Annotated in this window: 32 protein-coding genes and 1 pseudogene (2 of these 33 cut by a window edge); 26 read left to right on the top strand and 7 right to left on the bottom strand. The window is 71.9% G+C overall.

The window, feature by feature from the left end; all coding sequences use genetic code 11:
- Positions 1-587 carry the 5' portion of an IS630 family transposase gene (locus tag AC0666_RS17165; protein ID WP_478707860.1) on the bottom strand. The gene continues 505 nt to the left of window position 1, outside the view, so 587 of the gene's 1,092 nt are visible here — the first part of the coding sequence; it begins with the start codon at positions 585-587; its stop codon lies off the left edge, out of view.
- 443 nt (positions 588-1,030) lie between these two features.
- The gene (locus tag AC0666_RS17160) at positions 1,031-1,615 is read right to left on the bottom strand and encodes an LOG family protein (protein ID WP_478707859.1); all 585 of its coding nucleotides are present in this window, start codon (positions 1,613-1,615) and stop codon (positions 1,031-1,033) included.
- 502 nt (positions 1,616-2,117) lie between these two features.
- Between AC0666_RS17160 and AC0666_RS17155 the strand changes: the two genes are divergently transcribed.
- The 15 genes from AC0666_RS17155 (at position 2,118) to AC0666_RS17085 (ending at position 34,262) form a co-directional block, all read left to right on the top strand.
- Positions 2,118-2,336: an MbtH family protein gene (locus tag AC0666_RS17155; protein WP_053788479.1), complete on the top strand. Its 219-nt coding sequence runs from the start codon at positions 2,118-2,120 to the stop codon at positions 2,334-2,336.
- 16 nt (positions 2,337-2,352) lie between these two features.
- Positions 2,353-7,278, top strand: coding sequence for an amino acid adenylation domain-containing protein (locus tag AC0666_RS17150; protein ID WP_478707858.1), 4,926 nt, complete (start codon positions 2,353-2,355; stop codon positions 7,276-7,278).
- Positions 7,275-20,732, top strand: coding sequence for an amino acid adenylation domain-containing protein (locus tag AC0666_RS17145; RefSeq protein WP_478707857.1), 13,458 nt, complete (start codon positions 7,275-7,277; stop codon positions 20,730-20,732). The genes AC0666_RS17150 and AC0666_RS17145 overlap by 4 nt, the downstream gene beginning before the upstream one ends.
- Positions 20,729-21,994 carry an MFS transporter gene (locus AC0666_RS17140; protein WP_478707856.1) on the top strand — a complete coding sequence of 422 codons (1,266 nt, stop codon included), beginning with the start codon at positions 20,729-20,731 and terminating at the stop codon, positions 21,992-21,994. The genes AC0666_RS17145 and AC0666_RS17140 overlap by 4 nt, the downstream gene beginning before the upstream one ends.
- A 133-nt stretch (positions 21,995-22,127) precedes the next feature.
- Positions 22,128-22,460: an ArsR/SmtB family transcription factor gene (locus AC0666_RS17135; protein ID WP_053788475.1), complete on the top strand. Its 333-nt coding sequence runs from the start codon at positions 22,128-22,130 to the stop codon at positions 22,458-22,460.
- Between the two features lie 3 nt (positions 22,461-22,463).
- Positions 22,464-22,721, top strand: coding sequence for a hypothetical protein (locus tag AC0666_RS17130; protein ID WP_053788474.1), 258 nt, complete (start codon positions 22,464-22,466; stop codon positions 22,719-22,721).
- 120 nt (positions 22,722-22,841) lie between these two features.
- Entirely contained in the window at positions 22,842-24,953 is a 2,112-nt protein-coding gene (locus AC0666_RS17125; RefSeq protein ID WP_478707855.1) for an MMPL family transporter, read from the top strand.
- A gap of 98 nt (positions 24,954-25,051) precedes the next feature.
- Positions 25,052-25,702: a DUF4097 family beta strand repeat-containing protein gene (locus AC0666_RS17120; RefSeq protein ID WP_478707854.1), complete on the top strand. Its 651-nt coding sequence runs from the start codon at positions 25,052-25,054 to the stop codon at positions 25,700-25,702.
- 324 nt (positions 25,703-26,026) lie between these two features.
- Positions 26,027-27,763: a fatty acyl-AMP ligase gene (locus tag AC0666_RS17115; protein ID WP_478707853.1), complete on the top strand. Its 1,737-nt coding sequence runs from the start codon at positions 26,027-26,029 to the stop codon at positions 27,761-27,763.
- Positions 27,760-29,358, top strand: coding sequence for an acyl-CoA dehydrogenase family protein (locus AC0666_RS17110; RefSeq protein WP_468971209.1), 1,599 nt, complete (start codon positions 27,760-27,762; stop codon positions 29,356-29,358). The genes AC0666_RS17115 and AC0666_RS17110 overlap by 4 nt, the downstream gene beginning before the upstream one ends.
- A gap of 142 nt (positions 29,359-29,500) precedes the next feature.
- The gene (locus AC0666_RS17105; protein ID WP_468971207.1) at positions 29,501-30,616 is read left to right on the top strand and encodes a hypothetical protein; all 1,116 of its coding nucleotides are present in this window, start codon (positions 29,501-29,503) and stop codon (positions 30,614-30,616) included.
- Positions 30,617-30,633: 17 nt separating this feature from the next.
- A complete protein-coding gene (locus AC0666_RS17100) occupies positions 30,634-30,909 on the top strand; it encodes an acyl carrier protein (RefSeq protein WP_468971206.1) in 276 nt (91 codons plus the stop codon).
- Between the two features lie 8 nt (positions 30,910-30,917).
- Positions 30,918-32,324, top strand: a complete 1,407-nt coding sequence (locus AC0666_RS17095; RefSeq protein WP_468971204.1) for a condensation domain-containing protein — start codon at positions 30,918-30,920, stop codon at positions 32,322-32,324.
- A gap of 17 nt (positions 32,325-32,341) precedes the next feature.
- The gene (locus tag AC0666_RS17090) at positions 32,342-33,508 is read left to right on the top strand and encodes a M20/M25/M40 family metallo-hydrolase (RefSeq protein ID WP_468971202.1); all 1,167 of its coding nucleotides are present in this window, start codon (positions 32,342-32,344) and stop codon (positions 33,506-33,508) included.
- Between the two features lie 37 nt (positions 33,509-33,545).
- Positions 33,546-34,262, top strand: a complete 717-nt coding sequence (locus tag AC0666_RS17085; RefSeq protein WP_468971201.1) for a thioesterase II family protein — start codon at positions 33,546-33,548, stop codon at positions 34,260-34,262.
- Positions 34,263-34,518: 256 nt separating this feature from the next.
- On the opposite strand, the gene AC0666_RS17080 is transcribed toward AC0666_RS17085, so the two are convergent.
- Positions 34,519-36,348 (bottom strand): AfsR/SARP family transcriptional regulator, encoded by a 1,830-nt coding sequence (locus tag AC0666_RS17080; protein WP_468971431.1) that lies wholly within the window; start codon positions 36,346-36,348, stop codon positions 34,519-34,521.
- Between the two features lie 288 nt (positions 36,349-36,636).
- Between AC0666_RS17080 and AC0666_RS17075 the strand changes: the two genes are divergently transcribed.
- On the top strand, positions 36,637-36,822 hold the full coding sequence (locus AC0666_RS17075) for a hypothetical protein (protein ID WP_468971200.1): 186 nt from the start codon (positions 36,637-36,639) through the stop codon (positions 36,820-36,822).
- 202 nt (positions 36,823-37,024) lie between these two features.
- Here the strand turns inward: AC0666_RS17075 and AC0666_RS17070 are convergent, their stop codons facing one another.
- Both AC0666_RS17070 and AC0666_RS17065 read right to left on the bottom strand, forming a co-directional pair.
- The gene (locus tag AC0666_RS17070; RefSeq protein ID WP_478707852.1) at positions 37,025-40,057 is read right to left on the bottom strand and encodes an AfsR/SARP family transcriptional regulator; all 3,033 of its coding nucleotides are present in this window, start codon (positions 40,055-40,057) and stop codon (positions 37,025-37,027) included.
- 545 nt (positions 40,058-40,602) lie between these two features.
- Positions 40,603-41,093, bottom strand: a pseudogene (locus AC0666_RS17065) (hypothetical protein); the annotation flags it as partial.
- A gap of 267 nt (positions 41,094-41,360) precedes the next feature.
- On the opposite strand from AC0666_RS17065, the gene AC0666_RS17060 reads away from it, so the two are divergent.
- The 8 genes from AC0666_RS17060 to AC0666_RS17025 all read left to right on the top strand — a co-directional run bounded on the left by AC0666_RS17060 (position 41,361) and on the right by AC0666_RS17025 (position 52,504).
- A complete protein-coding gene (locus tag AC0666_RS17060) occupies positions 41,361-43,148 on the top strand; it encodes a fatty acyl-AMP ligase (RefSeq protein WP_478707851.1) in 1,788 nt (595 codons plus the stop codon).
- Complete coding sequence (locus AC0666_RS17055; protein WP_468971194.1) at positions 43,142-44,944, top strand: acyl-CoA dehydrogenase; 1,803 nt, start codon at positions 43,142-43,144, stop codon at positions 44,942-44,944. The genes AC0666_RS17060 and AC0666_RS17055 overlap by 7 nt, the downstream gene beginning before the upstream one ends.
- A 73-nt stretch (positions 44,945-45,017) precedes the next feature.
- Entirely contained in the window at positions 45,018-45,350 is a 333-nt protein-coding gene (locus AC0666_RS17050) for an acyl carrier protein (protein ID WP_468971193.1), read from the top strand.
- Positions 45,347-48,436 carry a type I polyketide synthase gene (locus AC0666_RS17045; RefSeq protein WP_478707850.1) on the top strand — a complete coding sequence of 1,030 codons (3,090 nt, stop codon included), beginning with the start codon at positions 45,347-45,349 and terminating at the stop codon, positions 48,434-48,436. Before AC0666_RS17050 ends, AC0666_RS17045 begins: the two co-directional genes overlap by 4 nt.
- The gene (locus tag AC0666_RS17040) at positions 48,433-49,467 is read left to right on the top strand and encodes a 3-oxoacyl-[acyl-carrier-protein] synthase III C-terminal domain-containing protein (protein WP_468971189.1); all 1,035 of its coding nucleotides are present in this window, start codon (positions 48,433-48,435) and stop codon (positions 49,465-49,467) included. Before AC0666_RS17045 ends, AC0666_RS17040 begins: the two co-directional genes overlap by 4 nt.
- A 34-nt stretch (positions 49,468-49,501) precedes the next feature.
- Positions 49,502-51,466, top strand: a complete 1,965-nt coding sequence (locus AC0666_RS17035; RefSeq protein ID WP_478707849.1) for an HAD-IIIC family phosphatase — start codon at positions 49,502-49,504, stop codon at positions 51,464-51,466.
- Complete coding sequence (locus AC0666_RS17030) at positions 51,423-51,659, top strand: acyl carrier protein (RefSeq protein WP_468971185.1); 237 nt, start codon at positions 51,423-51,425, stop codon at positions 51,657-51,659. Before AC0666_RS17035 ends, AC0666_RS17030 begins: the two co-directional genes overlap by 44 nt.
- A complete protein-coding gene (locus AC0666_RS17025) occupies positions 51,656-52,504 on the top strand; it encodes a 4'-phosphopantetheinyl transferase family protein (protein WP_468971183.1) in 849 nt (282 codons plus the stop codon). The genes AC0666_RS17030 and AC0666_RS17025 overlap by 4 nt, the downstream gene beginning before the upstream one ends.
- Before the next feature lie 13 nt (positions 52,505-52,517).
- Here AC0666_RS17025 and AC0666_RS17020 read toward each other — a convergent pair whose 3' ends face one another.
- The gene (locus AC0666_RS17020; RefSeq protein ID WP_478707848.1) at positions 52,518-53,555 is read right to left on the bottom strand and encodes a LuxR C-terminal-related transcriptional regulator; all 1,038 of its coding nucleotides are present in this window, start codon (positions 53,553-53,555) and stop codon (positions 52,518-52,520) included.
- Positions 53,556-53,742: 187 nt separating this feature from the next.
- Here AC0666_RS17020 and AC0666_RS17015 point away from each other — a divergent pair, with 187 nt between their 5' ends.
- Positions 53,743-53,952 carry a hypothetical protein gene (locus tag AC0666_RS17015; protein WP_468971179.1) on the top strand — a complete coding sequence of 70 codons (210 nt, stop codon included), beginning with the start codon at positions 53,743-53,745 and terminating at the stop codon, positions 53,950-53,952.
- Between the two features lie 69 nt (positions 53,953-54,021).
- Here AC0666_RS17015 and AC0666_RS17010 read toward each other — a convergent pair whose 3' ends face one another.
- Positions 54,022-54,720 (bottom strand): 4'-phosphopantetheinyl transferase family protein, encoded by a 699-nt coding sequence (locus tag AC0666_RS17010; RefSeq protein ID WP_468971177.1) that lies wholly within the window; start codon positions 54,718-54,720, stop codon positions 54,022-54,024.
- 381 nt (positions 54,721-55,101) lie between these two features.
- On the opposite strand from AC0666_RS17010, the gene AC0666_RS17005 reads away from it, so the two are divergent.
- Positions 55,102-57,671, top strand: partial view of a helix-turn-helix transcriptional regulator gene (locus AC0666_RS17005; RefSeq protein WP_478707847.1) — the 5' portion only. The gene runs 298 nt beyond the window's last position; 2,570 of the gene's 2,868 nt are visible here — the first part of the coding sequence; the start codon lies at positions 55,102-55,104; the stop codon falls past the right edge of the window.

Raw genomic sequence — 57,671 nt, 5'->3', positions numbered from 1 at the left:
ATCGGCAGGACCGGCTGGGACCGGTCCAGGGCCTGGATCTGCGATTTCTCGTCCACGCAGAGGACCAGGGCCTTCTCCGGCGGGTCGAGATAGAGACCGACGACGTCGCGAACCTTGTCGATGAACAGCGGATCCGTCGACAGCTTGAACGTCTGCGACCGGTGCGGGGCCAAGGCGAACGCCCGCCAGATCCGCGAGACCGTCGACTGCGACATGCCCGTGGCCGCGGCCATCGACCTCGTCGACCAGTGCGTAGCGCTCTTCGGCGTCTCCTCAAGCGTCTTGACGATGACCCGCTCGACGTCAGCATCGGTGATCTTCCGTGGGACACCGGGCCTCGGGTCGTCGCACAAGCCGTCCAGTCCCCGCTCCATGAAGCGGCGCCGCCAGGTGCGGACCGTGTCCGGCGCGATCTGCAGCCGGCGCGACACCTCTATGATCGAGTGGCCTTCGGCGCACTCCAGCACGATCCGCGACCGCTGAGCCAAAGCCTGAGCCGTCGTACGGCGACGTAACCAGCCCTCCAGGACTGCCCGCTGGGCATCAGTGACCGACAACGGCGGAATCTTCGGACCCGGACGACTCATGCTCGACTAACGATGAATCTCTGACTCAGGTCGCTAGTTGTTTCCCGAGGGTGCACCTCTGTGACGTGTAAACGATGACGCACCACATGGAGTGCGTGGCCATCCTGGAGCCGATCCGCGACGACGCCTGACCTGTGGTTCAGGCAGCGCGCGTCATGTTCGCCGTGCGTGCTGAGGGCGACGTTTTGACGCTCGTGACGCACGTGTGACGCCCGCCCACGCATGTGCTGATGGTTCGTCGGCACGAAAGAGCCGCCTCCCGTACCGGGGCTACCCCCGGTACGGGAGGCGGCTTTCTCTGTTGTTGACGGTCGACGCGACCTTTGCCCCGTACTCCTTCTCGACCCGCCCTGCCTGACCACGCTCCGTGACGATCTGAGAAGGGCGCGGGGTTGCTCAGCGCGGATACCGAGGGGCAGCCCGAGGAGTGGTGCGGCGGTCCGTCAGCCCGCGGCCACGACCGTACGGGTGTCCAGGTGCAGCAGATCGAGGCACTCCTCAATGCCGGTTCCCGCCTGGATGAAAGAGCGGTCGCGGGCCGACATGAAGCCCTCGGCCACCAGGTGGTCGAGCAGGGTGATCAAGGGGTCGAAGAAGCCGCCCGCGTTGACCAGGACGATCGGCTTGTCGTGGAGGCCGAGCTGGTTCCAGGTGGCGACCTCCATGAGCTCGTCCAGTGTGCCGTAGCCGCCGGGCAGGACGGCGAAGGCCTCGGCGAGCCGGTACATCCGCGCCTTGCGCTCGTGCATGCTGCGGACCACGAAGATCTCGCCGCGGGCCTTGTCGGGGCGCTCGCGCTCGTGCAGATCGTGCGGGATCACGCCGGTGACGGCCGCGCCGGCGGCGAGGGCCCCGTCAGCGACCGCGCCCATCACGCCGACACCGCCGGCTCCGTAGACCAGTCCGAGGCCGCGGGCGCCGAGCGCCTGGCCGAAGGCATACGCGAGGTCGGTGTGATGAGCTGCGCGGCCCGGTCTGGCCCCGCAGAACACGGCGACACGCTGGGGGTGTTGCACGGTATGGGACATGTACCTCTCCACTGCTGCGGCGATCGGCCCGCGGTCGGGCCGCGTGTGTCGGAGGGGGACCCTGCCCGCGAGCCCTATACCGGCCCCATAACTCCTCCGCGACCAGCACGGTGGGACGTGGTGACCGCCGCGTGAGGTCGCCGGTCACCGCCCTCGCCCGGAAATTGCCGCCCGCCGTGAGCCGGGGGAAGCGCCGACGGCCGGGGCGGTCGTCCGCGGCGACCTTCGGCGGGGCGCCGTCCTCGCGCCGTTGACCGGGGCGGCTTCACCCGGACGCGCACCCGATCCGCTTCGGCCGTGTCCGCGGAATCGGCGACCGGGGGGAGCGGGGGAGCGGGCGCGGCGGCCGACTACGGCGCACCGACGACACAGCCCAGCTCACGCCGTATAGGCGGGATATAGGGGGCGGCCGAATATTCCTTCGAGTACAGCTGCGCTCCCTGCGCAGTCGTACCCACCGTCCATCACCTGAAACACCCGACTCAATCAACGAGGAGTGCTGATGAGCGCCGTGAACGACGCAACCACCACCCACCGGGTCGTGCTCAACGACGAGGAGCAGTACTCGCTCTGGTGGGCCGACAGGGAACTTCCGGCCGGCTGGCGCGCCGAGGGCTTCGAGGGCACCCACGAGGCCTGCCTCGCCCACATCGCCGAGGTGTGGACCGACATGCGACCCCTGAGCCTGCGCCGCCGGATGGCCGAGCAGACCGCTTCCTGACCCAGCTGAAGGAGCAGTGTTGAGTCCCCTTCTCCACCACCGTGTTGCGCTGCGGGCAGCCCAGTCGCCCAGCGCCGTCGCCGTGATCGACGGTCAGCGGCACCTCACGTACGCAGAACTGGAAGAGCGCGCCGGCCTGCTGGCCGGCCACCTGCGTGCCCAGGGCGTCGGCCCGGAAGGCCTCGTGGGCGTCCTTCTGCCCCGGGGGCTCGACCTCGTGGTCGCGCTCCTCGGCATCTGGAAGGCCGGAGCCGCCTACGTACCGTTGGACACGACCCACCCCGCCGACCGTGTGCGCCGCCTGCTGTCCGACACCGGCGCCTCTGTCGTGGTCACGGACGCGGCAGCGGCCGGGATACTCGCCGGCACCGGGGCGCGCCCCCTGATCGCCGCCGACGCCCTCGCCGGTCCTGCCGCCGCGCAGCCGGAGGCCGCGCCCTGTCCAGAGGCCGAAGGGGCCAACGCGGCATACGTCCTGTACACCTCGGGCTCGACCGGGGAGCCCAAGGGCGTCGTCGTCACGCAGGCAGGCATCACCAACCACATCGACTGGAAGATCCGCCTGCACCGCATCGACGAGCATGACCGCGTGCTCCAGCGCACGCCGGTCAGCTTCGACGCGGCGGTATGGGAGTTCTTCGCCCCCCTGGCCGCGGGTGCCACGCTCGTCATGGCGCCGGCCGGCGCGGAGCGCGACGCGAAGGTGATCGCGGGTGCGGTCGCCGAGTACGGGGTGACCATCCTGCAACTGGTCCCGTCGGTGCTGCGGCTGCTCATCGAGGAGCCGGCCTGGGGGACGTGCGACTCGGTGCGCCTGCTGCTGTGCGGCGGCGAGCCGCTGCACGCCGAGCTGTTGGAGCGGGTGAAGGCCGAGGTGTGGAACGCCTACGGCCCGACCGAATGCACCGTCGAGGCTTCCGCGGGCCACCACGACCCGGCGCTCGCGGCCGGTCAGGTGCCCATCGGACGTCCGGTCGACAACGTGCGACTGCTGGTGCTGGATCCGTCCGGGGACCCGGCCGCGTTCGGAGTGCCGGGGGAACTCTACGTCGGTGGGGCCGGCGTCGCCCGCGGCTATCTCGGGCGCCCGGCCCAGACGGCGGAGCGGTTCGTCCCAGACCCGTACGGTGAGCCGGGGAGCCGGCTGTACCGTACCGGCGACCGCGTCCGCTGGCGCGAGGACGGCCAACTGGAGTACCTGGGCCGCCTGGACCAACAGATCAAGGTCGACGGCGTGCGCATCGAACCCGGCGAGATCGAGGCGGTCCTGAACGCCCACCCCGAGGTGTCCGGCGCGGTCGTCTCGGCCGTCCGCGGCACGGACGGTACGGTCCGGCTCGCCGCCCACGTGCGCGGCGCCCCCTCTCCGGCGGAACTGCGCAGCCATCTCCGCGACCGGCTGCCGGCGCCCTTCGTCCCCTCCGTCTTCGTACCGGTGGACACGTTCCCGCTGCTCGCCAACGGCAAGATCGACCGAGCGGCGCTGCCGGCCCCGGTGTTCGACACGGACGGCGGCTCGTACGTCGCCCCGCGCACCGCCGCCGAGGAGACCGTCTCGCGCGTATGGACCGAGCTGCTGGGCCTGGAACGGGTCTCGGTCCACGACGACTTCTTCCAGCTCGGCGGCCACTCCCTGCTGCTGGTCCGGCTCGCCGGGCGGCTGCGCGCCGAGTCGGGCGGGGGGGACTCGATCCACATCCAAGACCTGTACGGCGCGTTCACGGTCGAGGCGCAGGCGCGGCTGCTGGACGGGGCCGGCGCCGCGCCGGCGCCGGTCACCCCGGCGGACCGCACCGGCATCCTGCCCCTGTCCTTCGGCCAAGAGCGGCTGTGGTTCCTGGACCGACTGACGCCGGGCAGTGCGGAGTTCACCGTGCCGCTGTTCGTACGGCTGCAAGGTCGGGCCGACCTCGGAGCAGTCCACGACGCCCTGCGGGCACTCGTGGCCCGCCACGAGATCCTGCGCACCCGCTACCCGTCGGTCGACGGCGAGCCGCGCCAGGTGATCAGCGCGGAGGTCGCCTGCGAGCTGCGGGAGGCCGCGACCGGAGACCTGGCGGCCGAGGCACGGGCCGAGATGGGTCTTGGTTTCGACCTGGCCGAGGGGCCGGTGTGGCGGGCACTGCTGATCCACGCCGAGGACGGCGACGTACTGCTGCTGACCCTGCACCATCTGGCGTGCGACGGCTGGTCGGCCGTCCTGCTGGAGCGTGACTTCCGAGCCCTGTACGCGGGCGAGGTCCTGCCCGTCCCGGCGCTTCAGTACGCCGATCACGCGGTGTGGCAGCGCCGGGAGCTGACGGACGAGCGGATGGCCGCCGGACTCGCCGCGTGGCGCGCGGTACTGGACGGCTGCGAGCCGCTCCAGCTGCCGACCGACCGGCCGAGGCCCGCCCTGCGCGACGGCCGGGGCGCCGTGGTCTCCTTTACGGTGCCGGCGGACGTGGCCGACGCCGCCCTCGCCGTCGGCCGGGAGCAGGGTGCCACGCCGTTCATGACGCTGGCGGCCGCGTACTGCGTGCTGCTCGCCCGGCACACGGGCCAGTGGGACCTGACGATCGGCACGCCGGTGGCGGGACGGCTGCGCCCGGAGACCGCCGAGATACCGGGCTTCTTCCTCAACTCCCTGACGCTGCGCTCCCAGGGCGCTCCGCAGGAGACCTTCGCCGAAGCCGTGGCCCGCACCCGGGCGGCGAGTCTGTTCGCCTTCGCGCACCAGGACGTTCCGTTCGAGCGGGTCGTGCAGGAACTGGAGCAGGAGCGCGATCTGTCACGCACACCGCTCTACCAGGCGGCGTTCGACCTGCACGACCAGGAGCTGACCGGCGGACTGTCCGGCGGCGCCGACGCCGGCGTCATGGCGCAGGCGTGGGGCGTCGCGAAGACCGACCTGACGCTCTTCCTGCGGCGCCGCGAGGACGGCTCCTACAGCGGCGGCATCGAGTACGCCACGGCTCTGTTCGACGCTCCCACCGTGGAACGCCTCGCCGAGCACTTCGTACGCGTCCTCGCCCAGGCCGGGGCCGACCCGCACCGGCGCACCGGGGAGCTGGAGCTGCTTTCCGAGGCCGAGCATGCACAGCTGGCCCGGTGGAGCACCACCGACGCCGACTGGCCGGCCTCCCACACGCTGCGCATGTTCGAGGAGCAGGCGACGGCGACGCCCGACGCGGTCGCGGTGTCCTTCGGTGCGCTGCACCTGACGTACCGCGAGCTGGATCAGCGGGCCGCCCGCTTCGCGCGCCGGCTGTCCGGCCGCGGGGTCCGACCGGGCGACACGGTGGGCGTGCTGCTGGGGCGCGGACCGGACGTGCTCGCCGCGTTCCTCGGAACCTGGAAGACAGGGGCGGCATACGTGCCGGTCGACCCCGACTTCCCGGCCGACCGCATCGCGTACATGCTGGCCGACTCCCGTGCCACGGCGGTGATTTCCGAGCCCTCGTACGAGGCCGTGCTCGGCGAGGTGTGGCAGGGGGCACTGGTCCTCACGCACGAGGTGGCCGGGGAGGACCCGGCGTCACTCGACGTGGCGGCCGACCCGGACGCCACCGCGTACGTGATCTACACGTCCGGTTCCACGGGGCGCCCCAAAGGCGTCCAGGTGCCGCACCGCGGATTGGCCGGGCACCTGCGCTGGGCAGTGCGCGACCTGGCTTCACACGGCTCGACGGGCGCGCCGGTGTTCTCGTCGACGGCCTTCGACCTGGTGGTGCCGAACCTCTACGCGCCGTTGCTGTGCGGGCAGACCGTGCACCTGCTGCCCAGGGAGCTGCCGGTGACGGACCTGGGCCGGACACTGGCCGAGGCCGGTCCGTTCAGCTTCATCAAGCTCACGCCGGGCCATCTGGAGCTGCTCACCCACCAGCTCAGCACCGAGCAGGCGGCATCTCTCGCCTCCGTGCTGGTCGTCGCGGGGGAAGGCCTTCCGACGCGACTCGCGGAGCACTGGCGGGGGATCCTGGGTGACGGCCGGCTGATCAACGAGTACGGGCCGACCGAGGCGTCCGTCGGCTCCACCATCCACCCGGTGACGGGCGAGCAGTCCGGCGAGATCGTGCCGATCGGCCGTCCGCTGCCCGGTGTCACCACGCACGTGCTGGACGCGGAGCTGCGCCAGTTGCCGGTGGGGGTGACCGGTGAGCTGTACGTCGCCGGAGCGGGCCTGGCCCACGGTTACGTGGACCAGCCGGCCCTGACGGCGGAGCGCTTCGTGCCCAACCCGTACGGCGAGCCGGGGTCCCGGCTCTACCGGACCGGTGACCTGGCCCGGCTCCTGCCCGGCGGCGCGGTCGACTTCCTCGGCCGCATCGACGGACAGGTCAAGATCCGCGGCTACCGCGTCGAGACCGGCGAGATCGCCGCGGTCCTCGGTGCCCACCCGGACGTCCGGGAGGCGGTCGTCGTCGTCGACGAGTCCGCCGCGGGGGACAAGCGCCTGGTCGCGTACTGCGTGCCGGCCGGGGACGGACTGCCCGCCCCCGCGGTGCTGTCCGCGCACTGCGCGCAACGGATGTCGGACTACATGGTGCCTTTGCTGTTCATGGAGATCGACGCGGTGCCGCTCAACCGCAACGGGAAGGTCGACCGGCACGCCCTGCCCGCCCCCGACCTGTCGTCCGTCGTCGCCGCCGCGGGCCACCGGGCACCGCGCGATCCGGTGGAGACCCGGATCAACGAGATCTGGACGGCGCTGCTCGGCGTCGACGCCGGCATCCACGGCAATTTCTTCCAGATGGGCGGCAACTCCCTCCTGGCGGTCCGGCTCATCTCCCGCATCCAGGACGAGTTCGACGTGGACCTGCCGGTCCGCGCGGTGTTCCAGGGGCCGACCGTCGCCGAACAGGCGGCCGCCGTCGAGGAACAGATCAGGGCCGAGATCGCCGCCATGTCCGACGCCGAACTGGTGGCGGACGCGACACAGCTGAAGGGGTACGAGTCATGAGCACCGGCCAGACGAACCCGCCTGCCGGAACCGGAGCCGTCGGTGGACCGGCTGCGGAGTCGGCCACCGGCGCCACCGCGGACGCCGCCGCGCTGCGCGAGCAGCTGCTGCGCCGGCGCCTGGCGGGCGGCGGCAGGAGCCGCCGCACCGGGATACCGCGCGTCGACCGCGACAAGCCGCTCCCGTTGTCCTACGGGCAGCGCCGGCTGTGGCTGCTCGACCGGCTCGACCCGGACACCGCCGAGTACCTGGTGCCGCTCGCACTGCGCATACGGGGCGCCCTGGACGAGGACGCGTGGCGCCATGCCTGGGCCGAGGTGGTGGAGCGGCACGAGGTGCTGCGCACCCGGTACGGCACGGTCGGTGGCGAGCCCGTGCAGATCATCGACCCGGCCGGCCCGGGCGACTACGAGCTGGTCGACTTCACGGACGTGCCCGAGGCCGACCGCGAGGCACGTGCCCACACGTTCGCGGTCGAGGAGACCCTGCGGCCGTTCACGCTGGAGCACGAGTGGCCGGCCCGGCTGCGGCTGGTGAGGCTGGCCGCGGACGACCACGTGCTGGTCGTCGCCTGTCACCACATCGCGCTCGACGGCTGGTCCATCGACGTACTGCTGCGTGAGTTGCGCGGCCTCTACCAGGCTCGGATCGAGGGCCGCCCCTCCCCGCTGCCTCCGCTGGCCGTCCAGTACGCCGACTACGCGGCCTGGGAGCGTGAAACCCTGACCGAGCGCCGCAGCTACCAGGACGCACTGGTCCACTGGCGTGAGCGGCTGACCGGTGCCGCTCCGCTGGAGCTGCCCACCGACCGGCCGCGGCCGGCACGGCGGGACTGGTCCGGCGAGATGCGTCCGTTCCGGGTGGACGCGGAACTCGCCGCAAAGCTGCGCGAGATCGGCCGCGAGCAGGACGCGACCCTGTACGCCGTACTGCTCGCCGCGTTCAACGCGCTGTTGTACCGCTACACCGGAGAGCGGGACATCAGCGTCGGCTCGCCCGTCGCCGGCCGCGGCCGCCCCGAGGTCGCGAACCTCGTGGGCTTCTTCGTCAACACGCTGGTGCTGCGCAGTACGTGGGAGGGCGATCCGGTCTTCCGCGATCTGCTCGCCACCGCGCGGGAGACGGTCTCGGACGCCCTGGTCCACCAGGAGGTGCCGTTCGAACACCTGGTCAAGGAACTGGCGCCGGAGCGCGACCTGTCGCGCAGCCCGCTGTTCCAGGTGATGCTCGGGCTGCGCAGCAGCGGTTCCTTCGAGGCCACGCTGCCCGGATTGACCATGAGCGAGTTCCCCATCGGCGTCAAATCGTCCCGGTTCGACCTCACTTTGCTGATGACCGAGCGTCCGGACGGATCGCTGGACGGCGAATTCCTCTACCCGACAGCCCTTTTCGACGCGCCGACCGTGGAGCGTTTCGGTCGCCACTTCGGCCGGCTGCTGCGCTCGATTGCCGAGTCGCCCGACTCCCGGCTCTCCGCCCTCGAGATCCTCGACGTGGCCGAGACCGCGGCCCTGACCCCTGCGGGACCTGTCGTCCGCGGTGACCTCTTCGACCACGGTGTCGACCGCACCGTTCACGAGCTGTTCCAGGCGCAGGCGCGCCGTACGCCGGACGCGGTCGCCGTCGTCGCCGACGGCACGACGCTGACGTACTCCGAGCTCAACGCCTGCGCCAACCGCATCGCGCACCGGCTGCGCGCCTTGGGCGCGGGCCCCGAGACCCTGGTCGGACTCTGTTTGGAGCGCGGAGCCCACCTGGTGCCCACCCTCCTCGGCATCCTCAAGTCCGGCGCGGGATACCTGCCGCTGGACCCTGCATCACCGGCCGACCGGCTGGGCTTCGTGCTGGAGGACGCCTCCGCGCAGATCGTGATCACCCAGAGCGTCCACGAGGACAAGATCACCGCAGTCCACGCGGGCGCGACGGTCGTCCTGGACCGGGAGGATCTGAGTACCCTCCCGGAGAGCGATCCGCAGGAGCTCGCCACGCCCGACAACTTGATCTACGCGATCTACACCTCGGGCTCGACCGGCCGCCCCAAGGGCGTCGCCCTCAGCCACGCCAACGTCGCCCGGCTGCTCACCTCCGCCGAACGGCACTACGGTTTCACGGACACCGACGTGTGGCCGCTGTTCCACTCCTACGCCTTCGACGTCTCCGTGTGGGAGCTGTGGGGGTGCCTGCTGTACGGCGGCAGGCTTGTCGTGGTGCCCTTCGAGACCGCCCGCTCTCCCGAGGACTTCCTCGACCTGCTCGTCGAGCACCGGGTGACTGTGCTCAACCAGACGCCGACCGCGTTCCGTTCGCTGGTCGCCGCGGCGGGGGAGGGTGATCCTCGCCTGGACCGGCTCGCGCTGCGCGCCGTCGTCTTCGCCGGTGAGAAGCTGGAGGTGCCCGAGCTGCGGCCGTGGACCGACCGGCTGGGGCTGGAGCGGCCGGCGCTGCTGAACATGTACGGCATCACCGAGACCACGGTCCACTCGACCTTCCACAGGGTCACCGAGGCCGACCTCGACCGGCAGGCGGGCAACCGGATCGGCGATCCGCTCGGCGACCTGCGGATCTACCTGCTCGACCAGGACGGCAACCTGGCGCCCACCGGCGTGCCCGGCGAGATCCACGTGGCCGGTCCGGGCGTGGCCCGCGGTTACCTGGGCAGGCCGGACCTGACCGCGCACCGTTTCGTCCCGGATCCGTTCGGCCCGCCCGGCTCACGCATGTACCGCAGCGGCGACGTCGCCCGCCGGATGGCCGACGGGCATCTGGAGTTCGTCGGCCGTATCGACCACCAGGTCAAGATCCGCGGCTACCGGATCGAACTGGGTGAGATCGAGAACCAGCTGATCGCCACCGAGGGTGTCCAGGACGCCGTGGTGGTCGTCCGCGAGGAGACTCCCGGCGACAAGCGCCTCGTGGCGTACGTCGTCCCCGCCGAGGGTCGTGCCGTGGATCCGTCGCGCCTGCGCGACCAGCTCGGTCGCACGCTGGCGCCGTACATGGTCCCGGCCGCCTTCGTCACCCTGGAGGGCCTGCCGCTGACCGTCAACGGCAAGCTCGACAAGCGCGCCCTGCCCGCTCCCGGCGGTTCCGCCCTCGCGGTCGGAACTCGCTTCGTCGCGCCACGCACCGCCGACGAAGAGCGCGTGGCGGCCATCTGGCGGGACGTCCTCGGCCTGGACCAGCTGGGCGTCGAGGACGGCTTCTTCGACCTCGGCGGCGACTCGGTGCGGGCGGTGGCACTGACCGGTGCGCTGCGCGCCGCCGGGTTCGACGTCGCGGTCCGCGACATCTTCGAGTACCAGACGGTCGCCGCGCTGTGCGCCCATCTGTCCGGGCAGCCCGCCCTGGTGGGCGAGGAACCGCCGGTCGAGCCGTTCTCGATGATCTCCGAGCGTGACCGGGCACGCCTGCCCGAGGGCGTCGTCGACGCCTACCCGATGTCCGGCGTGCAGCTGGGCATGGTGGTCGAGATGCTCGCCGACAGCGGCGAGCGCAACTACCACAACGTCACCACCATGAAGATCACCGACGACGCCGCGTTCTCGGCCGAAGCCTTTCACCAGGCCGCGCAGATCGTGGCCGAGCGCCACGAGAACCTCCGCACCTCCTTCGAGCTGTCCGCCTACTCACAGCCGATCCAGCTGGTGCACGCCACCGCCCACGTACCCTCCGCGGTCCACGACCTGCGCGGACTGCCCGAGCAGGAGCAGGACCCGGCGATCCGCCAGTGGATGGCCGAGGAACGCGAGCGGATGTTCGACCTCGCAAAGCCTTCGTTGCTGCGCCTGACCGCGCACCTCACGGAGGACCGCGTCTGGTGGTTCTCCATCACCGAGTGCCACCCGGTGCTGGAGGGCTGGAGCTACCACCAGCTGCTCATGGAGGTCCTGCACCTCTTCCGCGCGCTGCGCGCGGGCGAGCAGCCCGAGCCGGCCGAGCAACCCGCCGTCCGGTACGCCGACTTCATCGCGGCCGAGCAGAAGTCGCTGGCCTCTCAGGAGGACCGGGCGTACTGGTCGGGCATCGTGTCCGGACGGTCGGCCCTGCGGCTGCCGGCCGGGTGGCACGGAGATCTGGGCGCACCCCGCGAGACCTACCGCACGGGCGTCCCGTTCTCCGACGTGCTCGACGAGATCAAGGCGTTCGCCGCACAGGCCCGGGTCTCGCTCAAGAGCGTGCTGCACGCGGTGCACCTCAAGGTGATGAGCATGATCACCGAGGAGGACGAGTTCTTCTCGGGTCTGGTCTGCGACACCCGGCCCGAGAAGCAAGGCGCCGACCGTGTCCACGGCATGTACCTCAACACAGTGCCCTTCCCCTTCGACCGCAGTGCGCGGACGTGGGTGGAGCTGGTCCAGCAGGTCTTCGCCAGGGAGATCGAGATCTGGCCGCACCGGCGGCATCCGATCCCCGCGATCCAGCGGGCGGCGGGTGGCGAGCGGCTGATCGACGTCTACTTCAACTTCATCGACTTCCATGTGGTCGACACCGACCTCGTCGACTACATCAAGACGATCGACATCAGTCCCAACGAGTTCTCGCTGCGGGTCACCACCCAGGCGAAGCACTTCTCGATCACCGTCAACACGCATGTGATCAGCAAGGCCAACGCGGACCGGTTGACGGCGCTTTACCGCGCCGTCCTGGAGCTGATGCTGGCCGACCCCGACGGCGACGCCTCCCAGGTCCCGCTCCTCGACGGCGAGCACGAACTGCTCGACGCGCTCAACGAGACGACGGCCGAGCGCCTCGACTCCGCCGCGCACGAACTGGTGCACGTCCACGCCCGGCTGCGCCCCGACGCCGTCGCGGTCAGCGGCGCCGGCACGTCCCTGACGTACCGCGAGCTGGACGAGCGGTCGGACCGGGTCGCGGGGCGCCTGCGCGCCCTCGGCGCGGGCCCGGAGTCGGTGGTCGGCGTCCTGCTCTCCCGTACACCGGACCTCCTCGCGGTCCTGCTGGGCATCTGGAAGGCGGGGGCCGCCTACCTTCCGCTCGACCCGGCCCTGCCGGACGACCGGATCACCTACACCCTCGCCGACGCCGGCGCCCTCACGGTCGTCACCGAGCCGACGCACGCGGGGCGGGTGGCGCGGCCCGTGCTGCTGTCCGAGGCCCTCGCCGGCCCGGTGCTCGCGCGCGAGCCCTCCGACGCGAACCGGCTCGCGTACGTCATCTACACGTCCGGTTCCACCGGTCGTCCCAAGGGCGTCGCCGTCACGCACGGTGCGCTGACGAACCTGCTCGGCGCCATGGACGGTCTGGTCGGCGCCGAGACCTGGCTGGCCTCCACGTCACTGTCCTTCGACATCTCCGGGCTGGAGCTGTTCCTGCCGCTGACGACCGGTGCCCGTGTCGTGCTGGCCGGTGACGGCGAGGCGAAGGACGGCGAGGCGCTGCTTGCCCTGATCCGCGACCAGCGGGTGAGCCACGTCCAGGCGACCCCTTCCGGTTGGAAGGTTCTCCTGGAGGCCGGTTTCGACGAGCCGGGCGTCACGGCCCTCGCGGGCGGTGAGACGCTGCCCGCGCCCCTCGCCCGCGATCTGCGCGCCCGGGTGCACCGCCTGGTCAACGTGTACGGTCCGACCGAGACGACCATCTGGTCGCTGGCCTGGGAGGTCCCGGCGGACGTCACTGACGTCCTGATCGGCCGGCCGATCACCAACACGAGCGTGTACGTGCTCGACGCACGAGGTCGGCGGGTGCCGGTCGGCGTCATCGGTGAACTCGCCATCGGCGGCGCCGGTGTGGCCCGCGGCTACCTCGGCCGGCCGGACCTCACGGCGGAGCGGTTCGTCTCGCACCCTGCGGCCGACGGCGAACGGCTTTACCGTACCGGCGACCTGGTCCGGGTGCGCCCGGACGGCGACCTGGAGTTCCTGGGACGCACCGACCACCAGGTCAAGGTGCGGGGACACCGGATCGAACTGGGCGAGATCGAGGCTCAGTTGCTGGCGCTGGACCAGGTGCGGGACGCTGCCGTGCTTGCCTACGGCGAGGGCGATGACGGCCACATCCTCGTCGCCTACGTCGTCGGCAGCACCGAGGCCCTCGCGCAGCGCCTCGCCCTGGTCCTGCCCGACTACATGATCCCGGCGGTGGCGGTGGAAATGGACGCCCTGCCGCTGAACACGGCGGGCAAGGTGGACCGCCGGGCGCTGCCCGCCCCCACCGCCCGACCGGGTGCGCGCGCCTACCTGGCCCCCCGGACGGCTGACGAGCAGCGCATCGCCGTGATCTGGTCCGAGGTGCTGGGCATCGAGCGGGTCGGCGCCGAGGACGGCTTCTTCGACCTCGGAGGCGACTCGATCAAGGCGATCGGGCTGGTCGGCTCGCTGCGCGCAGCAGGCTACGACGTGTCGGCACGGGACGTGTTCGCTCACCGTACGGTCGCCGGACTCAGCGCCCACCTGAGCGGTCGGCCCGCCCCGGCCGTGTCCGAGGCGCCCACCGAGCCGTTCGCGCTGGTGCCGGAGGCGGACCGGTCTGCGCTGCCGGCCGGGCTGGCCGACGCGTACCCGCTCTCGCAGCTCCAGCTCGGCATGGTCGTCGAGATGCTGACGGGCCGGGGCGATGGCCTGTACCACAATGTGGAGGCCTTTCGGATCCGTGACGGGGTGCCGTTCTCCGCTCACGCACTGGGCGAGGCCGCCCGGCTCGTCGCGGAGCGGCACGAGATCGTGCGCACGTCGCTGGACCTGACGACCTACTCGGTGCCGCTCCAACTGGTGCATCCGACGGCGCAGATTCCGTTGACCGTGCACGATCTGCGCGGACAGGCACAGGCCGACATCACCAGGGCCGTCACCGAGTCCACCGCGCGGGAGCGGCGGTCGCCGATCGACATCGGCACCGCTCCGCTGCTGCGCATGACCGTTCACATCGCCGACGACGACAACTGGTGGCTGACGGTCGCCGAGTGCCACGCCGCGTTGGACGGCTGGAGCCACCACGGGCTGCTGACCGAGCTGGTCGGCGCGTACGGTCGGCTGCGGGACGGTGTCGACCTGCCGCAGTACGAGCGCCCCGCGGTCCGTTACGCCGACTTCATCGCGGCCGAGCAGAAGTCGCTGGCCTCCGAAGAGGACCAGGCGTACTGGAAGGGCGCCACGGCCGGCCGGCACAAGTTCACCCTGCCCGAGGGCTGGGGCGACAGCACGGAAGGCGACGGTCCCGGCACGCCGTTCCGCCTCGACGTGCCCTACCGCGACCTGGAGGAGGCGCTGCGGGCGCTGGCAGCCCGGTCCCGCACCTCGTTCAAGAGCGTGCTGCACGCCGCGCATCTGAAGGTGATGAGCCAGCTCACCGAGGAGGACAGCTTCCTCACCGGGCTGGCGTGCGACGCACGGCCCGAGGCCATCGGCGCCGACCGCGTATACGGCATGTACCTCAATACCGTGCCCTTCACGTTCGATCGAGGCGCCCGAACCTGGTCGGAGCTCGCCCAGCAGACCTTTGCCCGCGAGATCGAGCTGTGGCCGCACCGCAGGCACCCGCTGCCCGCGATCCAGCGCGCCCTGGGCACGAGCCGTCTGGTGGACGTCCACTTCACGTACCTGGACTTCCAGGCCTTTGAGACGGACATGGTCGACACGGCCGGCGCCCTCGCCGAAGGTGGCACGGAGTTCGCCCTGGCCGTCACCACGGCCGGGGGCAGCCTCACGCTCGCCACTTCCACCGGCTCGCTGAGCCGGGCCAACGCCGAGCGGATCGCCGGGATGTACCGGCTGGTCCTCGAGGCCATGGCCACCGATCCGGAGGGTGATGCCACGGCGGCGTACCTGCCTGCGGCCGAGCACGAGCTGCTGTCGGCGCACAACACCGGCGTGACAGCGGTCCGCCTGGCGGGCACCGTCGTCGAGGTGATCGAGCAGCAGGCGGCCAGGACGCCCGACGCCGTCGCCGTCGTCGGCACCGAGGACGGCGTCCGGATCTCCTACCGGGAGCTGGACGAGCGGGCCAACCGGCTCGCGCACCACCTGCGTGACCTCGGCGTCGGGCCGGACCGCTCGGTCGGCGTGCTCCTCGAACGCGGGCCCGAGCTGCTGGTCGCCTTCCTCGCCGTGTGGAAGGCGGGCGGAGCGTACGTCCCGCTGGACCCCGCCCTGCCGCAGGAACGGATCGGCTACATGCTGGGCGACTCCGGATCGTCCGTGGTGATCACCGACAGCGAGCTCGGGCTTCCGGCCCACGGCGGGCGGACCGTCGTGCTCGCCCGTGACGCAGCGGCCATCGCGGCCCGGCCGGCCACAGCGCCCAGGCGTGTCATCGACCCCGATCTGATCGCGTACGTCATCTACACCTCCGGCTCCACCGGACGCCCGAAGGGCGTCCAGATCACCCACCGCGGACTGGCCAACTACCTTTGGTGGACGGTCGAGGAGTACGCCGCATGCGGCACGGGCGGTGCCCCGCTGCTGTCCTCGACCGCCTTCGACATGGTCGTCCCCATCCTCTGGGCGCCTCTCATGACGGGGCAGCCCGTCACGGTGTTCCCGGCGGACTACCCCGTCGAGGACCTTGGCCTGCTGCTGCTGGAGAACGGGCCGTTCAGCTTCGTCAAGGCGGCGCCCGCGCTGCTCGACCTCCTGACGCAACAGCTCGGCCCGCGCCAGGCAGCGGAGATCGCCGGGATGACGGTCGTGGGAGGCGAGGCCTTCTCGACAGCCCTCGCCTCCCGCTGGCAGCGACTGTGCCGCGGGGGCCGCCAGGTCAAGCTGGTCAACGAATACGGACCGACCGAGGCCACCGTCGGCAACGCGGTGCATTTCGCCGACGGCTCGGAAACCGGTGAGCAACTGCCCATCGGCCGACCTCTCCCGAACACCACACTGCACGTGCTGGACCGGTTCATGGAACCGGTGCCGGCGGGCGTCACGGGTGAGCTCTACATCGGCGGTGACGGCCTGGCCCGCGGCTACTTGGGCCGCTCGGGCCCGACCGCCGAGCGGTTCGTACCCAACCCGTACGGTGCGCCGGGATCCCGGCTCTACCGCACCGGCGACCTGGCACGCGTACTGCCCGATGGCGGTGTGGACTTCCTCGGCCGCACCGACGACCAGGTCAAGGTCCGCGGCTACCGCATCGAGCCGGGGGAGGTCGAGTCGGCGCTCACCGCCCACCCGCTGATCCGCCAGGCCGTGGTGGTGGCCCGCGCGGCCGACGGCGGCGGCAAGGAACTGATCGGCTATGTGGTGGCGGCGCCCGGCGCCGCCCCGGCCGCGGCCGAGCTGCGTGAGCACCTCTCCGCGCGGCTGCCCGCGTACATGCTGCCGACGGCGACCGTCACGCTGGACCGCATTCCGCTGACCGCCAACGGCAAGGTGAACCGGGCACAGTTGCCCGACCCGTCATGGGGCCCTTCGGACGAGGAGTACATCACCCCGCGTTCGGCGTCGGAGGAGCGCATCGCCGCAGTCTGGCGAGACGTGCTGGGCGTGGAGCGGGTCGGGGCCGAGGACGGCTTCTTCGACCTCGGCGGCGACTCGATCAAGGCGGTCTCACTCGTCGGCGCCCTGCGCCGGGGCGGCTTCGACGTCTCGGTGCAGGACGTGTTCGCGCACCGCACGGTGGCCGGCCTCGCGCAGATCCTGGAGGGCCGCGCGGGCACCGCGGGCCCCGAGCGTTTCACGGAGCCCTTCGCCCTGGTGCCCGCCGAGGACCGGGCGGCCCTGCCCCGCGGTCTCGACGACGCCTACCCGCTGTCACAGGTCCAGCTCGGCATGCTCGTCGAGATGCTGTCGGGTGAGGGCGGCGAACGCAACTACCACAACGTCAGCTCCTTCCGGATCCGTGACGGCAGACCGTTCTCGGCGGACGCCCTGCGGGAGGCCGCGCAGATCCTCACCTCCCGGCACGACGTGCTGCGGACCTCGATCGAGCTGGACGCGTACACCGTGCCGCTCCAGCTGGTCCACCAGCGCACCGCCCTGCCCGTCGCCGTGCACGACCTGCGCGGCCTCACGGAGGAGGAACGAATCACCGCTCTGCGGGAGTTCACCGCCAGCGAGCGGCGCGAGCTGTTCGATTTGGCGAAGGCTCCCCTGCTGCGGCTGGCCGTCCACATCGGCGGAGACGGCGACTGGTGGCTGACCGCAACCCACTGCCACGCCATCCTGGAGGGCTGGAGCCACCACTCGCTCCTCACCGAGCTGATCGGCGTGTACGAGTGGCTGCGCGACGGCCTGGAACTTCTGCCGTACGAACCTCCCGCCGTCCGCTACGCCGACTTCGTCGCGGGCGAACTGGCGTCACTCGCCGATGATGCGGACCGCTCCTACTGGGAGCGGACAGTGGCCGGCCTCCCCAAGCTCACCCTGCCCGCGGGCTGGGGAGACGAGGAAGGCCCTGACACACCGTTCCGGGTGAAGGTGGCGTACCGGGACCTGGACGAGCGGCTGCGGAGCCTGGCGACGGGCGCGCGGGCGTCGATCAAGAGCGTGCTCCACGCCGCGCACCTGAAGGTGATGAGCCAGCTCACCGACGAGGATGCCTTCTTCGGCGGGCTGGTGTGTGACGCGCGGCCCGAGTCCGCGGGCGCGGAGCGCGTCTACGGCATGTACCTGAACTCGGTGCCGTTCGCCTTCGACCGCAGCGCGCGGACCTGGGGGGACATGGTCGAAATGGTCTTCGCCCGCGAGGTCGAGCTGTGGCCGCACCGCCGCCACCCGCTGCCCGCCATCCAGCGCGCCTTGGGCGGCGGTCGGATGATCGACGTACTCTTCAACTACCTGGACTTCCAGGAGCTGGAGACGGACCTGGTGGACACGGCCGAAGTCACCGGGGAGTCCACGAACGAGTTGGCCCTCACCGTCACCACGGCCGACGGGCACATCGTTCTGTCGACCTCCACCGGAACCTTGAGCCGCGTGAACGCCGAGCGGATCGGGCGGATGTACCGCGCGGTCCTGGAAGCGATGGCCGCCGGAGCCGACGGGGACGCGCGCGCCACCTACCTGCCCCGCGGGGAGCGCGACCGGCAACTGGGGGAGTGGAACAGCCGCACCGCCGAACGCCCCACCGGCTGCGTCCACGAGGTCATCGAGGAGCGGTCGCGCACGACTCCCGACGCGATCGCCGTGGTGGCCTTCGGTGGCGACGTCCAGCTGTCGTTCCGCGACCTGGACGAGTGGGCCAATCGCATAGCGCACCATCTGCGGGAGCTGGGCGTCGGCCCGGAGTCCACGGTCGGAGTGCTGCTCGACCGGAGCCCGGAACTCATCGCCGCGTTCCTCGGCATCTGGAAGGCCGGCGGCGCGTACGTGCCGCTTGATCCGGCGCTGCCCGCCGAACGGATCGGCTACATGCTGGAGGACTCGGGGGCGAGGGTGGTGCTCACCGAACAGAAGCACACCGCCGTCACGGCAGGGTTCACCGGACGTACGCTGATCGCGGCCGGCGCGGGCAGGGCCTCCACGGCCCCGGAGGCCGCGAGTCCGACGGACCCGGAGACGCTGGCCTACATCATCTACACCTCCGGTTCCACCGGCCGCCCCAAGGGTGTTCAGATCCCGCACCGCGGCCTGGCCACCTACCTGTGGTGGGCCGTGGAGGCCTACGGTGCCCACGGCACGGGCGGGGCCCCCCTGTTCTCGTCGATCGCCTTCGACATGGTGGTGCCGAACATCTACGCGCCGCTCATGAAGGGCGAGCCGGTCACGCTGCTGCCCGAGGGCTTCGCGATGGAGGACCTGGGCCGCCTCCTTTCGGAAGCGGCTCCGTTCAGCTTCATCAAGATGACTCCAGGCCATCTCGATCTGCTCACACACCAGTTGGATGCCGACCGAGCGGCCGCGCTCACCTCGCTGCTGGCCGTGGGGGCGGACTCGTTCCCGGGCCGGATCGTGGACCGCTGGTACGACCTGGTCGGCGAACACGACGGACCGCTGCTGCTCAACGAGTACGGGCCGACGGAGATCTCGGTCGCCAACAGCACGTACGACATCGACGGCCCGCGCGGGGGTGACGTGGTGCCGATCGGTCTGCCGATCCCCAACACCACGATGTACGTGCTGGACCGGTTCATGCAGCCGCTGCCGGTCGGCGTCAACGGCGAGGTCTACATCGGCGGCGCGGGGCTCGCCCGGGGGTACGCCGGACTGCCGGCCCGTACGGCGGCGTCCTTCAGGCCCGATCCGTTCGGCCCGCCCGGCTCCCGTCTTTACCGGACCGGGGACATCGGCCGGGTGCTGCCGGACGGGAACGTCGACTTCCTGGGCCGGGCCGACGACCAGATCAAGATCCGCGGGTACCGCATCGAGCCAGGGGAGGTCCAGTCGGTGCTCGCCGCCCACGAGATGCTCCGCGACGTGATCGTCGGCGTACACCGGGACAGCCTGGCGGTCTGGTACGTGCCGGTCGAGGGGGCGCTTCCCGAGCCGGCCGAGCTGGCGGCGCACTGCGCCCTCCGGCTGCCCGCGTTCATGGTGCCCTCGGTGTTCGTCGCCCTGGAGAAGGTGCCGCTGAACCAGAACGGCAAGGTCGACCGCAAGGCGCTGGTCGTGCCGGACGAGGCCGGTCCGGCACGGGAGGCGGTCGCCCCGCGCAACGCGACCGAGCGGACGCTGGCCGAGATCTGGGCTACGGCGCTGGGCGTGCCCGAGATCGGGGTGGAACACGACTTCCACGACCTCGGCGGCCACTCGCTGCTGATGCTGCGGATCGTCGCGATGGCCAAGAAGCAGGGCTTGACGATCACCCCGAGGGACGTCCTGGAGGGCCGTACGGTCGCAGGACTCGCGGCACGGCTCGAGGCGACCCCCGTGACGGCGCAGGAGCACTCCCTCGTGCGGCTCAACGCCACCACCGAGGGCATGCCGTTGGTCGTGCCCCACACCGAGGGGGGCAGCGCGCACTGGTTCCTGCCCTTGGCCGGCGCGCTGGAGGGCGAGCGGCCGCTCGTGGCGTTCGAGTGCCGCCGGACCGGCACCGTGGGCCAGATGGCGGCGCGCTATGTCGCCGAGCTGCTCGCCGTTCGTCCCCAGGGCCCGCACACGCTGCTCGGCTGGTCCTCGGGCGCCACGCTCGCGTGGGAGATGGCCCGGCTGCTGACCGAACGAGGCTCTGCCGTCCCGCGGCTGCTGCTGATCGACCCGCTCGCCGACCTGGATCCGGCTCCCGACTCGGCGCGTGTGTTTCCCGGACAGGTGGACGAGGAGGCGCGTGCGGATCTCGCCGGACATCTGGAGACGTGGCGGGCGCTGACCCGGGCGACGGGCGAGTACCGCTACCCGCCGACCGTCTCCCCGGTCCACGTGGTGGTGACCGACGAGTGCGCGGCGGGGACCCACTCGGTTTCGTGCGGTCACCCTTACGAGAAGTACCTGGCCCGCTGGGCCGAACTGGCGGGCGGGGGTTTGCGGGTGACGCGCGTGCCGGGCGGCCACGAGGACATCCTGGGAGCACCTGCCGCCGACCGGCTCGCGGAGCTGGTGCGGGACGTGATGGAGGCGTGAGCGAGCAGACCGCGACGCAGGAGCCCGCGCAGCGCCCGCAGCCGCCGGCGCTGCGCGAGAACCGCGACTTCCGGCTGCTGTGGGCCGGAGCGGGGATCTCCTTCATCGGCTCGCGGATCAGTGTGATCGCGTACCCGATGCTGGTCATCGCCCACACGGGGTCGGCGGGCGATGCGGGAGTCGTGGCCTTCTGCGCCAACCTGCCGTACGTCCTTCAGCTCCTCGCCGGGGGAGTCATAGACCGGTTGGACCGGCGCCGGTTGATGATGGCGTGCGACATCGGGCGGCTGGCAGCGGTCGGTTCGCTGGTGGCCGCGCTGCTGGCCGGGCACTTCTGGCTGGCGCACGTGACCACCGTGGCGTTCGTCGAGTCCGGTCTGACGATCCTCTACCGGATTTCGGAGCGGGCCGCCGTACGCCACCTGGTGCGGCCGGAGGACCTGTCCCGGGCGCTGTCCCGGAACGAGGCCCGTGAGCGTGCGGCGGGTCTGTTGGGGCAGCCCCTCGGCAGCCTGCTGTTCGGGCTGGTGCGCTGGGCGCCCTTTCTGTGCACGGCGCTCTCCAACGTGGTGTCGCTGTTCACTCTGCTCGTGATCAAGAGGGAGTTCGGGGCAGAGCGGGCGAGCAAGCCGTCGGGCGGGTTGAAAGGCTTCTTCACGGAGCTGAGGGTCGGCCTGGTCTGGGCATGGAGCCAGCCGTTCGTCCGGGTGCTCGCCGGGCTGATCGCGGGCACCAACATGCTCTTCGCCGGGCTCAGCCTGGCCCTGCAGTACATCGTGCGGGAGCAGGGCGGCTCCGACGGCCAGGTCGGGTTCACCATCGGCCTGATCTTCGCCCTCTCCGGCGTGGGCGGCACGCTGGGCGCGCTCACCGCCTCCTGGTGGATGCGCAAAGTGTCCCTGCCGGCCGTCGTCATCGGCTGCAACGTCGCCTGGGCCCTGTTGATGCCGCAAGTGGCCTACGTACGCGACACGGTGGCCCTTGGAGCCCTGTTCGCGGGTATGGGCTACGCGGGCGCGCTGTGGAACGTGGCGGCGGCGGTGTACCAGCAGAAGGTGACACCGGACGAGATGCAGGGCCGGCTGCTGAGTGTGGCGACACTCGTCGCCTACGGCACGGTGCCCCTCGGGGCCCTGGCCGGGGGCCTCCTGCTGGATCACTTCGGAGCCACTTGGACGGTTCTGGGGCTGGGTGGCGCGATGTGTCTGCTGGCCCTGACGGCCGTGGCCAGCCCGTCGGTTCGGAGGTTGAACGTGTCCTGAGCGGGAGCCTGACCGGTGCACCACCGCATGGACACGAAGGCCCGTACGACGCCGACAGGTCGTACGGGCCTTCGTGTTGACGGGCCATCGGGTACGTGTAAGAATCTTCTTACACGTGTTAGAGGATGTGGCCATGAGTCACGAGACTATGACAGGTGACCAGTTGCTGAGGATGCTCTCGGCGCTTGCGAATCCGCACCGTCTGCGGATCGTGGCGGCGCTGGCCGACGGACGGAACTACGTCAGTCAGCTGGCGCGCGACATGGGCATGAGCAGGCCCCTCCTGCACATGCATCTGCAACGCCTGGAGGCCGCGGGTCTGATCACCGGAGCCCTGGAAATGTCGGAGAGCGGCAAGGCGATGAAGTACTTCGAGGTCGCACCGTTCGATTTCGAGCTGAGCGCCGCTACCGTCGCCGCCCTCGTCCCGACCCTCACCGAAGACAACGAGAAGGCTGGTAAGTAGAGCATGTACGGGGCAAGTTACGCCGCGGGTGCCTGGACGAGCTCCAATGACAAGACGCTGCTGACCGTGATCGCCGTGGTGCTCGTCGCTGCGGCCTTCGCGGCGGTGAAGATCTACCAGGCTCGCGCCGCGGCCAGCAAGGACGGCTACCGCGAGCTGTTGGAGCAGATCAGCGAGCGCCAGGGGCAGTTGGTCGGCGAAATCAACGACATCAGGGTCCGTCTCGACTCCATGGAAAAGATGATGCGCGAAGTCGAGTGACCCGGCGGGAATCCCGGACCGCAGGGCGGCCACCCGAGGTCCGGGCCCCGCGCCACCAGTGAAGTCCTGATGTGCGTCATCCCTCCCATGGAAAGAGACCCCGTGTCCTTAGTAGAACGAGTGTTCAGCGCGCTCATGCCGTGCGGTCGCAGGTCGAAATGGCTCGTCCTTGCCGCCTGGCTCATCCTCGCCGCCGTCGCCGTCCCCCTTGCAGGCCGCTTGGCCGGCGCCCAGAAGAACGAGTTCACCCAGGCGCTCCCCTCGGGGGCCCAGTCCACCGCAGTGGCAGAACTTGCCGATCGGTTCGCCGGCGGCGACGACCTGTCGGGTGTCGTCGTCTACGCCAGGGACGGCAAGCTCACCGACTCCGACCTCGCCAAGGTGAACGGCGACCGGGCCCGGATCTCCGCGCTCACCGGCCGCACCGTGCCCGCCGCGATCCCGGCGGAGGACGGGAAGGCCCTCAGCCTCCCGGTGATCCTCGACGGAGATGCGAAGCCGCGGGACATCAAGGAGGTAAGGATTCAGGTCGAGGACCACCTGCCCGACGGCCTGGAGGCCCGGCTGACCGGCGCCGCCGGCGACAAGCTCGACTCCACGGACGCCTTCGGCGGCGTCGAGACCACACTGCTGTACGTCGCCGCAGGAGTCGTCGCCCTGCTGCTGCTCCTCATCTATCGCAGCCCGGTGCTGTGGATCCTGCCGTTGGTGGTCGCGGGTGTGACCGCCGAACTCGCCAAGGCCGTGGTCTACCTGCTGGCCGTGCACGCCGGGATGGTCGTCAACAGCCAGGGCGCCGCGATCCTCCTCGTCCTCGTCTTCGGTGCGGGCACCGACTACGCCCTGTTGCTGCTCTCCCGCTACCGGGAGGAGCTCCGCGCCCACGAGGACCGCCATGACGCCATGAAGACGGCCCTGCGCAAGTCGTCCACCACGATCGCGGCCTCCGCTGCCACCGTGTGCCTGGCTCTGTTGTGTCTGCTCGCCGCCGAGCTCAAGTCCAATCGGGCGCTGGGCCCGGTCGCCGCCGTCGGCATCACCTGCGCCCTGCTCGCCACGCTCACCCTGCTGCCCGCACTCCTGGTCCTGTGCGGCCGCTGGATCTTCTGGCCGCTGGTACCCCGCCACAACGCCCCCGTCGCCGACAAGCCCACCCTGTGGGCACGCATCGGCACCGGCGTCACCGCCCGCCCCCGCGTCTCCTGGGTCGCCGCTCTCCTTGTGCTGGGCGCCCTGGCCATGGGCAGCATGGGCGTCAAGACCGGCCTGGACTACAAGCACATCTACCGTACTGAGACCGGTTCCGTGACGGGCCAGCAACTGCTCGCCCGGCACTATCCCGGTGGTGCGGCCCGGCCCGCCCGGGTGATCGTCGATGCCGAGGACGCCGCCGAGGCCGCGAAGCGGCTCCGGGTCGAGGGCACGGCCGCGGTTCAGCAGCCCCGCCTGTCCACCGACGGCGAACTCGCCTCCCTCTCCGTCATCCTGTCCGACGCCTCCAACAGCCCCGAGGCACAGGACACCATCGACCGGATGCGTGCGGCCGCGGCCGCCATTCCCGAAGCCCACGTGCTCGTGGGCGGCAACACCGCGGCGACCCTCGACGTGGCGCGTGCCCAGGACCACGACCGCAAGGTGATCATCCCGCTGGCGCTCGCGGTCACCATGCTGGTCCTGATCATCCTGCTGCGCTCCCTGTTGGCTCCGCTGATCCTGGTCGGCGCGGTCGTGGTCTCGTACTTCGCCACCCTCGGCGCCAGTTGGCTGCTCTTCCGGCACGTCTTCGACTGGCCGGCCGTGGACACGTCGCTGGTCCTCTACGGGTTCATCTTCCTGGTGGCGTTGGGTGTCGACTACACGATCTTCCTGGTGGACCGGATGCGCGAGGAGGCGGCGCACGGCACCCCGCGCGAGGCCGTACGCCGTGCCTTCGCGGCCACCGGGGGCGTGATCCTCAGCGCGGGGACCGTTCTCGCGGCCACCTTCGCCGTCCTCGCGGTGTTGCCGCTCGTCGCCATGGCCGAGATCGGCGTCATGGTCGGCCTGGGGGTACTGCTGGAGGTCCTGTTGGTGATCACGGTCCTCGTACCCGGCCTCGCCACGGACATCGGCCGCCGCTTCTGGTGGCCCAACAAGCTCGCCCGGCGCTCCAAGGGCGCCACTGACCTGCACGTAGAGAAGAACGATAGCGACGAAGCGCAGGCTCCTGCGGGGGGCCCTGTCCGAGTATGAGGAGCAACATCATGACCACCGACCGCCGCCACGCCCTGATACCCGCCGCTCTCGTCGCTGGCCTTCTCTTGACCGGATGCTCCGATACGGACGGCGACATGAAGAGCACCACTGCCGACGCCACGGTCTCAGAGGCCGTCACCTCGGTCGAGGTCACCGATGCCCGGCGCGGCTCCATCAGCATCACGCCCGGGGAAGGCACCGGGGTGACCGTCCACCGTACCGTCCACTACCGCGACACCGCGGAACCCAAGCCCACGCAGCAGGTCACCGGCGGAGTGCTGACCTTCACCAACGGCTGCGACAACTGCTACATCGACTATGAGTTGAAGGTTCCCTCCTCCGCCAAGGTCAAGCTGGAGAACAGCAGCGGTACGGTGTCCGTCACCGGCGTCGCGGCCGCCAAGGTCAAGACGACCTCGGGCTCCGTGAAGGCCGAGAAGATCGCCGGGCCGCTCGACGTCGAGACCTCCTCCGGCACCGTGACCGGCACCGCTCTGGCCGGCCCGAGCGCCGAGGTCCGCACCGACTCCGGCAGCACCCGCCTGGAGTTCGCCGCGGCGCCCTCCTCGGTCACCACGGACACCGGCTCCGGCAGCATGACGCTGAAGGTCCCGGGCGGTCCGTACAAGGTCGACGTGACCACCACCTCGGGCAAGCGCGAGGTTCGGGTGCCCAGCGACCCGGCCGCGAAGTCCTCGATCACGGCCAAGGCGTCCTCGGGAGACGTGGAGATCTCCTCCTCCTGAGCGGCACCACCGCCCCCAGAAACCGCCGCCCCGCACTCGGTGTCCCCCGTCACCCTGTGCGGGGCGGCCGCATGTCCGGACGCTCTTCGTAGGAACGGCATGGGCGCCGTATAGAAGTGCCTCGCACCATGCAGGGGTCATCACGACCAGCCCCGGCCTTGGAAAGTGCGAGGCCGCCGAGCGGCCACTCGGCGGCCCACAGAGGTGTACCACCACGCCGACCGGCGTGCCTGATGTGCGTACGTACCTCCTCGGCACAGGGGATCATCCCGCACGCCCTCATGGCAAGCGCGGAGCACGCCCCGGAGAGAGGACGACCCAGCCATGCCCGCCGATTTCATCGACACCGTCATGGGCCACGCCCGCACGGCCCCCGACCGTGCGGCGTTGGTGCACGTCCGCTACCGCGCCACCGGGCTCGTCGAGGAAGCAATGACCTACGCGGAACTCGACGCGGCAGCCCGCACGGTCGCGATCCGGCTCGGCGAGCACTGTTCCCACGGCGACCGGGCCCTGCTGCTGTACCCGACCGGTGCGGCCTTCGCTGCCGCGTTGTTGGGCTGTATGTACGCCGGTGTGGTACCGGTGCCCTCCCCGCTGCCCGAAGGAACCCGCGGACGCCAGAGCCGCACCACCAGCATCGCGCTCGACACCGCTGCGACGATCGTCCTGACCGACGCCGCCAACCTGGCCGACGTCACCGGCTGGCGTGACCGCGACGGCCTCGACGCCTTGCCGGTGCTCGCCTCGGACACCCTGACCGCCGATGCCTCCGAACACGCCTCCTGGCAGCGTCCGGAGGGTGAGACGCTCGCCTTCCTCCAGTACACCTCGGGCTCCACCAGTGACCCCAAGGGCGTGATGGTCTCCCACGACGCGCTCTTGGCCAACCTCACCCTGATGCGGGACGGTATGGTGCTGGACAGCTCCACCCGCATGTGCAGCTGGCTGCCGATGTACCACGACATGGGGCTGATCGGGCTACTGCTGGAGCCGCTGTTCCTGGGCACCACGGTGTACGTGATGTCGCCCATGGACTTCCTCAAGCGCCCGCAGCTGTGGCTCCAGATCATCTCCACGCACGGCATCGAGGTCAGCAGCGCGCCGAACTTCGCGTACGACCTGGCCGCCCGGCGGCTCACCGACGCCCACATCGCCGGACTCGACCTGTCCCGGTGGCGGATCGCCTGCAACGGCGCCGAGCCCGTCAATGCCTCCACCCTGGACCGGTTCGCCGCGAGGTTCGCGCCGGCCGGATTCAAGCGGGAGGCGCTGCTGCCCTGTTACGGCATGGCGGAGACCACCCTTTTCGTCGCGGGCACGCCCGTCGAGCAAGCCCCGGTCATCACGTCCGTTGATCCCGCCGCCCTGGAGAAGCACATCTTCGACCCGGCGGACGGCGGTCTGAGCCTGGTCAGCAGCGGCCGGGTCGAGGGTTTCGACATCCGGATCGTCGACCCGAAGAGCCTGCGGACTCTGTCCGACGGCCACGTCGGCGAGATCTGGCTGCGCGGAGAGAGCGTTGCCCGCGGCTACTGGAACAACACCGAGGCCACCCAGGACATCTTCCGCGCCCGTACCGCCGAGGGGGCGGAGGGCTTCCTGCGCACCGGCGACCTCGGCGTTCTCGACGAGGGTGAGCTCTACATCACCGGCCGTATCAAAGAGATGATCATTCTCAACGGCCGCAACGTATATCCCCACGATGTCGAGCGCGAGATCACCACGGGGCACGACGCGTTCGCCGGTCTCGCCGGGTGCGTGTTCACTGTGCCCGCGCCGGAGGAGGAACTGGTCGTGGTCCAGGAGGTCCGCGCGGCCAGGGACGAGGACCTCGCCACACTGGCCGCCCTGGTGCGCGACCTGGTGGGGGCCTACCTGCAGACGCGTGTCGCCAACGTCGTGCTCATGCGTCCCGGCAAGGTGCGCAAGACCACCAGCGGCAAGGTCCAGCGCACCCTGATGCGCCGGCTCTTCATGGACGACGCCCTGGAGTCCCGGCTCCAGGATCTGGATGCCCCGGTCCGGGCCCGATACCGCGCGGAGGTGTCGGCGGTATGACGCTCGCCTACGACCCGGTCGCTCTGGCCGACGCGTTCGAGCGCGCCCTCGGCGACCCCCGCGACCCGGACCGCGCCTTCTCCACCTCACGCGTCCTGGAGCTGGACCGCGCCGAGGAATTCCCCGAGGACATCGTCGCCGAGCTCCACGCGCGCGGGCTCGGCGCGCACTACGTGCCCGAGGAGTACGGCGGCCGCCTGAGGAACTACGAGGAGCTGCTCCAGATCGTGCGTCGCGTCGCCGCCCGCGACCTGACCACCGCGATCGGGCACGCCGCGACCTACCTGGGGGCGGTGTGCACATGGGTGGCCGGCACTCCCGAACAGGCCGTCCTCACGGGCAGGGAAGTGATGGCCGGTACAGTGCATTCCTTCGGTCTGACCGAGCGGAACCACGGAAGCGACATCCTCGCGGGGGAGCTGACGGCCGCGGCCTCACCGGGCCGCTACCGCCTCGACGGCGAGAAATGGCTGATCAACAACGCGACACGCGGGTGCCGGCTGTGCGTGCTGGCCCGCACTGAGGCCGACGGCGGAAGCCGCGGGTTCAGCCTCTTCACCGTCGACAAGCGTGATCTGCCACCGGACACCTACCGCACGCTACCCGCCGTCCGCACCCACGGCATTCGTGGCACCGACATCAGCGGCATCGCGTTCACCGGCGCGTCCGTGCCCGCAGGGGCCATGATCGGGGCCCCCGGTGAAGGCGCCGAGATCGTGCTCAAGAGCCTCCAGCTCACCCGCACGCTCTGCGCAGCGCTCTCGCTGGGATCGGCGGATCACGCCTTGAGGCTTGCGGTGGAACACAGCCGGCCCGACGAGGACCCGGAGGCGGCGGCCGTCCTGGCCGACGCGTACGCCGACCTGCTCACCGTCGAGGCGGTGTCGACGGTAGCGGCCCGCTCGCTGCACGCGCTCACCGGGGAACTGAGCATCCTGTCCGCCGTCGTGAAGCACTTCGTGCCCACCACCGTGGACGCGATGATCGAGCGACTGGCCGGGGTGCTCGGGGCGGAGGCCTACACGGCCGACGGCGCCTTCCAGAAGGTGGCCCGCGACCACCGCATCGTCGGCATCTTCGACGGCAACACCGTGGTCAACCTGCTGGCGTTGGTCAACCAGTTCGGCATGCTCGTGCGTGGTCGGCGCCGCGGCACACTCGACGAGGCCGGCCTGGCAGCGGCCACGACGCTCCGGTCCGCGCCCCCGGCCTTCGACCGCGACCGGTTGAGCCTCATGTCACTCGGTGGCTGCACCCTCACCCAGGCGCCGCTGGACGACGCGGTGCCCCACGTTGCGGAACTGCGTCGGATCTCCGACACCCTGCACGACGAGATGGCGCGGATGCGCCCCTCGGCCCGGGATACCCGACCGGAGGCGTTCGACCTGGCCGAGCGGTACACGCTGCTGTTCGCCGCCTTCGCGTGCGCGCAGCTGTGGTCGCACAACCGCGACCGGTGGCCCGACACCAGCCGGCTGGGGGTCATTCTCGCCCGGCTGCTGGCCCGCCTCGGCCACCCGGTCGAGACCGTGGGCACAGACTCCCTGCTGCCGGAGCTGCTGCGACGCTACGACGGGGGAGAGGCGACGCCATGAGCGCGACGACGGCCGTGCCCAGCCTGCCCACGAGACCGGTGGTGCATGCGGCACGCCCGCAGGCCCGTTTCGGGCACCCGCCCACCACGCCGGTGGAGCTTTGCGAGCCGCTTCCTGTCCACCGGCCCGAGGAGGCCCCCCGATGACTGCTGTACTCGCCGAGAAGCGTCTCGGTGATTCGCTCGACCCGGCCAACCCACTGGGCTTCGACGCCATCCTGGCGGCGGACGAGAGGCGGGAGCCGTTCACGGCCGCCGACGACGTGTTGCGCGGACCGCTGGCGCAGCGATCGGGCCGGGAACGACTGGTGGAGCTCGGACGCGCTGTGTTCCGCCGGGACACCGCGCTCGCCGCCCGGCTGGGCGTGCCCGGTCTCGCCGCGGCCCACGGCCTGCCGCGCCCTCCGCAAGCCGCCCCGTTCGCGGTGGCGGCCGATGCCGGACTGCGTGTGGCCGACGGCATCTTGAACGGCCGCGCCCATGTGCTCGGCCCGGACCCGCACGGCTACGCGGTGCTCGGGCTACGGACCGACGACGGCACGCCGGCCCGGCTGCTGCTCGATCTGTCCACGTTGCCCTCCGCGCACGTACACCGTGGTCCCGCGCGGAAGTTGATCGCCCTGGAGGGCAGCGTGGTGGCGGAGTACACCTTCCACGGATGCCCGTTGCCCGGCTCGGGAGTATTGGATCTGTACGGGCCCGAGGTCCCCGCGCTGCTGTCCGGCATGGCGGTGGGGGCCGTCGACAGCCAGCTGCGCGTCGCGCTCGACTTCGCCCACGGCCGGATGCTCTACGGGCGCCGGGTCACGGACATCCCGCACTCGGGAAACCTGCTGGCCGGCATCTTCCTCGACGTGCTGATCTGCGACGGACTCGCCGGCCTGCCCGGAACCTCCGGCCTGGTCCACGATGTCGTCAGGCAGGCCGGGAACGAGCTGACCGTGCTGCTCGGCGCCCGCTCGTACCTGCGCGAGGGCCCGCACGGCATCTTCCAGAAGCAGCTCCGGGACCTGCCCGCCCTGCTCCACCTTGCGGCCCTGCCGGACACCTCGGCCCCCGCACGCCTGCCGCGTGAACTACCCGCCCCGGACGGCCTCGCGGAAGCCGTACGGCGCCGGCTGGGTACTCGGTTCGGCCACCGGCCGCAGCCCCTCGACGACACCACCCGCAGGCGGGTCCTGGACGAACTGCTGGCCCGGGCGGATGCCGGGCTCACGTTCGACTTGGCCTGCACCGCGCTTCCCCGTACAAGAGCCTGATCAGGAGTACGCCAACCATGACAGACACCGCTGACAGAACCGCCCCCGTCACCGCGGAGGACATCCGCGACTGGCTCGCGGACCGTGTTGCCTTCTACCTCGAGGTGTCGGCCGACAGCATTCCCCCCGACGTGAAGTTCGTCGAGATGGGTCTGGACTCGGTCTACGCGATGACGATGTGCGGCGACATCGAGGATCGCTTCGAACTGGAGGTCGAGCCGACCATCGCCTGGGACCACCCCACCGTCGCCGCGCTGACCGCGCATCTGCACGACCTGCTGGGCAGCCGATGACGGCCGGCGTGTCCATCGGCCAGGAGGCACTCTGGTTCCTTCACCGGATGGCGCCGGACAGCTCGGCGTACAACGTGGCCGTCGCCGTGCGGATCCGCACGACGTTGGACCTGGGCACGCTGCAGCGGGCCCTGGCCGCCACGGCGCAGCGGCACGACATGCTGCGATCGTCGTTCACGGAGGACGACGGCCGGCTCCGGCGCGTGATCACTGCCTCCGCCCTGCCGGAGCTGTGCGTGCGGGAGGTCGGTCGGCTCGATGACGCCGAGCTGCACTCCTTCGTCCGATCGCTGAGCACGGAGCCGTTCGATCTGACCCGCGCCGCCTTCCGGGCCGACCTGATCCGGCGCACCGCTGACGACGCCGTGCTGCTGTTGACGGCACATCACATCGCGACCGACGCGTACTCGCAGGGCATCGTCCTGCGCGACCTGCTGGACGCGTACGGTGCGGGTGGCACCACCTCGTCCGCCAAGCCGCTGAGGCTGACCTGGAACGATCACGTGGCAGCCGAGCAGGAGCTGCTGGCCTCGCCGCGCCGGGCCGAACTGGAGGCGTACTGGCGAGGCGTGTGTGCGCGCGCACCAGGTGTGCTGGACCTGCCCACGGACCGGCCACGACCGCCCCGGCAGACCTTCGAGGGCGACACATACGAGCTGCGGCTGCCGGACGACTTCACCGCCCGGCTGCGCGAGGCGGCGTTCGGCGCGGGCGTCACGCCGTTCGTCCTGTTGCTGGCCGCCTTCCAGTCCACCCTGCACCGGCACAGCGGCCAGGACGACTTCCTGGTCGGCTGGCCCACGACCACGCGGGCCGGCCACAAGGCCGGCAACCTGGTCGGCTACTTCGTCAACTCACTCGCGCTGTCGGCCCACTTCGACCGCTCGACGACCTTCACCGAACTGTTCCACTCGCTCGACGAACAGATCAGGCAGGGCATCGGTCGCGTCGGGTACCCCTTCGCGCTGCTGCCCAAGGCGCTGGGTCTGCCGCACGATCCGAGTCGACCACCGATCACGCAGGTGGCCGCGACGATGGTGACGACGAACCGGCTGGACCCCCTGGCCGACCTCCTGGCCACCGGCGAGGCGGCGGGGTTGGAGCTGGAGGTGGCAGGGCTGCGCCTCACCCCCTTCGACGTGCCCCAGCAGGAGGGGCAGTGCGAACTGTCGGTCGAATTTCTCCAGAGCACCACGTCGTTGCGGATCTCTTTTCGCTACCACACCCGGCTCTTCGACCGGTCTGCCATCGGGCGCCTCGCCCGCCACTTCCAGCGGTTCACAGAAGCCGCGGTCGCCGACCCGGACCGCCGCGTCGCGGACGTCTCCATGGTCGACGCGGCCGAGCTGGCCCGGCTCGTCTCCCTCGGTTCCGGTGCCCGATCCGAGCTCACGTCCCAAGGCGGTGCCCACTGATGCCCACGCCCACGACCATGACTACGGCCCTCGACAGGGTCAGCATCTCCGAAGAGCGGTTCCTCGACGACCTGGCGCACTTCGCCTCGATCGGCGGCAGGCCCGACGGCGGCGTCGACAGGGTGGCCGGTTCCGCGGCCGACGTGGCGGGCCGGGCGTGGTTCGCCCAACGCATCGCCGATGCCGGCCTGGTCCGGCACGTCGACGCCATCGGAAACGTCTTCGGAACGGCGCCGGGCTCCGAAGGCCCGTACCTGTTGATCGGCTCGCACACCGACACCGTCCCGGCGGGCGGGCGGCTCGACGGCGCGTACGGAACCATCGCCGCGCTGGAGATCCTGCGGGCGCTGCACGAGGCGGGCCACCCGGCGGCGCGGTCGCTGCGTATCGTCGGCTTCTTCGACGAGGAAGGCGCCCGTCCGGAGTCGACGGGCGGGTTGACCGGGTCGACCGCGTTCTGCTCCGGCGAAGGCATACGCGACATCTCCGCCTTCCTCGAGCTCCACATCGAGCAGGGCCCGCGCATGGAGGCGGCCGGAACGGAACTCGCGGTGGTCGAGGGGATCGTGGGAGTCCAGCGCTTTGCGGTGACCTTCTTCGGCGAGACCAACCACGCGGGTACGACGCCCATGACCGGTCGCGCCGACGCCGGTCGCGCCGCGATGAAGCTCGCGAGCCGTGTACAGCCGATGGTCCTGGGCATCGACCGGGACATGGTCATGAACATCGGTTTCATAGAGTTCGTACCGGGTGCGCCCAACGTCGTGCCCGGTGAGGCCCGTCTGGTCGTCGAGTGGCGGTCGGGCTCGCCCTACGCGCTGGCTGAAGCCACCCGCGAACTCGAGGCGCTCGCCCGCTGGACGGCCGCAGACGAGAACTGCACCGTCTCGGTGGAGCGGATCTCGGACAAGCGGATCACCGAATTCGACCCGGCGTTGTGCGACACCGTCGAGCAGGCCTGCCGCATCACGGGTGGTCGCCTGGAGCGGCTGCTCAGCTACGCCGGGCACGACGCGAGCGTGCTGGCCCAGTACGTGCCGACGGCCATGCTGTTCGTGCCGAGCAGGGGCGGGGTGAGCCACTCGCCCAAGGAGGACACCTCGGACGCCCAGCTGGTGCGCGGCTGTCAGGCCCTGCTCCAGTCGGTGATCGTGTACGGCGCGTGCGACGCAGATGCGCGTTGACCGACCGGCGGCTCACGTCGGCTCTTGGTTCCCGGCGGTGGCCGGTGCTCCCGCCGAAGGGCTGCCGCTGCTGTGCCTGCCGCACGCGGGCGGCGGCGCCACGGCGTACCGCACCTGGCCGGACGCCCTCACTCCGTACGCCAGGGCCGTGCCCGTTCAGCTGCCGGGTCGCGAGGACCGGTTCGGGGAGCCGCCGGTGAGGTCGGCGGCGGTGCTCGCGGCGCAGCTGGCGGACGCCGTGGTCTCCCATCCGGTGACGCGGGACGGGTGCGCCCTGTTCGGGCACAGTATGGGCGCGCTGCTCGCCTTCGAGCTGGCGCACGAACTCATCGCGCGCGGTCGGCCGCCCGTCCACGTCTTCGTCTCGGCCTACCGAGCGCCTCAGCTGCCGAGACGGACCCGGGACGTGCATCTGCGCGACGACGCGAGTCTGCGTGACTTTCTCACGGAACTGGAGGGGACGCAGGCCGAACTGCTGGCGCATCCGGAGCTGCTGGAGGTCCTGCTCCCTGTGATCCGGGCGGACTTCGAGCTGTGCGAGACATACCGGTACCGGCTCCGGCGCCGGTTGGACGTGCCGGTCACAGCCCTTGGAGGCCGGCACGACGCGGGCGTACCCCCCGAGGACCTGGACGCCTGGGCGGATGTGTCGGGAGAGCGGTTCGCAGTCGATCTGTTCGACGGCGGGCACTTCTACCTGCGCCAACGGCAGGCGGCCGTGCTGTCCGTCGTGGCGCAGGCGCTGCGGGGCTGACAGCGCGCGTGACCGGACGCGGACACCGGCGCCCACATCCGGGCAGGCCTGACGGCTTCTCGCCGTCAGGCCTTCGTGCGCCGGGGCGGGTCGTCAAAGCAGCGCCGGCAGCGCCCGCGGTGTCCGGGGCCGTGCCTCGCGAGGCGGAGGGGCGCCCGAGTACTGGACGTACTCGGGCGCCCCGACAACGCGGTGAGGTGCGGTGCCGGACAGTGCCGGCCCGGCGGGGCTTTGACGATCCCGCCCTAGGACCGGGTCATGCCGCTACGAGCGCGGGCATCACCGGTTGCGGACAGTGCGCCATCACGCACTGCGCGTGCAGCAGAACCAGCCGGTGGAAGCGGTACTCGACCGGGCCGACCGTCTCCAGCATGGCGCCGTCGGCGAGTTGCTCCACCAGGTCCTCGGCTCGGGCTGTGGGCAGGCCCAGCGCCGTGGCCGCCGCCGGCGCCGTGAACGGCTGCTCGCCCAACACGGACAGGCAGGCCAGCTGGTCCCGGACCTGGCCACCCGTACGTGCCAACCAGCTCCGCAGCGACCGGTCAAGGTCCAGATCGCCGAAGCGCAGCTCCCGCAACCGTTCGGTCGGCTCCGCGAGCCGCTGGGCCAGGCGGGCCAGGGGCCAGTGCGGCCGGGACGCCAGCCGTGCCCCGGCGATCCTGAGTGCGAGAGGCAGCCCGGCGCAGTGGATGACGATCTGCGCGGCCGCCTGCGGCTCAGCCGCCATCCGCGCGGCACCGACGATGGTCCGGAGCACGGCGAGCGACTCGCGCTCGGGCATCGGCTCCAGAGCCAGAATGTCAGGGCCCACGACCGCCGCCAGGTGTGCGTGCCCGGTGACCAGGACGACGGTGTGTGGGCTGGCGGGCAGGAGCGGCGCCAACTGCGCGCCGCTCACACCGTTGTCCAGCAGCACGATCAGGCGGAGCCCGGCGGTGTGGGTGCGGTAGAGCCGCACCAGCTCGTCGAGATCGTGCCGGACATCCTGCGCCGGCTCGTGGCCGAGGGACCTCAGCAGCCGGATGAGCACCCCGCGCGGGTCCTCGGGAGTGCCGTCGGAGGCGACCAGGTCCGCGTACAGCTGGCCGTCAGGGAACCGCTCGCGCATGGCGTGTGCGGCGCGCACGGCGAGAGAGGTCTTGCCCACACCCGCCATGCCGGTGATCAGCAGGCGGCGCGCACCCGCGGGGTCACCTCCGGGCTCGTCCGCCGGCGCCAGAAGGGCGGTCACCGCCTCCAGTTCGCGCGTCCTGCCGACGAAGGCGGCCGTGTCGGGCGGCAGCATCGCGGGGACTTGCCGCGGCGCCGCAGGCAGTGCGGCCGTGCCGGTACCGGCGGTCGTGGGGCCCGTCGGGGGTGAGGCGACCGCGGTCCTGGGCGACGCCCCGGGGCCCGGGGCCGCGTGCCCGGCGACGGCACCCTGGAAGTCCAGGGTGCCGCGGAGCACGGCCTCGTGCGTGGTGGTGAGCTCGCTGCCCGGGTCCACTCCCAGCTCCTCGGCCAGCACGGTACGGCCCAGGCGGAAGACGTGGAGCGCGTCGGCCTGCCGACCGCACCGGTAGAGCGCCGTCATCAACTGGGCCCGCAGCCGCTCCCGCAGCGGGAAGTCCGCAACCAAGCGCGTGAGCTCCGCGATGACCTGCTGGTGCCTGCCCAGTGCGAGATCGGCCTCCATGCGGTTCTCCAGAGTCGCCGCGTGGCCCTCGTCCCATTGCGGGCCCTCCTCCGCCGCCAGGAACTCGGTGGCATTGGAAAGTACGGGCCCGCGCCACAGTTCCAGCGCACTGCGCAACAGCGTTCGCGCTTCCTCGTAGCGTCCTGCCCGAAGGGCTTGTCGGCCGAGCCGGTCGAGTCGGTCGTACTCCACCACGTCGACGCGGGAGTCGCCCGTTTCCAGTACGTATCCGGGAGCCCTCCGGTGGATGGCGATTTCCGGTTCCAGCAGCTTCCGAAGCCGTGATACGTGTGTGTAAATCTGAGCCTTCATGGTCGTCGGAGGGGTCATCCCCCACAACAGCGTGCTGAGCCGAGCGTCCGGCACTACTTTCCCCCTGGCCAGCAGTAGAGCCGCCAGCAATGTGTGCATCTTCGTGCCCGCGAGGTCGATGCGTTGGTCATCGCGCCGTACCTCGACCGGGCCAAGCAAGCGGAAATCCATGGTTCCCCGTTCAACTACATGGTCCTGCAACCTGCCAATGCTAACCAGTCCCGGTGTTCTCTCGATTTTGTCTTGATTTCATTGATCGACGAACAAAAAAAATAGAGGCTCCATAGAACCTCTTCCTATCTTTCTCTCACACACCGACCGGTGTAATCCGGCGTTAGGCACGGCCGGATCGCGCGAACGGGTCACCACGCCAGAGGGGGAAGTCCGATGAACGGAACCCGCACAACCACGGGAGTCACCATGCTCGGCCTCGTCACGGGTATCGCACTGTTGCTTGGTGCGGCAGCCGCAGCGAACACGACGGGGCCCGGAGGCACATCGGCCCCGATCGTCGTCACGGCTTCGGCCCAGGTCGGCATCGCCGGCCCTGACCAGGACTTCCCCTGGAACTAGTGCTGTGACCGGACAGGTCCACCGGGTCGCGCCGCCCGGCACGGCACCTCGCTGCGTTGTCGGACCGCGCAAGTACGTCCAGTACGAGCCGCGGGCCTCCGCCTTGCGATGCACCGCACCGGACAACGCGACCCGGCAAACCTTCCCGGCCACAGCACTAGGCCTTTCCGATGAGTTCCGACGGGGCTCGCGCCCCGGGGCCTCAGTGGACCCTCGTGCTCCGGTCGCCCGGTTCCTCCAGCAGCTTGGCCAGTGTCGTGGCCGGGACCGGTACGCCGGGCTCGGCGGCCTCCACGGCGCGGAGCAGGCGTTCGGTGCGGTCCTGCCACACTTTCGCCCCCAGTGCGGTCAACGTGTTCAGGGCGCCGCCGATGCGCCGCGCCGCGCCCGGGTCGCCCGCCACCGCGTCGATGCAACCGAGGTCCGCCTCGATCCGGGCGATCAGGAAGTCGTCGGCAAGCTCGTCCGCGATCTCCCGGGCGCGGCCCAGTACGGACTGCGACTCCACGAACTCGCCGGTCCGCCACAGGGCATCGCCCAAGGCGCGCAGGGCGTAGGTCTCGCCGACACGGTCGCCTCCTTCCTGCGTCAGCTCCACCACCCGGCGACTGGCGGCAGCCGCCCTCCCGGGCTCACCGCTGCGCAGCAGCACCTCGGCGAGCCAGTGCAGGCTCTGCGCTTCGGCTCGCCACAGCCCACCCTCCCGACTCTTGGCCACCGCGCGCTCGCTGAGCTCGACCCCCTTGGTGAGGTTGCCACGCTCCACCTCGATCTGCGCGAAGAGACCCATGGCGTGAGCCGCCTCACGGGCGTCCCCGAGGCGGACGAAGACTTCCATGGCCTCCTCGACGTACCGCGCGGCATGCGCGAGGTCGCTGCGGAAGTGCGCACAGATGGCCAGCAGCCGGAGCACTTGGGCGCCGCCGTGCGCGTCGCCTGCCTGCCGGAACAGCTCCAGGGCGGACATCAGCGACTCCTGGGCGCTCAGGTAGCGGCGCTGGTTGATGGCCAGCGAGCCGAGGGAGCGCAGCATGGCCGCCTCCCCTTTGGCAGAGCCTGCGCGCCGGGCGGCCACGAGGGACTGTTCGGCGCAGCAGCGCCAGTCGTCCAGGTAGTGGCGGGTCTCGAAGACCGGCGTGGCGCACGCCGTGAGTGACCAGCTGAACTCCGCCAGGCTGCTGCCGACGTCGCTCTGCGCCGCCTGGGCCACGACGGCGACGATGGCCTGGCGCTCCGTCTCGAACCAGTCCATGGGAGTACGCAGGAGCTCGTCCAGCAGCGACCGCGGCAGCTCGTGGCGACCCACGGGTGCGATGCGCGGCGTGGTCCCACCCTCCGCCCGGCGATGGGCTTCGTCGGCCAGCGTGATCCAGCCGCCGAAGGCCCGGCGCAGGGCCGAGCTCCTTTCGTCCTCACCGTCCTCGGCCAGGGCGAGCTCCCGGGCATACAGGCGTGGCAGGTCGTGGAAGCGGTATCGGGGCGGGTGCCCGGCCCGATGCTGAACGGCCTCCAGCAACTGCGCGTCGACGAGTTGCTCGATGAGGTCCTCGGCCTCCCACAGCTCGGTGTCCAGGAGCGCGGCGCCCACCCAGGAGGCGAACTCCGGCACCTTGAGCAGGCCAAGGCAGCGGAACATCCGCGCCGCGGCCGGCGGGAGGTGCCGGTAGGTGAGCCGTAGCCCGGCCCGGATGCCGCCTTGGCCGGGGCTCAGTTCGTCGAGGCGGCGCCGTTCGCATTCCAGCCGCTCCACCAGGGAGCGCAGAGTCCAGTGAGGGCGTGCCGCCAGCCGGGTCCCGGCGATACGCAGGGCGAGCGGCAGCCGGTCGCAGAGTTCGCTGAGACGGGCTGCGGCCTCCGGGTCGGCGGCGAACCGCTCGGGCCCGGCCACTTGGGCGAGCAGGGCGGTGGCCGCGTCCTGTTCGAGGACCCGCAGCGCGATCCGGCGTATGGCGAAGTCGCCGGTCAGGTCGTCGATCGGATCCCTGCTCGTGATCAGAACGCAGCACCGACCGGTCCCGGGGAGGAGGGGGCGAACCTGCTCGAACGACCGCGCGTCGTCGAGCAGGATCAGCATCCTCTTGGTTTCGAGCACGCTCCGGTAGAGGGCGGCCCGGTCGCCGAGGTCGGCGGGGATCCGCGCGCCGGGCACCCCGAGTGAGTGGAGCAGCCGCTCCAGCGCCGCCTCGGGCGGTACTGGCTCGTCTGTCTCGTGGTACCCGCGCAGATTGATGAAGAGCTGGCCGTCAGGGAAGCTGGTGGCGGCCTGGTTGGCCCAGTGGACGGCGAGGGCCGTCTTGCCCACGCCACTGACACCGGAGATGGAACCTATGGCGGGCGGACGGGCCCCGTGACTCTCATCCAGCAGACGGTCGAGACCGCAGAGCTCTTCTTCGCGGCTGGAAAAGGCCGCGACACTGGCCGGAAGCTGCGCAGGGACCACCGCCATCGCGGCAGGCGTCGGAAGACCGAGCGGCGGTGCCAGTTCCGGCGCGTCCTGGAGGATCAGATCGTGGATCGACCGCAGCCCCGGGCCGGGCTCCAAGCCGAGCTTGTCCACCAGGATCGCGCGCCCTTCCCGGAAGATCTCGAGCGCGCGGGCGCGGTTTCCCGACCGGTACTCGGCGAGCATCAGCCAACTGCGCGACTGCTCCCGCAATGGGTGCTCACGCACCAGCGCCGTCAGTTCGCCGATAAGCGCCCGATGCCGCCCGAGCTGCAACTGCAGTCCGGCCCGCTCCTCCAAGAGATCGAGCCTGAGATCCTCCAAGCGGGTCGCGGTGCTCTCCGCGGGCTCGCCGACGATGCCCTCCAGCGCGCGTCCCCGCCACAGGCTCAGCGCCTCGTCGATGTGCTTGCACGCCTCGGCAGGCTGTCCCAGCCGAGCAGCCTCCCGTGCCCGGCTCGCCCGTTCCTCGAACTGCGCGATGTCCAACTGATGTTTGCTGAGAGTCATGATGTAGCCGGGGTGCGAGGTGACGATGAGATCGGCGGCGCCCGCGGCGTCCTTGAAGAGCCTGCGCAGCGCGCCGACGAGGATGGCGATCTGGTTCCGTGCGGTGACGGGCTCATTGCCCTGCCAGACCGTGGCGATGAGACGCTCGACCGAAACCACCCGGTTCCGCGCAAGGAGCAGCGTGGCCAGAACGGTTCGCTGGCGGGAGCTGCCGAGGGTGAGGATCCTTCCGTCGACCTGGACGTCCAGCGCTCCGAGTAGTCTGAACACGATGTCACTCACAGCACGGGCCCCCCGACTCGTTCGTGATCGTGGTTCGTGATCACGATGCCCATTGTGTGCAGGCGTTGCGCGCACGGCCCATCCGCATCGCCGATGACATCCGGCCATTCAGCCTTGTCCTCGTATACGAGGCGAGGCATGCCAGGCCTGGCCTGGGCGGGGTGGTGATGGCGCTCTCCAAAGCCCTGCACACCGTGCTGTATCGGGGTATCAGAAAAGGCGTGACCGGGTCGACTTGATATCTGCCTTCACGGGTCGCGGCGCGGGGAGATCCAGGCCCGTGGGCGTCGGGCGGCCGCGGCCCGTTGATCGAGAGGCGGGTCCGAGGAAGCCTCGGTCACTCGGCAGCCTTGGCACCGTCCGATGCGGCCCGCCCCGTGGATCTCGGCGTTGACGGTCATGCGGTCTACGCGGGTGTCCCCGTGGCCGGTGCGCGGGTGCGCGACGCCCGCCTCGGCGAGCAGGATGTCGCCGAGCGAGGTCTTGACCCGGCACTCGCCGAGCGGCCCCTCGCCGGCCGGGTCGCGTGGCGCGCCCGGCGGGCCGGGCCGGTCCGCCGGCTCCAGGGCGATGGCCACATCCCGTACGAGCCAGGCGTTGACGGACAGCCCCTCCTGGCCTGCGGCGTCCCCGACCCGGGCCTTGAGGTGCCGGGAGGTGGAAGTTGATCCCGGCCGTGGCGCTCTCGCCGCCGTCACCGGGAGGTGGCGCCACCGGTGGCGCCACCTCGCGGGCGTCGTCGCGGGTGCTCTCCGAGGTCGGCGGTGCTGTCACCACGAATTCGGGGTCCAGCCCACCCGTACACCCTCGGAGGCGGGGGCCAGATCGCGAGTGGTCTCCTCAGTGGCGGCGGAGAGCGCGTTCAGGCGAGTCAGGCGCGCGGCGGACTCCAGGGGGCGGTCAGCCGCTCGGCCAGGGCGCGCGCTTCGTCCCCGCCGGCGTGGGCGGCGACCGCGAACTCACGGCGGAGGTGATCGACGTAGGGGGCATGTCCCTGGACAGGTAGTGACACCAGGAGGGCGCCATGGCAAGTCATTGTGGCGTTGTTGTGGCGCCGCGACACCCCGGGTGCGTCATGGTGTCGCCGCGTGGCGCCTTCGCGGCCGGGATGTCGAAGTGCCCCGTCCAGGACGAGCGGCGTCCCGGGCCGTCGGCGCCGGGGGAGAGGCGGATCGAGACCTCGGGCGGTACAAGCGGTTCTTTAGAGGTTTGCTCGAGCATGGGTCGGGTTCCAGCAGCGGCGCCAGGGGGAGCAATGCCGAAGCCTTTTGATGTGTTTGAACTGCCGACCTTTGGCGAAGCGTTGCGTGCGCAGGCGGGGCGGCTGGGGGAGGCCGTTGCGCATGTCGAGATCGGGGAGCGGGCGGGGAGCGGGCCGCGCCGGCTGACCTACGGTGAGCTCGACCGGCAGGCGCGCCGGATCGCTTCCCTGCTGCAGGAGCGCGGCGTCGAGGGCGAGCCCGTGCTGCTGCTGTACGGCTCGACCACCGATTTCCTCACCGCCTACGCGGGCTGCCTGTACGCGGGCGCCGTCGCCGTGCCCGCGCCGTTGCCCGGGGCGGGGCCGCGGGGGCGGCGCAGCGACCGGGTCAGTGCGGTGCTCCGGGACACCGGGGCGCGGTGGGTGCTCACCGAGGCCGCCGCCGCGCCGGAGGTGTCGCGGTGGCTCGCCGACTCGCTGACGGAGGGCGTGTCCTGCCTGGCCACCGACCTGCCCGGGCTGGGTGACGCCGAGGCCTGGCGGCCGGTGCGCACCAGACCGGACGACCTCGCCTTCCTCCAGTACACCTCGGGGTCGGTTTCCGATCCGCGCGGGGTGATGGTCAGCCACCGGAACGTGATGGACAACCAGCGGCTGCTGCGGCAGGTGCTGCGGACCACTGGGGAGGACCGGTTCGGCAGCTGGCTGCCGCACTTCCACGACATGGGCTTCATCGCCCACCTGCTGCACCCCCTCCTGCTCGGCAGCCTCTCCGTCCAGATGTCCGCCACCGCCTTCGTGAAGCGTCCGCTGCGCTGGCTCCAGGCGATCGAGGAGTACGGGGTGAGCGTGGGCGGCGGGCCCAACTTCTGCTACGACCTGTGCGTCGAGCGGATCTCCGACGAGGACATCGCCCGGCTCGACCTCTCCCGCTGGCGCCTCGCCCTGAACGGCGCCGAGCCGGTGCGCGCGAGCACCATGGACGCCTTCACCCGCCGCTTCGCCCCGGCCGGGCTGCGCGCCGAGGCGCCGTACCCCTGCTACGGGCTGGCCGAGGCGACCCTGTTGGTCTCCGCCGGGACCCCCGGGGCGCTGTACACGGCGAGCGCCGTCGACCCCGCCGCCCTGGACCAGGGCCGGTTCGCCCCCGCGGGGCCCGTGCCTTCCGCGTACGCGCGCACGCTGACCGCCTGCGGCCCCGCCACCGGGTACGACCTGCGGATCGTCGACCCCGAGAGCCGCAGCGAGCTGCCGCCCGGCGCCGTCGGCGAGATCTGGCTGCGCGGCGACAGCGTCGCCCAGGGCTACTGGCGGCGGCCCGCCGAGACCGAGCGCACCTTCCGGGCCACGCTCGCCACCGGCGAGACCGGCTTCCTGCGCACCGGCGACCTCGGCACCCTGGAGGACGGGCGGCTGTACGTCACCGGCCGGCTCAAGGAGCTGATCATCCTCAACGGCCGCAACATCTACCCGCAGGACGTCGAGTGGACCGTGCGCGGTACGGCCCCCGCCCTCGGCGGCGGTGTCGGCGCGGCCTTCTCCGTGGACACCGGGGGCTCCGAGCAGCTGGTCGTCGTCCACGAGGTCAGGGCGTCCGACAGCGACGCCGCCGGTCTGCGGACGCTGCTGCGGCGGATCCAGGACCGGGTCGGGGCCGAGTTCAGCATCCCCGTGGGCAATGTGCTGCTGGTCCGGGCGGGGGCCATCGCCCGTACGACGAGCGGCAAGATCCAGCGCACGCTGATGCGGACGCTCTTCCTCCAGGGCGCACTGCACGCCGACCACGAAGTGCTCGACCCCGCCGTGGCCGCCCTGGTCCGCTCCCGCGGCATGGCGCTCGGCGAGGACCTGCTGCGGCCGGAGCCCGCAGGGGGCGGCGGCCGGTGGTGAACCGCCTCCTCGCCCGCGCCGCCCAAGCCGCCCCCGCCACGGCCCGTACCTCCGCCCCCGCCCGTACCCCCGCCCCGGACGGCCTTCCCGCCCGGGCCCGTGCGGCCGGGCTGGAGGCGGCCTTCGGCGACCCCGGGGACCCGGCCAACCCCCACGGGTACGCCCGGTTGGTCGCCGCCGACCGGGCCGCGGAGCGCTTCACCCCGGGCGAGGAACTGCTCGACTCCCACCGGGTGTTCGCCGAGTTCGTGCCCGTCTCCCTCGGAGGGCGCCTCGCCTCGTACGAGGACCTCGTCGCCGTCATGCGGCCGGTCTTCCGCCGCGACGTCGGCCTCGGCATGGGCTACGGGGTCATGAGCTGGATGGCCGCCTCCGACGTGTGGATGGCGGGCACCGAGCAGCAGCGCACCCAGCTGGCCGCGCTGCTGCTGGACGGCGGCAAGGCCGCCATCGCGCAGCACGAGACCGCGCACAGCAACGACTACGTGCGCAGCCAGGTCTCGGCCCGCCCCGGCCCGGACGGCGGACTGCTGCTGGGCGGGGCCAAACCCGTCATCAACAACCTCGAACGGGCCCGTGCGCTGGTGCTGTTCTGCCGCACCGACCCGGAGCCCGGGAGCGGCAGCCACTCGGCGCTGCTGCTCGACCCGGCCGCCCTCCCCGCGGACCGGGTCACCCTGCTGCCCCGCCACCTCGCCGTGGGCCTGCGCGGCTGCCGGTTCGCCGGGGTGGAGTTCGACTCCTGCCCGGTGCCCTCCTCCGCCCTGCTCGGCCCGCTCGGCAGCGGGGTCACCACCGCGCTGCGCTCCTTCCAGCTCAGCCGTACGGTCATCTCCGCCCTGGCGGTCGGAGCCGTCGACACCGTGCTGCGCACGGCCGTCGGCTTCCAGGCGCAGCGCTCCATGGCCTTCAGCACGCACGGGCCGGACACCGACCGGGCCTTCGCCGCCACCACGGGTGCCTTCGTCAACCTGCTGCTCTACGACAGCCTCGCGGTGGTCGCCCTGCGCGCGCTGCACCTGTTGCCCGAGCAGACCAGCGTCTACTCGGCCGCGCTCAAGTACCTGCTGCCCAAGGTGCTCACCGAGACGATGTACGACCTCTCGACGGTGCTCGGCTCGGCCATCTACACCTGCGAGGGCACACTCGGCATCTTCCAGAAGCACGTCCGGGACGTACCGGTGCTCAGTCTCGGCCACGCCGGCTCCGCCGCCTGCCAGGCCACGGTCATCCCGCAGCTGTCGCGGCTCGCGGAGGACTCCTGGTTCCGGGAGGCGGAGCCGCCCGCGGCGCTGTTCCGGCCCTGGGACCCGCTGCCGGTGCTGCCGTCCGCCGACCGGCTCAGCCTGGCCTCGGGCCGGGACGCCCTCAGCGCCTGCCTGCCGCTGATCGGCGCCGACATCACCGGCACCGACCCGGCCGTCCAGGCGCTGGCCGGGCTGGCCGGCGTCCTCACCGGAGAGCTGCGCGACCTGCGCGACCGGGTCCGGGCCGCCGACCGCGACGGCTCCCGCACCCTGCCGACCGCGGCCGGCTTCGCGCTGGTCGACCGGTACGCGCTGCTGCTGGCCGCGGCCGCCGTGCTCGGGGTCTGGCGGCACGCGGCCGACGGCGGGGACCCCTTCCTCGCCGACGCGTCCTGGGCGGCGGCCGCCCTGCACCGGGTGGCGCGCCGGCTCGGCGCACGGGTGCCCGCCCTGCCACCCGGATGCGAGACCCGGATCCGGCACGAGACGCAGATCAGATACGGCGCCCAACACAGCTACGACCTCTACAACACACCCGTGTGCGGCTGACCGCCGGCCCCGGCGCCGTGAGAACGGCCCCGGCGCCGTGCGTACGCCGCCGCACACCGAAGGAGTGCACGCGATGACCGCCCCCACCCCCTTCTCGCCCGCCTGGCTGCTGGACCGGGTCGCCCTGTACCTGCGCCGGCCGGCGTCCACCATCGACCCCGCCGTGTCGCTGGCCGAGTACGGCATGGACTCGGTGATGGCCCTGAGCCTGTGCGGCGACTTGGAGGACGAGTTCGGCCTGGAGGCCGAGCCGACCCTGCTGTGGGACCACCCGACCGTGGAGAGCCTGCTCGCGCACCTCCTCACGGTGCTGCCGGGCCCTGGCGCCCCGACCGCGGGGTCCGCGCAGCAGGCGTCCGCGACGGCGGCATCCGCGACGGTGGCGTACGGGGGGCGGTACCGGTGAAGGGCGACATCGCGGTGGTCGGCATCGACTGCCTGTTCCCGGGCGCGCACGGCACCGACGCCTACTGGGAGCTGCTGCTGCGCTCCGGAGACGCGATCGGCGAGCTGCCGGACGAGCGGTGGAGCGCCGCCGACTTCCCGGGTGTCTCGCGGGGCGGCTTCGCCGAAGGCACCGACAGCTTCGACCACGCCTTCTTCTCGGTCTCGCCGCGCGAGGCGGCCGCCATGGACCCGCACCAGCGGATGCTGCTCCAGTGCGCGTGGCGGGCAATCGAGGACTCCGGTACGGCGCCCCCGGCGCTGGCCGGCACCGAGACGGGGGTCTTCGTCGGGATGATGGGCGGCGAGTGGGGCCGCCTCACCATGTCCGACCACCGCTGGGTCACCCCGCAGCTCGGAGCGGGCGGCAGCGCCGGGATGACCGCGAACAGGGTCTCGTACCACCTCAACCTGTCGGGGCCCTCGCTCACCGTCGACACCGCCTGCTCGTCCTCCCTGGTCGCCGTCCACCTGGCGGTCAACTCGCTGCTGTCCGGCGAGACGTCGACGGCCCTCGCGGCCGGCGTCAACCTGGTCCTGTCCCCGTCCCTGGGGCTGGTCTACGAGCAGCTGAAGCTGGCCGCGCCCGACGGCCGGTGCAAGCCCTTCAGCGCCGAGGCCGACGGCATCGGGCGCAGCGACGGGGTCGCGGTCGTGGTGCTGCGCCGGCTGGAGGACGCCCTCGCGGACGGCAGCCGGGTGTACGCCGTGATCCGCGGTACCGCGGTCAACCAGGACGGCCGCAGCAACGGAGTGACCGCCCCCAGCCGCTGGGCCCAGCAGAAGGTGCTGGAGGCCGCATACCGCCGGGCCGGGGTCACCGCCGACCAGGTGCGGTTCGTCGAGGCCCACGGCACCGGGACGGTGCTGGGCGACGCCATCGAGTGCGCGGCGCTGGGCGCGGTGCACGGCGTGGACCGCAGCGAGCCGTGCGCGCTCGGATCGGTCAAGGGGAACCTGGGACACACCGAGGGCGCGGCGGGGCTCGCCGGGCTGATCAAGACCGCGCTCGCGCTGCACCACCGGCTCGTGCCGGCCAGCCGGTTCGCGGACCGGGAGAATCCCCGGCTGCGGCTCGCCGAGCGCGGGCTGCGGCTGCTCAAGTCCCCGCTGCGGCTGCCGCGCGGGGAGACCGTTGCGGGGGTCAGCAGCTTCGGGATGGGCGGGACCAACGTGCACGCGGTGCTCGCGACGGCGCCCCGCCCCCTCGCGGCGGTCGGCAGCGCACTCGGCAGCCGTGCGCCGGGCGGCCGGGGGCCCGCCCGGGCCCGGGCGTCGGGCCTCCCCGGCTCCGCCGCCGGCGTGTTCACCCTGACCGCGGACAGCCCCGAGGGACTGCGCCGCAACCTGGCCGTGCAGGCCGCCGCGGTGGCCGCCCGGCCGCGCGGCGCGGCCGCCGCCCTGTGCTGGTCCAGCAACCGGGTCAAGACGGGGCTGCCGTACCGCTTCGCGACCACCGCCCGCGACACCGGCGAACTGGCTGCAGCGCTGCGGCAAGCCGCCGAGGCCGGCCCGGACGCCGTGGTCGGGATCCGCCGGGCGCCCTCCTGGTCCCGCCCGGCCGTCGCCTTCCTCTTCACCGGCCAGGGCAGCGAGTACGCGGGGATGGCCGCGGGCCTCCACCGGGAGTCCGCCGTCTTCCGGCGCCACATGGACGAGGCCGACGCGGCGCTCGGTCCGCACACCGGCTTCTCCGTACGGGAGCTGCTGCTCGACGCCGATCCGCGGGTCGGGCAGACCCGGTACGCCCAGCCCGTCCTGTTCGCGGTCGGGTACGCGCTGGCCGCCACCCTGGACGGGCTGGGGGTGCGGCCCGTGAGCGTCCTGGGCCACAGCGTCGGCGAGTTCGCGGCCGCGGTGAGCGCCGGAGCGCTCTCCTTGACGGAGGCGGCCGAGCTGGTCGCCGTCCGGGGTGCGCTCATGGCAGAACTCCCCCGAGACGGCGCCATGCTGGCCGTCCGCGCCGGCCGGGACGATGTCGCCGCGCTGCTCGCCGCCGAACCGGAGGCCGTGCTCGCAGCGGTCAACGGCCCGGGCGATGTGACCCTTTCGGGACCGGCCGCCGTGCTCGACCGGATCGAGCGGGCGCTGCTCGCGGACCAGGTGCGGGCCCGCCGACTGGACGTCGCCCACGCCTTCCACTCGCCCGCGCTGGAGCCGGTCCTCGACCGGTTCCGGGAGCGCGCCGGGAGGACCGCCGCGGTGTGCCCGCAGGTGCCCTTCGCCTCCACCCGGTACGGCCGGATGCTGCGCGAGGAGCCGCTGGACGCCGCCTACTGGGCCGGGCAGGCCGCCGAACCGGTCCTGTTCGCCGACGCGCTCGAAGCGCTCGTACGGGAGACCGCGCCGACGCACCTGCTGGAACTCGGGCCGCGCCCCCAGCTGCTGCCGCTGGCCGGCCGGACCGGCGCGGCCCACGGGCGGGAGTTCCTGCACCCCTGCCCGGGACCGGAGTCGGGCGGCCGGGAGCTGGCCGAGGTGGTCGCCGCGCTGTACCGGGCGGGCCTCGACCCCGACTGGGCGGCCCTGTACGAGCCCCGGGACCGCAGGGACGAGCGGCTGGCGCCGTACGTCTTCAGCACCGGGAGCCGCTTCCGCAACGGCCGCCGGGCGGACTCGACGGCGCCGGGCGATACGGCGTCCACGGCGTCGACGGCAGCCCCGGCGTCCCCGGCAGCCCCGACGGTCCCGGCCGACACGGCAGCCCCGACGGTCCCGGCCGGTACGGCGGCCCCGGCGCCCGCAGCCGCGCCTGCGGGGGCCCCGGCCGGGATCGGCGCGGGCGGCGAGGTCCTGGCGGCCGTGATCGCCGCCGTGACCGAGGTCGGCGGCTACCCGGCCGGGGAGATCGGGCCCACCGTCCGGTTCTACGAGGACCTCGGCTTCGACTCCGTCATGATCATGCAGCTCAAGGACCGGATCGAGGCCCGGCTGCCCCGCCTCGGCGAGATCTCCGTCCCGCACATGCTGCCCGCACTGCGCTCGGTCGCCTCCCTCGCAGACCACCTCGGCCACCAGCTCACCGCGAAGGCGGTCCCGGCCGCATGAAGGAGCACACCGTGCACCCCACCACCGCATTCATCGCCGCCACCGGCAGCGCCCTGCCCGGCCCGCCCGTCTCCAACAGCACCCTGGGCCAGGCCCTCGGCGTCAGCGACGAGTGGATCGACGTGTTCGTGGGCACCCGGACCCGGCACTTCGCCCGGGACCTCGCCACCGGCGAGGTCCGCGCCACCCTGGCCGACCTGTGCGCCGAGGCCGGCGCCCACGCGCTCACCGCCGCGGGCCTGGCCGCGGCGGACATCGAGTTCCTGGTCCTGGCCACCGCCACCCCCGACCACCTGCTGCCCACCACGGCCGCCCAGGTCGCCGACCGCCTCGGGCTCGACCACCTCCCCGCCTACCAGCTGCAGTCCGGCTGCTCGGGGGCGCTCCAGGCGGTGGAGCTCGGCGCGGCGCTGCTCGGCGCCGGTGCGGGGGCGGGACTGGTGATCGGCGGGGACGTCACCCACCGCCATCTCGACCTGCGGCCCGGTGCGGGCCGGCTGCCCGGCCGGGAGCTCGTCAACTACGTCCTCTTCGGGGACGGTGCCGGAGCGGCCGTGCTGACGGCGGAGCCGGCGGGCGAGCGGGTGGCCGTACGGCGCGTGGTCCACCGGCTCACCGGCCTCGGCCGGGAACCCGGACAGCTCCTGGACTGGTACGGCATCAGCGATCGCGACTCGGACCGGCCGATGCTGGCCGAGGACTACAAGGCGATCGAGGAGCAGGTGCCGGACATGGCGGCGGAGCTGCTGTGGGCGCTGCTGGACGAGACCGGCTGGCGGCCCGAGGACGTCCACTACCTGCTGCCGCCGCAGCTCTCCCGGCGGATGACCGAACGGATCACCCGGCGGCTGGCCCTGCCGTCCGCGCGGGAGATCAGCTGCGTCGCCGACACCGGGAACACCGGCAACGCGCTGCCCTTCCTGCAGATGGAGGGGTTGCTCGACCACATGGCGCAGGGGGAGCGGGCGCTCGTCCTGTCCATCGAGTCCAGCAAATGGATCAAGGCCGGACTCGGCCTGGAGAGGGTCTGAGACGGCTGTGGAGGCATGGCGGACGGGCACTGCGGTGTCCGAAGAGGCGCCGGCCCGGGCGGAAGCGCCGGCCCGGGTCGGAGTGCTGGACCGGCTGCGCGCGCTGCGGGACCAGGACCGGCTGGAACAGGAATACGACACGGTCGCCGCACTGCTGGCCCGGGACGAGGTGGCGGAGGACCCGGCCCTGCTGCGCCGGGTCGGGCGGTTGCTGGCCGGGGTGGACCGGCAGCGCGTACGGGACCTGCACCCCGCCACCCCCGTGGTGACGGTCGGGATCACCGGGCAGTCCACCGTCGCACCCGTGGTGGACCCGCTGACCGCCGAACTCGCCCGGCACGGGATGCTGTTGGACCCGGTCCTGGGCGACCACGGTGCCTACGTCCAGGATCTGGCCGGGCCCGCCGGCTCGTTCGGCACCGCGGAACTGCTCCTCTGCCTGCTCGACGACGAGACGGTCTTCGGCCGCGTACCCGCCGTATGGCGGCCGCAGGACGTGGAACGCGCCGCCGGGGAGGCCCTGGAGCTGCTCACCGCACTGGCCACCGGGCACGCGGCCGCGGGCCGGGGCACCCTGGTCCTCAACACCGTCCCGCTGTCCCGGGAGCGCAGCCACCAGCTGATCGACCACCGCTCGCGGGCCGAACTGGGCGCCGTCTGGCGGGATTTCAACAGCCGACTGCTGCGCCTCGGTACGCGTATCACCGGCCTGGTGGTGCTCGACCTCGACCCGCTGATCGCCGAGGGCGGGCCGGTGCACGACGTGCGGCTCGCCCGTTACGCGCAGGCCCGCCTGGGCGCGCCCCTGCTGGCCGCGATCGCCCGGGAAGTCGCCCACCTGGCCCGGGCCCGGTACGGGCTGACGCGCAAGTGCCTGGTGCTCGACCTCGACCACACCCTGTGGGACGGAGTGCTCGCCGAGGACGGGATCCGCGGCATCGCCGCAGCGGGCGAGGGCCGCGCCGAGGCCTTCGGGGCGTTCCAGCAGGTGATCGCCCAGCTTGCCGCGCAGGGCGTCCTGCTCGCCGTCAGCAGCAAGAACGACCGCCGGGAGGTGGTGGCCGCGCTCGGCGGACATCCCGACCTGGTGCTGCGCGAACGGGACTTCGCGCAGATCCGCGCCGACTGGGAGCCGAAGGACGCCCATGTGCGGGACATCGCCGACCGGCTGGGCATCGGCACCGGCGCGCTGGTCTTCGTCGACGACTCCTCGGCCGAGTGCGCCCGGGTCCGGGCCGCGGTGCCGGAGGCCGCCGTGGTCCGCCTCGACGACGAGCCCGCCCTGCACGTCACCCGCCTGCTGCGCGACGGCTGGTTCGACACGCCGAGCCTCACCGAGGACGACCGGGAACGGGCCGGTCGATATCGAGCCGAATCACAGCGCGCCGCAGCCCGCCGACGGGCCGGCACGGCGGAGGGCTTCCTGCGGGACCTCGACATCACCGTGGACCTGGGCCGGCCCGCGCCGCACGAGGAAGCCCGGGCCGCTCAACTCACCCAGCGCACCAACCGGTTCAACCTGACCGGGCTGCGGCTGACGGAGCAGGAGGTGGCGGCCGCCGCGGCCGGGATCGGCGGCCGGATGCTCCTGGTGGCCCGCTCCGCCGACCGGTTCGGCGACAACGGAACGGTGGGGGCGGTGTTGGCGCGGCGGACCGGGGACGCGCTGGACATCGAGAACGTCTGGCTGAGCTGCCGGGTGCTGGGCCGGGGCATCGAACAGGCCATTGTCTGCGCCCTGCTGGAACGCTCGCGCACCGAGGGCTGCACCGTGGTCACCGCCCGCTACCGGGAGACCCGGGCGAATGCCCGGGCCGCCGGATTCTACCCCTCGCTCGGCTTCACCCGCCGCGCCGACGCGCCCGAAGGGCCGCTATTCCAACACGACTTGACAGAGATTCAAGTCGTTCCCGACTACATCTTGCTGCGCATGATTTCGGCCGGAAAGGATACAAGTGAATCTTGGAAGTCTCGACGATTTCCACCGATTGCTCCATGATGAGTTCAATCTTGATCTGAGGGCGCAGGGGCCGGGCACCCGGCTGGCCGACCTGCCGCAATGGGACTCGGTACTCCTGCTGCAACTCATCACCCTCATAGAAGAACAGACGGGACGGCGGCTTCCGGTCCGGCCCATCCTCGAAGCCGGAACGATCGAAGACATCCACGCTTTAGTGAAGGAGCAAGAATGACGGCCCCCCGAAGCACGGCCGTGGGACCGCCGCTCTCCACCCCGGTCGAGGTCGCGGACTGCTCGGACGCGGCCTGGATGCAGGTCCGCGAGGACCTGCGGGAGACCGGCTCCGCCCTGCTGTGGGCGCGGATGTCCGAGCTGGGGGAGCAGCTTCCGCAGGGGGACGCGCTGCGCGAGCTGCTCGGCCGTGACTGGTCGCGCTACTTCGAGCTGGCCCACGAGGACGTACGCAGCCGCTACGCCGCCTCCCGGCTGCTGCTCAAGTGCGCGGCGGGCGCGGTGCTGCGCAGCGACCCCGCGCAGCTGGAGCTCACGTACGGGCCGACGGGACGGCCGTACCTGCGCGGCTACGACCAGATCGACGTCAGCCTCAGCCACACCGGCGATCTGCTGCTGGTCGGGCTGACCACCCGCGGCCTGATCGGGGTGGACGCCGAGCGGACGGACCGCCCGATGTACCGGGACGGGCTCGGCCGGCACGTCTGCACGCCGTACGAGCTGATCACCCTGGCGGCGCTGGAGGAGCGGGAGCGCAACCCGTCGCTCGTACGGCTGTGGACGCTGAAGGAGGCTTACAGCAAGGCGATCGGCCAGGGGATGAACTTCCGGTTCACCGAGTTCGGCTTCGGTCCGGACGGCAGGCCGGTCCAGGTGCAGCGCCCGGACGGCACCCCGGGGGCGGGCGACGAGTGGTCCTTCCGCACGTTCGTGATCGACGACGAGTACTGCGTCAGCGGCGCCGTCTACGACGCGGGCTTCGGTTCCTCACCGGACACCGACATCACCACGATGCTGGACCAGGACTGCGTGGACACCATCACCGACGTCCTCCGCAGGGTCTGAGGGGGAGCGGGGTTCAGAGCAGTTCTTCCTGCGGGGTGTCGAGGATCCCGGACATCGCGACGTTGAAACCGGCCTGGAAGCGGCTGGTCGCCTCCAACTCCTCGGTGATCTCGGCGATGTGGCGCCGACAGGTCCGCACCGACATGCCGAGGCGGCGGGCCACCATCTCGTCCTTGAAGCCCTTGGACATCAGCCGCATGATCGAGTGCTTGACGTCGTCCGCGGTGGCGGTCGCCTTGTTGGTCTCCGGCGCAAACGGCGTCGCCCCGTCCCAGAGATGGTCGAAGACGGAGCAGAGGAAGGACACCAGGGTCGGTTCGCGGACGATCGCCGCGCCCGGGGGCCGGCCGGGACACGCGGCGCGCTCCGGCAGGAAGGCGATCTCGCGGTCGTAGATGAAGAGGCGGTCGATCAGCTCGTCGGCGGTACGCACCTCCCCGCCGGCCGCGGTCACCTCGCGGACGTAGGCCCGGGTGGGCAGGTCACTGCGTGCGGTGTGCTGGTAGAGGGTCTTCATCTGCACGCCCCGGCCTAGGAGTTCCTGGGCGGACTCGCGGGCGGCGGGCAGGATCTCGGCCGGGCGGGGGCCGCCGGGCTGGATGATCAGCAGCTCACTGCGGCACATCTGGCGGCGCTCGTCGATGGTCGACTGCACCAGGGCGGCGTCGGTGATCAGGTCGAACGCCTCGACCCGGTTCCGCTCGCGGCGGCCCTCGAAGTAAAGGGGCGTCAGGGACAGGAGTTTGGACCGGACGTCGGTCACGGCGGCCTGGAGGTCGCGGATCTGCCGCTCGGCGGCGCCGACCAGATCGGCCGCCGCCGCGTCGGGACCCACCGGTACCAGGACGGACGGGTCGCCCGGCATGGGCTGGAGCAACTTGAGGTGGCGCAGCACCTGTTCGGTGCGCTCGACGTCCTGAGGGGACAGCCGCAGCTCCTCGGCGACGGCCTCCCGGTCGAACCGGCCCATCCGGACGGCCTGACCGTAGGCGGACGCGCTCGTGTCGTCCAGCTCCGCGAAACCCGAAGCGGTGTATTCGCTCCCTATCATCCGTGCCGCTCCCCCGAACTCCGGCGCATTTGTTGTCATGCAACATTACGCCACCGTGATGGGTTTGGTCTGCGGCGATGATCGCAGGCAGTCTGTGGGGGACAGGCGGGGGCAGTCGATGAAGGTTCAAATCGAAACCACTCATCGCGGCCTCTTTGGTGAATCTTTACTGTTTGGGGGACGAGAAATGGGAAGCTCTGTGGGGAGCGCACGGGTCGGCGTGTTCGCCGCGGCGGCCCTCGCTCTTGCGCTGTGCCTTTCCGTGGCGGGCGGTGCGCAGGCCTCCGGCCCTTCCCTGGCCGACGGGCCGGGCGTGCAGATCCAGGTCGGCCTGGGGGCCGCGATCGGCTCGGTCGTCGGCTCGGTCACGATCCCGGAGGACGACCGCTGGAACTGATGCCCGGCTGACCACCGGACATCGAAGTGCCGACGAGGCCCTCCATGCACGTCGCTTGGGGGGCCTGCGTCATGCGGCGGCCGGGACGGGGGCGGCCGGACCGGCGGAGGTGGAGGCGGCGGTGTGCGCGATGGCGCTGACCAGGAGGCCGTCCTCGGCCGCCCAGCGGCCCCGCAGCTCCCGCGGCGTACGGGCGCACACCGCCGGACCGGTCAGCAGGCGCACGTGGAACGCGGCCCGGTCCGGGTCCAGCACCACCAGCGCCTCGTGGAAGCCGAGTTCCCGTCCCGTCAGGGGATACCAGGTTTTGAAGACGGACTCCTTGATGCTGAAGAGCAGCCGGTCCCAGGCCAGTTCCGGGCGTGCGGCCAGCAGCGCCGCCACCTGCCGGCGCTCCGGACCCAGGGCGACCACGTCCAGGATCCCCTCGGGCAGGGGCTCGTCGGGCTCGGCGTCGATTCCCACGGAGGCGATCCGCGAGCGCGGTGCCAGCGCCGCAGCCCGGTACCCGGTGCAGTGCGTCATGCTGCCGGTCACGGAAGGATCCCAGGTCGGCGCCCCGCGACCGCCGGGCAGCACCGGGGCGGGCGGCAGGCCCAGCCGGGCCATCGCCACCCGGGCGCACCAGCGGACGGCCGTGAACTCCTCCCGTCGCTTGGGCACCGCGTCGCGGACCAGCTCGGCCTCCTCCGGGAACAGCGCGGCGCCCACGGGATCGGAGCGCACCTCGACGGCGACGACGTCGGGCGGCAGCAGAGCGGAAAGCATGGCGACCCCTGTGGCTCTCGGAATGTCTGACGGGCAGAGCTCCACCGTCCCGGCAGCCGGCCGCCGCCGTCGGGTGCGAGGGACCGGGCAGGCCGAGGTGCCCGCCGGGAGGGGGCGCATCCGCCACCTTGCTGTCATGTGCGGCACCCGGCCCGACGGGTACCGCCATACGGGGGTCAGACCCGGCATGCGGGTTTGCCATGCGCTTGCCATAGGGCCGGTTGCGCGCTCTAGCCCGTACGGGTCGATTGCGTCGCACACAAAAGCCCCCTCGGCCCCGAATACGGAATGCACGGGTGCGGGGACGTGCGCCGCAGAGGGCTTTTTCAGAAGAAATCCGCGTGTCGGAAAACGGAACGTGTGCTTTCAGGGGGGCATCGCATGAGGCTTGTGGAACGAGCGGGTGAGCTGAAAAGACTGGAAACGGTTCTGGCGTCGTGTGCGGGGGGAGAGAGCGCCACCGTTCTGATCGAGGGCCCCGTCGGCTGCGGCAAGACCGAACTGATCACTTTCGTGGTGCAGCTCGGCATCGCGGTCGGCGCCCTGGTGCTGCGCGCCACCGGCTCGGCTGCCGAACGGCGGCTCCCGCTCGGGGTGCTGGGCCAGCTCGCGGCCGGCAGCCGCACCGGACTGCTCACCTCGACCCGGCGGGCCGCGCACGGGAGCCAGGCGGAGTCGATGGAGCTCTTCAGCGCCTCCGTACGCCGCCTCGCGGCCAGTACCCCCGTGGTGATCTGCGTCGACGACTGGCAGCACGCCGACGACCTCTCACGCTCCTACCTGCTCCATCTCGCCCACACGGCGCGGGCGTCGGGCGTCCTGCTGGTCCTCGGCCGGACCCTGGACGGGCGCCCCGGCGACCCGTTGCCCGCCACCGACCTCATCCGGCTGCCCCGGCTGGTCCGGCTGCGTCCGGCGCCGCTGAGCGCGGCCGCCGCTGCCGAGCTGGCCGGGTCCGGAGCCCTGCCCGGGGCCGCACGGGACAGCGCGCGGTTGTGCGACATCAGCGGCGGCAACCCGTTGCTGCTGCGCGCCCTGTTCGAGGAGCTCGGCCCCGCGTACGGCTCCCCGTACGGGTCTGCGCACGGCCCCGCGTACGGATCTGCGGCTCCTGCCGCCGAAGGACCGCAGCCGGAGCCGCGGCCGGAGCTGAAGCCGCCGCCACCGCCGGAGCCGGAGCCGCACGGGGCCTTCGGCCAGGCCGTCCTGGCCTGTCTGGAGCGCAACGGCGCCGGCACCGTCGAACTCGCCCGCGCCCTCGCCGTGCTCGGCGGGCTCGCCACGCCCGGCACCGCCGCCGCCCTGCTGGACATGCCCGCGGCCGCCGTCGAGCGCACCGTCGGGACGCTCGGCGAAGCCGGCCTGCTCGACGGCAGCCGGTTCCGCCATCCGGTGGCCCGCCGGGCCGTGCTCGACGCGACTCCCGCCGCCGATCTCGCCGCCCTGCACGCCCGGGCGGCGGCCGTGCTCCACGCCGCCGGGACCGAGGCTCCCGCCGTCGCCGCACACCTGCTCGCCGCCGGTGGTCCGGCGCCCGACTGGGGCGTGCCCGTGCTGGAGAGCGCCGCCGTCCAGCTGCTCTCCGCGGGTCGCACCGAACGCGCCCTCACCTGCCTGGAGTCGGCCGCCGCGCACCTCACCGAGCCCGAGGAGCTGGCCCACATGCAGCTGCGGGCCGTCGCCGTCGCCGCCCGGCTGGACCCCGCGCTCGCCGAACTCCGCCTCCGTGCCCCCCTGGCGGCGGCCCGGGCCGGGCGGCTGGGCCCGTCCGCACTCGGTGCGCTCGCCCGGACACTCACCAGCCACGGCCGGCTCGACGAGGCCGTGGAGGTGCTGGCCCTGCGCGCCGCCGCCGGGCCCGCCCCCGGCGAGCGCGCCGCGTACGGCGGCCCCGCCCGGCCGCCGGCGCCCGGTCGGGCCGGCGGTTACGAACCCGACCCGCTGGACGGGCTCTGCGCCTTCCCGCGCAGGATTCCGGTACCGCGCGGCGAGAGCCCGGCGCGGCGGGACGAGGGCCGGCTCCCCGGTTACGGCCACGGCAGGGAGGAGCCGGGCGGTGCCCCGACGGCCTTGTGGCACCTGCCCGAGGGAAGGCCCGCGGCCGCCGTGGTGGCCGCCGACGACTTCCTGCGCGGCGTCTCGCCCGGCTGCGCAGCCGTCGAACCCACCGTGCAGGCCCTGCGGACGCTGCTCTACCTCGGCGGCGCCCAGCAGGCCCTGCACTGGTGCCGGCACACCGCCGCCGAAGCCGACCGGCGCGGCGCGCCCGCCTGGTCGGCGCTGCTGCGCACCGTCCATGCCATGGCCCTGCTGCGCCAAGGTGATCTGGCGGGAGCCGAGCAGGAGGCCCTGGCGGCCCTGGACTTGGTGCCGCGCGGCACCGGCAGCGCCCTGATGAGCGCCGCCTCCGGCACGCTCGTAAGGGCCCGGCTGGCGCTGGGCCGGACCGACGAGGCGGCGGAGGAACTGGCCAGGCCCGTACCGGACTCGGTCTTCGCCTCGGTGCCCGGTCTGGAGTACCTGCGGGCGCGCGGCCAGTTCCATCTGGCCGCCAGCCGTCATCACGCCGCACTCGGCGACTTCCTGGAGATCGGCCGGCGCATGCGGCGCTGGGGCCTGGACCGCCCGGTGGCCCTGCCCTGGCGCACGGACGCCGCGGAGGCCCTGCACCGGCTCGGCGAGTCCCGCCAGGCCGAGCGGTTCGTCGCGGACCAGCTCGCCATGCCCGACATGGCCGACCCTTGGGTGGAGGGGATCTCGCTGCGCGCCCGGGCCGCCCACCAGGAGCCGCGCAAACGGCAGGTCATGCTGGCCCGGTCCGCCGAGGCCTTGCGCCGTTCCGGTGACCGCTACGAACTCGCCCGGACGCTGGCCGAGTTCGCCCGGGTCCTCCAGGACTGCGGGGAGACCAGCCGGTCCGTCATGGTCAGCCGGACCGCCTGGCACCTGGC

The organism is Streptomyces sp. NPDC043680, from assembly GCF_056436685.1.
Note: the sequence above shows the minus strand (reverse complement) of the source record. Positions and strands in the feature narration are given on the sequence as shown.

What these genes read in the sequence shown, in the direction of transcription:
- AC0666_RS17020 (WP_478707848.1), bottom strand. Translation starts at nt 53,555, where the DNA reads ATGATAGGGAGCGAATACACCGCTTCGGGTTTCGCGGAGCTGGACGAC.
- AC0666_RS17010 (WP_468971177.1), bottom strand. Translation starts at nt 54,720, where the DNA reads ATGCTTTCCGCTCTGCTGCCGCCCGACGTCGTCGCCGTCGAGGTGCGC.
- AC0666_RS17155 (WP_053788479.1), top strand. Translation starts at nt 2,118, where the DNA reads ATGAGCGCCGTGAACGACGCAACCACCACCCACCGGGTCGTGCTCAAC.
- AC0666_RS17120 (WP_478707854.1), top strand. Translation starts at nt 25,052, where the DNA reads ATGAAGAGCACCACTGCCGACGCCACGGTCTCAGAGGCCGTCACCTCG.
- AC0666_RS17100 (WP_468971206.1), top strand. Translation starts at nt 30,634, where the DNA reads ATGACAGACACCGCTGACAGAACCGCCCCCGTCACCGCGGAGGACATC.
- AC0666_RS17080 (WP_468971431.1), bottom strand. Translation starts at nt 36,348, where the DNA reads ATGCACACATTGCTGGCGGCTCTACTGCTGGCCAGGGGGAAAGTAGTG.
- AC0666_RS17090 (WP_468971202.1), top strand. Translation starts at nt 32,342, where the DNA reads ATGACTACGGCCCTCGACAGGGTCAGCATCTCCGAAGAGCGGTTCCTC.
- AC0666_RS17110 (WP_468971209.1), top strand. Translation starts at nt 27,760, where the DNA reads ATGACGCTCGCCTACGACCCGGTCGCTCTGGCCGACGCGTTCGAGCGC.
- AC0666_RS17160 (WP_478707859.1), bottom strand. Translation starts at nt 1,615, where the DNA reads ATGTCCCATACCGTGCAACACCCCCAGCGTGTCGCCGTGTTCTGCGGG.
- AC0666_RS17040 (WP_468971189.1), top strand. Translation starts at nt 48,433, where the DNA reads ATGAAGGAGCACACCGTGCACCCCACCACCGCATTCATCGCCGCCACC.
- AC0666_RS17015 (WP_468971179.1), top strand. Translation starts at nt 53,743, where the DNA reads ATGGGAAGCTCTGTGGGGAGCGCACGGGTCGGCGTGTTCGCCGCGGCG.
- AC0666_RS17105 (WP_468971207.1), top strand. Translation starts at nt 29,501, where the DNA reads ATGACTGCTGTACTCGCCGAGAAGCGTCTCGGTGATTCGCTCGACCCG.
- AC0666_RS17135 (WP_053788475.1), top strand. Translation starts at nt 22,128, where the DNA reads ATGAGTCACGAGACTATGACAGGTGACCAGTTGCTGAGGATGCTCTCG.
- AC0666_RS17050 (WP_468971193.1), top strand. Translation starts at nt 45,018, where the DNA reads ATGACCGCCCCCACCCCCTTCTCGCCCGCCTGGCTGCTGGACCGGGTC.
- AC0666_RS17025 (WP_468971183.1), top strand. Translation starts at nt 51,656, where the DNA reads ATGACGGCCCCCCGAAGCACGGCCGTGGGACCGCCGCTCTCCACCCCG.
- AC0666_RS17075 (WP_468971200.1), top strand. Translation starts at nt 36,637, where the DNA reads ATGAACGGAACCCGCACAACCACGGGAGTCACCATGCTCGGCCTCGTC.
- AC0666_RS17115 (WP_478707853.1), top strand. Translation starts at nt 26,027, where the DNA reads ATGCCCGCCGATTTCATCGACACCGTCATGGGCCACGCCCGCACGGCC.
- AC0666_RS17145 (WP_478707857.1), top strand. Translation starts at nt 7,275, where the DNA reads ATGAGCACCGGCCAGACGAACCCGCCTGCCGGAACCGGAGCCGTCGGT.
- AC0666_RS17130 (WP_053788474.1), top strand. Translation starts at nt 22,464, where the DNA reads ATGTACGGGGCAAGTTACGCCGCGGGTGCCTGGACGAGCTCCAATGAC.